Here is a 51,130-nt window from a genome sequence, read left to right as displayed (position 1 = left end):
CTACCAGCAAAGCCCGCCGTGCGAAGGGGTCAAAATTGGACGCCGATGAGGGGTCAAATTTGAACGCCGATTGACAGGCGAGGACGTCAAATCCGCAATGCCTTCTTGATGCAGCCAACCAGCATTTCGACATCCAAGGGCTTGCGGAGTAAACCTATCGCCCCACAGGAAATCGCTCTTATTTCGAGATCAGGTTCGGTGCGGGCCGTTATCATGATGACCGGCAATGAGCCATTACGCTGTTGAAGTTTTTGCTGAAGCTCGAAGCCGCTCATTCCTGGCATATGAATATCTGTAATGGCGCAAGTAAATTGTTCAAAGTCGGCGGCTGCAAGAAAATCCTCAGCGGAGGCAAAGCCAAGGGCGTCGTATCCAAGTGATCTCGTTAGCGAGACCAGCATCTCCCGCACGGCGACGTCATCATCAATAATGGAAATCATCTTTCGTTGCCTGCGTGGGTGAAGCTTTCAACGTTCTCTCAGCGCGATTTGCTCCTGAGTGCATCTGCCATACGAACCAGATCAGCAATGGAATGGGCTTCCATCTTACGCATCACGGCGCCGCGGTGCATTTTAACTGTTATCTCACTTAGGCCGAGTTCTCCTGCGACTTGCTTGTTCAATTTGCCGGAGGTTACCAACATCATCACTTCGCGCTCGCGCGAGGAAAGCGTGGCGAACCGATCGGCCGTCGCGACAGTCCAGTCATCGTTGGCGCGCCGCGCTCGATCCCGGTTGATTGCCGTGGTGACCGCATCGATCATGTCTTGATCTCGAAATGGCTTAGGAAGGAAGTCGACCGCGCCGGCTTTCATTCCTCGCACACTCATTGGAATATCCCCGTGTCCTGTCATCAGCACCACAGGTAGCCTTACCCCTATGTCCTGGAGCTGCTCTTGAAAGTCCAATCCGTTGATTCCTGGAAGGCGAATGTCGAGGACGATGCAGCCGGGGCCATCCAAGCGGCTCGCCTTCAGAAATTCCTGCGTAGATCCGTAACTGCGGACGTTCAGTCTGACCGACCGCAGCAGGCTGTCGAGCATCAAGCGCACGGAATCGTCGTCATCGATGACGTGTACGGTAGGCGTGCCTTCAGGCGCTTGGGTCATGCACGTGCCACTCGGCAGTGGATTGACTTCAATACCACAAGCTGCATTCGATCGCACTAAACAAAGGTACGGCGTCACCGACAAAAGTACATACCAAGGTGTGGGTCGCAGAGACTCTTGCGAGGTTGGCCTGCGACAAGATGGCTATCATACTCGTTGCTACGACCACGTGTTCCGACGCTCTGCTCGCAAAAGGCAAGGAGAAACCTCAATGAACACGCGTATCAAGGTGCCCGCCGCAATCCGACCGAGTGCGGACGGCGACCGCCGGGAAAGGCGCACGATTTCGGCGTACGCAGCAACCGGGTCGGTGATCCGCATCAGTTCTTCGGCGGTTGATCGCGGCGTCTCAATCGTGACTGAGTCGATGTCGGAGGAGTGCTACGAATTCGCGGACTTTCGATTGTTTCCTAAGCGGCGGACGTTATTGCGCGGGGCCGAGCGCGTCGCGATTGGCGGACGGGCACTCGATCTACTGTCCTTGCTGGTATCTCGGGCTGGGAATGTCGTGAGCTTCGAAGAGCTGATGCGTCAGGTGTGGTCGAATGTGACAGTCGAGGAAGCAAATGTTCGCGTGCAGGTCGCCATCCTCAGAAAGGTCCTGTCGCAATGCGAAGGGGCGAACCAGGCCATCGATACGGTGCCGAATCGAGGATATTGCTTCGTTCTATCTGTGCGCTACAGTCCGAATTGGATCGATCCGGGCGGCTCTAGGCTTCAGGTAAATCCCGCATTGCCAATCCTGCCAAACCCTACCGTAGGTCGAGATGATGCAATCCAAATCATCGGGGACGGTCTGGACAAACATCGCCTTGTAACCGTCACCGGCCCCGGCGGTATCGGAAAGACGACCGTCGCGATCGCAAGCGCGGAACGTTATGCGAAAAAGTTCCGAGGCTTGATCAGGTTCGTCGATCTTTCGCATGTCGCAGACGGCGCGGGAGCGGCTCGGGTCATTTCCGAGGCCTTGCATCTTGCGCCGGTCCACAATGCGATCGAGGCGTTGTGCGAGCATCTTAGAGTCCATGAAGCTCTCCTGATACTCGATACTTGCGAGCATATCGTGGAGTGTGTCGCGACGCTTGCTGAGATCATGTTAGGTCGTTGCTGCAATCTGAAATTGCTCGTGACCAGCCGAGAATCCTTGCGGGCAAAGGGTGAATGGACTCATCGGCTGCCATCACTCACGTTTCCTGAAGAGGGACATCAGATCGAGGAGAAAGATCTCGCGAAATTCTCGGCGGTTACCCTGTTCGTCGATCGTGTTCAGTCGTCAACTCGCTTCGAACCTCGACGGCGAGACCTGCCAACGATTGCGGAGATATGCCGGAGGCTCGACGGAATACCGCTCGCGCTGGAGTTTGCGGCCGCTCGAGTGGCGGAGCTTGGGCTCCGCGAGATTGCCGTGCGCCTCGACGATTGCTTTACGATCCTCACACGAGGCCGCCGGACCGCATTGCCCAGGCACCGCACGCTGGCTGCCGCTTTCGATTGGAGCTATAGCCTTCTCTCAGACGAAGAGCAGCGTATGCTGGTGCACCTCGCCGCTCTCCGCGGCTCGTTCACGGCCGAGCGCGCCATCGCGAGCTGCTTGGACGGCGCGTGCAAGCGGCCGTCGGAAGCATTCTACAGTCTTCTGGACAAGTCATTTCTGGCGGTCGAAATGGCAAGTGAAGCGCCGATGTTTCGCTTGTTTGAGACCACGAGAGCTTACGCGGTGAGCATGGCATGTTCGGTGCAGCATTCGGTCGGCGGGCAGTAAGACGTGCGGTAGCGCGAGCTCAATCTTCTACGAACCGTGGTATCGGACCGAGCTGTTGCGTGGGGTGGTCAAGCTCGATGAAGACATCGTCGACATAGCACCAGCCCCAACCATCTGGCGGATCGTAGCCCTCGATGATCGGGTGTCCGCTTGTCTGAAAATGCCTGGTGGCATGCTTGCCCGGCGATTGATCGCAACAACCGACGTGCCCACATGAACGGCAGAGTCGCAGGTGTACCCACCAACTCCCGGTCTTCAAGCATTCCTCGCAGCCGCGCGCACTCGGTGTAACGGTCCTAACGAGGCCCTGGTGAGAACAGGAACGCGGCATTTGGCGCCTCCATGCCGCGAATTGGCGGCTTGTGCTTGAGAAGACTCGCGACGGTTCGCGTGGAGCCATGACTGACCGGCCGTATCCTACGCCAAAGTTGAGCCAGACGCCGAGCTCGTTCACAGAATTGGGAGCGCCAAGTGGCGCACATGGATCCCGAGGCCGCTTAACCAGCAGCGCGCCAACTACGATGTAGAACCTTGTAAACTACGGTCAACAACGGAAGACGGCCCGGACCTCTTGGGGCTACTCGCTGTCAAGAGATCTTTGAATCGTCGAGGCTGCGACCGAAGGTACTGATTTGGTGCCTGAACCTGCGCGCCCAGTTCGGCCGCAGCATGCCAAGGCCATCGAGGATCATAAAGGATCGTCCGTGCCAGCGCGACCAGATCGGCTTCCCGGGTGGCTACGATCGCCTCGGCCTGGTCAAAGCCGGTGATCAGTCCGACGGCAACGACGGGAATTCGAACGGCCGTTTTGACAGCTCGAGCTAATGGCACCTGATAGCTCGGTCCGACGGGAATTTGCTGAGCAGGATGAAGACCACCGCTGGAAATATGGACTGCGTCGCAGCCGGCAGCTTCAAGCCTCGCAGCAAAGACGCAGGTTTGCTCGATGTCCCAACCTCCGTCGACCCAGTCGGTGCCGGATATCCGTGCAGTGACAGGCCTGTCCGGAATTGCCTGGCGCACGGCCTCGAATACTTCAAGCGGAAACCGCATGCGGCTTTCCAATGATCCGCCGTACCGATCGTCTCGCTGATTGGAGAGCGGTGACAGGAATTGATGCAAAAGATAGCCGTGGGCGCAGTGAAGCTGAATCAGATCGACACCGATCCGCCGTGCGCGTTTCGCCGACGCCACGAAAGCATCGCGTATGTCTCGGAGTCCATCGCGATCGAGCATCCGCGGCGAGATCTGGCCCTCGGCATAGGGTATCGCTGAAGGTGCATCCGTCTGCCAGCCGTTTGGCGCGCCTGGTGCGATCTGGGCTCCTCCGACCCAGGGCACGGCGGTGGACGCTTTGCGGCCTGCGTGGTTTAATTGAATGCCGATGGGAATGCCCGACCAGCGTCGAATGCGATCGACCGTAGAGCTCATGGCAATTTCTGTTTTATCGTCATAGAGGCCGACATCAGCCCATGTGATGCGACCTTCCGGGAGCACCGCTGTGGCCTCGATCGTGAGCAGAGCCGCTCCGGATAGCGAAAGGTGTCCCAAGTGGATCAGGTGCCAGTCGTTCATGCAGCCATTCTCTGCCGAATATTGGCACATCGGCGCGATAACGATCCGGTTCGACAATTCGAGCGAGCCGACCCGAATGGGTTCAAAGATGGCAGGCCTATGCGTCATTGCGATCTTCCTCCGCGGTGCCGTTGTCTCGAGTAAGGAATGTCGGCCCCCGTCGCTGCGGACGGGCCCGCTGTCGTCTTTCTTCGTTTATGAAGCGCCAACCTTTCCCCGAAACGTCCAATAGCTGAAACCAACGTAAGCCAGGATGATCGGGACGATTCCAGCGATTGCGAAGAACGAGATCACCTGGGTTCGCTGCTCGGATGCCGCTTCCCAAATGTTCATGACCCCTGGAATGGCGTACGGCCAGACACTGGCGCCGAGCCCGCCCAACGAGGCGAGGAACAGCAGAATCGCACAGAGAAATGGCACCCAGTCACGCGGTCCGGACAATGACCGCAGGGCGCCAACCCAGGCGGCTGCGGCGAGGAGGGGAAGCGGCGAGAGCGACAACAAGTGGGGAAGCGTGAACCAGCGATTGGCGATCGCAGGGACGCTCAACGGAGTCCAGAGGCTGATCAATGCGATTGCGGCGCCCGTGAGAAAAAGCGTTACGAGGGCGAGCCTGCGGCTGGAGATTTGCGTCGCTCCCTCGGTCTTCCAGATCAGCCAGCATGCGCCGAGCAGTCCATAACCCGCTGCGAGTCCGACGCCGGTTGCGATGGAAAACGGCGTGATCCAGTCAAACGGACCGCCGGCAAAGTGGCCATCGGCGACTCGAATTGTCCCGCCGACGAATGATCCCAGGATTGCGCCCTGGCAAAAGGCTGCGACCGCAGATCCGCCAGTGAAGGCCGTCGTCCATAGAATCCTCAGCGGACCGCCCTGGGATCGGAATCCGAACGAAACGCCTCGCAAAACGAGCCCAAACAGCATCAAGGCGAGGGGCAGGTAATACGCCGGGATGAGAATAGCGAAGGCTCCGGGAAAGGCGGTCCATAGCACCATCGCGCCAAGCACGAGCCAGGTCTCGTTGCCATCCCAGTTGGGCGCCAACGTTCGGATCATGATATCGCGATCGTCCGGGCGCGATGCGAACGGCAGGAGGATCCCGACTCCGAGGTCGAAACCATCCAGGATGACATAGAGCGCTATGACGAAGGCCGCGGATACGGCGAACACCACCGGCAGATCGAGATTGCTCAAGATGCTCATCTGATTGCTTCCCTTGCTGCGATTGCTGCGTGGATGGCGCCCAGTGGGCGGCCAACGGGAATCGTCGGCGTCTCGATCTCGAAACCGCGCCAAACAAGTCGGCCGCCATAGTAGAAGAATCCGAGCAGCAGGAGGTTATAGAGAACCAGCGCGACTGCGAGCGATCCGAAAACAGCTCCGCCGGCAATCGGGGAGACGGCATCGGCGGTTCGCAATTGCCCGTAGACGACGTAGGGTTGCCGTCCCACCTCCGTCACCGTCCAGCCCGCGAGCGTCGCGATGAATCCAAGCGGTGTGCCGGCCAGACACAGGTAGAGATACCAACGCGTGTCGAACAGCCTCCGACGCCAGCGAAGATAGAGAGACAACAGCGCAAGGCCGAGCAGTGCCATTCCGCAGCCGACCATGATCCGGAAGGCAAAGAAGACGGGAATGACGGGCGGACGCTCGCTCGCGGGCACTTCTTTCAGGCCCTTGACTTCGCCGTTGAGCGAATGCGTGAGAATGAGACTTCCAAGCCAGGGGATTTCGACGGCGTAATCGTTGCGCTCGGCCTTCTCGTCGGGCCAGGCAATGGCCGTCAGCGGCACCGCTCTCGCCGTCTCCCATCGCGCTTCGATGGCCGCGAGTTTCATCGGTTGGAATCTGCGGGTATTGAGCCCGTGTTGGTCGCCAACAAAAATTTGCAGCGGTACCAAAATCGCCGCCAGCCATAAGCAGAGCGAGAACGCCGCGCGGGCGGGCGCCTGTTCCTTCTCCCGGCCGCGCAAGAGCCAGAACCCGGACACGCCGACAACGACGAAGATCCCGGTGATGAAACTGGCCAGGAGCATATGTGCAAGCCGGTACGGCATCGAAGGATTGAAAACCACGCCCCAGAAATCCGTGGTGACGAACCGGCCATCGCCAGTCATCGTGAAATCCACCGGCGTCTGCATCCAGGAGTTCGCCGCGATGATCCAGAAGGCCGAGATGACCGTGCCCGTCGCCACGATCACGGACGCCCCGAAATGGAGCCATTTGCCGACGCGTTTCTCGCCAAACAGCATGATCCCGATAAAGCCAGCTTCCAGGAAAAAGGCCGTCAAGACTTCTAGCGTCAAGAGGGGGCTGATGACATCAGCCGTGACCCGCGCATAACGGGACCAGTTCAGTCCAATTTCGTACGAGATGACCACTCCGGTCACGACGCCCATCCCGAACGCGAGAGCAAAGACCTTCGTCCAGAAGGTCGCGAGCTGATGGTATGCGGGCTTTCCGGTCCGGAGCCACAAGGCGTTCAAGGTGACGATGAACCACGCGATCCCGATCGAAAATGCGGGCCACAGGATGTGGTAGCCAATCGTGAACGCGAACTGCAGGCGTGAAAGTATCACGGGATCCATCGGCACACTCCATCCGCGGACACGTGGCAACTCCCAGGAGTTGGAAGGGGTTGTCCGCACTCCGTCAGTGTGCAGCATCGGGTCCGACAAATATTGTGAAAGCGTGCCTCTATTTGTCTGCGTCGAGCCGCATGTTGCGCTGATCGCGGCAATAGAGCTTGTTGCTCTCAGACGTGCGTCGCCAGAGTTACGCCACATCGGCGCAGCAGCGCTTTGACAAAGCCAAACGGAGCGGGCGTAAACGGCCCTGGTGGCGCCCGTGTGATCCAACACAGGCAGAACAGGCCGGCGATCGCCAGCCAAAAGCACAGGGAGAAGCCGTCGATGAATGCCAAGACATTGGCTTCGCGCGCGACCGTTCCCGAAAAAACATGGATCGCTCGTGCTGATGCTGCGTCCGCGCCGCGGCCCGAGAGATGATCGGCGAGTGCGACCAACTGATGTTCCACCTCGGAATTGCCGTCTGCAACATGAAGCCCGAGATAATTCGAATGAATCTGCTCGCGGACACGCAGCCATGTGTTCATCAGGGCCACCCCAACCTCCGCACCGACCACGCGGATGACCTGGATGTATGCCGAGAATGCCGTTGCGCGCGACGAATCCGAGTTTGCGACCAGAGTAAGAATAGTCGGCGTCAAGGTGAAGACCTGGCCGACCGATAGCAGGAGGACGATCACACGAAAGTCCGCTGGCGCCCAGTCGTGGGTCAATTGCATGCCAAGAAGGCCGACGGCCGCGAAAGTCGATAGTCCGAAGGCGGCAACCCAACGGGCATCGAAGTGTCGAAGGATGGCGATCGAAAGCGGCGTCAGTATCAATATCGGCAAGGCGCCATAGACAAGCGCCAGGTATCCATACTGCTCGGGACGCAGCAACGTGACGGTACCGAGAAAGCCGGGCACGAGAACAGAATTGGACAGGCTGGTCAGGGTGTAGAAGAGGGCAGTTGCGAGGCCTAGTCCGATGTTGCGCTTGAACAGCACGTTGATGTTGGCCCAGGGGTCTCTGGCGTAGATTTCGTTGACGAGGAAGGCAATGAAGAGAGCGCTGCCGCCGGCAAGCAGACCGACCACGATTCCGGACCCGAGCCAATCAAGCCGGTTGCCCTGATCAAGCCCTGCATAGAACATCGATAGTGAAGCGCCGAACAACAACATGCCGGCCCAGTCGGCCTTACGCAAAAGGTCGCGGTTGGTCTGGCATGGAGGCGTGCCCAAATAGACCAGCAAGGCCATCAGCGGCGCGATCACGACGCCCTGCCAGTAAAACCATTGCCAGCCGAGGTCGGCGGCAAAGAGCCCCGCGGCTGCCTGGCCGACATCCTGCGTCAGGCCGACGCGCACGGAGTATAGGGCGATCGCCCAGAGCCACCACTTCTGCGGCAAGTGCCGGAAGATGATCATGAACGTCGCCGGCACAAAGGTCCCCAGCAGCATCCCGTAGATGATGCTCAACACCATCAGTGCTTCGTAATTCCTGGCAAACGGGATGGCATAGCAGACGACGGCAAACAGCAGGCTGGGGACTGCCAGGATGCGTCGCAATCCAAAGGTCGTGACGAGCCAGACCACCGCCGGAGCGACGAATATTTGCGATCCGACAGAAGCCGTGTAGAGCCAGGCTCCCTCGTCGAAGCCGAGCGAGAACGCGCCGCGCAGATCAGGGAGCCCGTAGCCGATCAATCGCGTGTCGTAATTGGTGAAGATGGAGCCAAGAACGACGGCGGCAACCGCGAACAGCGGTTGCGGAGTGATACCCCCGAACGAAACGGGTCCGCGCCGATCATCGTCGCTACTGATCATCCGCCGCCACCGACATGAATACGGGTGACGACGGACATGCCCGGCAACAGCTGAGAGAGCAGCGGCTGCTCCTTGTCGAAGGCGATCCGCACGGGGATTCGCTGGACGACCTTGGTGAAATTGCCGGTCGCGTTGTCCGGCGGGAGCAGCGCGAACTGAGAGCCGGACGCCGGCGAGATCCGTTCGACATGTCCGCGCAGCGGCCGGTCCGGAAAGCTGTCAACTGCGATATCGACGGGCTGGCCAGGGCGGATGCGTGTAAGCTGCGTTTCCTTGTAGTTCGCGATCACGTAGACGTTCGGGAGCGGCACGATATTGATGAAGTTCCGTCCGACAGTGACATAATCTCCGGGCTGAACTTGACGCTCGCTGACCACGCCATCAAACGGCGCAAGAATGCGTGTGTAACCCAATTTCAGGCTCGCGGCAGCCAAGGTCGCTCTGGCTCCGTCGACGTCCGCGGCACGCTGCTTTTTCGTCCCCTGTAGCACTTCGAGCTGGTGATGTTGCTCGGCGACAGCCGCGCGACTGGCGCGCGTGTCGGCCTGAGCCTTGCCGTAGGCGGCCGTCGCCTGCTCGAGGCGCTGTTGCGTGCCTGCGTCAGTCTGTGACAGAGCCTGCTGTCGTTCCTGCTCCTCTCGGGTTTCGACCTCAATGGCTTCCGTCGATCGAAGCGTCGCTTCAGCCTGCGCGATGACCGCATATTGGCGCTCAATCTGATCGCCCAGAATGTCGATAGCCGCCCGCGCGGCCGCCAGGGTGGCATTCGCCAGATCAACCTGAGCCTGGTAGTCGGCGGGATCAATCTGAATGAGCAAGTCGCCCGCCTTGACCGACTGGAAATCGTCCACAGCGACGGATGAGACCTGACCGGAAATGCGGGTGCTTAGCCGGGTGACATCCGCACTCACATAGGCGTCGTCAGTCGATTGTATGGCGGCCTGGCCCGTCCAGGTATTCCAGCGGTTCGCCGCGACGATGATAAACGCAACAACGACCAATAGAACGAGGGAGGGCAGCAGGAATCGCAGGTAGGACCGTAGCGCCGAAATCGCCCGATGATCGCGAAGCGGCCCGGCTGTGGCCTCGCGCATCAACATGTCTTTTGAGTCGACTGGCATTGACCCTCACTGGTCGGTCGTTCGACCCGCCCGAGATCCTCGCGAACTAGCTATCCTTTTGCCGGGAGTGAAGCAGCGGCGATTGGAGAACGCCGTCGGACGCGGCTCCCTTGAATGCCCGCCGCCACGCGTGTGGATTGCGCCCCACCGTGCGCCGAAACAGGCGGCACAGAGCGGACTGATCGACCAGGCCGCAGGCAACCGCAATTTGACTCAGCGGCTCGTTGGTCGTGAGCATCAGCTCTTGCGCGCGTATGGTTCGCCTCATCGTCAAGTAGGAGTGAGGCGGCTGGCCGAAGCTCTTCTTGAACGCCCGGGAAAAGTAGCTCGGGCTGAGATTGACCACGCCTGCAAGTTCGACCGTCGTCAGCGAGATGCTCAGATTGGCTTCGATGTGCGCTTTCAGACGGCGCTCTTGCCAGGGGGCCAGCCGACCCGCTCCGGTGGACGGAGCATCCGCGCGCTCGTCGAGCGTGGCGCGCAAAATGTCCATCACGCAATCGATGAGCTGCCTTGCGCGAGCCTGATCGGAGACGACGACAGCATCTGCGTTCCGAAGCAGTTCTATCATCGTATGTGTCGAGGCACGACAACAGAACTCGACGGGCGTATCGCCGTTCATTTTGCAGGCAACATGCGCCGGCATCGCCTGTGCGCCGTCGGACGGAGTACAAGAGCCATCCATGGTTCACCCAGTAGGAAATTGGCGTTGGAACCATGTGCGACGGCCGCGCCAAGCGAAAGTTAAAGGTTGTAAAAAGAGGAAGGAGGCTCTCGCCGGATTTGACTTCGATTTTACAGCACAAACGGGAAAGTCTCGGCGGTGCTGATCAATGCAGGCGACGCCGAATGGCTAGGATCCCATCTCGCAGAGAAAGGTTGACAGATGGAGTGGTTAGGCCAGGAGCGAGCAAAATGAGAGACGTGTTCGAGTTTGCGGAACTGAGCAAGGATACGGCGGTTTCGGATGTCGAAGACCATGTCCTGCTGAAGGAGATGTCCCACCGTATCAAGAACGAATACGCGGGCGTCATCAATACAATTTCGTTGCGCGCCTACAAGTCGCAGAGCACGGCAGTGAGGGCAGCCTTGACCGACGTGGCAACGCTCCTGATGCAGTTGTCGGATGTCCATCGGGCACTGACGTTTCCCGCTGGTCGGCAGCCGGTCGAGGTCTGTGCGTACCTGCAGCGGCTCTGCGGTGCGGTGAGTGCCGCGCGGCTCAGGGATCGCAACATAAAGCTGCTGCTCGTCGAGTCCGAGCCGCAATTTCTTGCGGCCGAAAGCTGCTGGAAGCTTGGGCTTGCCGTCTCCGAACTCATTACCAATTCGTGCCGTCACGCATTTGGCCCGGTCGGCGGCGTTATCCGGATCGAGTTGTCGAAGGACGGGCCAATGGTGACATGCTGTGTCCGTGACAATGGTTGTAACCGCGGCAAACGGCCGGCGGGACAGGGTCTCAAGCTCATGCAATCCCTGGTGCAAAGCGTTGGAGGCACGTTCGATTGCGGCTTTGGAGACCGCGGCGCTATCACGCTGATCTCGATGCCCAGCAGCGGAACTCTTGGCGGCCTTCACTGAGAACTGCACCGCAAGGTGTCACTTTTACCTCTCTTTACTTGCTCGCCGACAAGGCGCTGGCAATGTTGGAAGGTCGAGAAAGCTCACTCAAGAGCAGGAGCGCGAGAGATGGCGGAAGCAAGAGCATTCGGAGTGACCACACCCAATCTCTTTCAGACGGTCAATCCAGCGACGGGTGAGAAGGGGACAGCCTATCCGGGGCATACCGTCGACGACGCGTTGTCGATTGCCGCCAATGTTCATCGTGCGCAAGTCGCGTGGCGCCGGGTAGGGTTCAAGGATCGCGCTCCTTTGATGAGGAACGCTGCCAAGGTCATTCGCGACAATAGTCCGCGGTATGCCAGGCTCATGACGGTAGAGATGGGCAAGCCGGTGACCGACGGCCTTGCCGAGCTCGAGAAATGTGCCTCGTGTTGTGACTATTTTGCCGAGGCGTCGGAAGGTTTTCTCAAGCCAAGACATCTCGATATGAGCGCCGGCTATTCGGGCCCCGGCGCGCCGCCCAAGGCATTTGCGACTTTCAATCCCCTCGGCGTCATCCTGGCGGTCATGCCGTGGAATTTTCCGTTCTGGCAAGTCATCCGGTTCGCGGCGCCGCATCTGATGGCCGGCAACGGTGGCGTCTTGAAGCATGCGTCCAACGTGCCGGGATGTGCGTTGGCGCTGGAGGAAATCTTCAGACTGGCGGGGTTTCCCGTCGACCTCTTTCGAACGGTGCTTCTGTCGTCGAAGGATTTGCGGCCCCTGATCGAAGACCCGCACATCGCCGCGGTCACGTTGACCGGCAGCGTTGCCGCCGGGAAGTCGGTCGCCGCGATTGCCGGCGCAGTCATGAAGAAGGGCGTTTACGAGCTCGGTGGCTCGGACGGCTATATCGTGCTCGAGGATGCGGATCCGGTCGCCGCCGCCAGGATCTGTGCGCGTGGGCGCATGGTGAACGGCGGCCAGAGCTGCATCGCTGCCAAGCGCTTTGTTGTGGTCGAGAGCGTCAGGCAGGCGTTCGAGAACGCGCTGGTCGAGGAGATGAAGCGGTTCGAGATGGGAGACCCCAACGATCCCAGGACGCTTCTTGGGCCGATGGAAAGCGTGCATTCGCGGGATCAGATCGCAAGCCAGGTCAGTCAGAGCATCAAGAATGGTGCTCGGCTTCTGCTGGGCGGCGAGGCACCGAAACGCGCCGGTGCATGGTTTCCGGCAACGATCCTGTCGAACGTTTTGCCGGGCCAGGCGGCGCATGACGAGGAGCTGTTTGGGCCAGTTGCGGCGATCATATCCGCCAAAGACGAGGAGGACGCGATACGGATCGTGAATGCGAGCGAGTTCGGCTTGGGATCGGCGGTGATTACGGCTGATACTGCGCGGGGCGAGCGCATCGCGGCCGAGGAGTTGGATGCCGGGGCAGCTTTTGTCAACCAGAACGTTCGGTCCGACCCCAGACTGCCGTTCGGCGGGGTCAAGAACAGTGGTTACGGCAGGGAAGTGTCTGAGTTCGGCATTCTGGAGTTCTGCAACATCAAGACGGTCTTCGTCGAGAAGCTGTAGGAGCACCGGAGCCGACGCGGTCCGGCCGAAGGCCTTACGAAGAAGCGTGCCGCCCTAGCGAGGACGAACGTGAAGATCTTCATTGTTGGCATTTCCGGAGAGACCGGGTTCAGGCTTGCACGTCTGCTCAAGGAGCGTGGCGACGAGGTCGATGGTCTCTATCGCCGGGCTGAGCAAGGCGAACGGCTCCGCGCGATCGGTATCGCAGGCACACATGGCGATCTCGTCTGGATCGATGAGACGAAACTCGCAACCCACTTCGCGGGAAGTGATGTCATCGTCTTTACGGCGGGCGCCGGCGAATCTGACAGTGATGCGATGATCGACGCCATTGATGGCGACGGCGTAACCAAATCAATCGCCGCAGCCCGAGATGCCGGCGTCAAGCGCTTCATCCTCGTCTCGGTGTTTCCCGAAGCCGGACGCCAGGACGGATGGGGCGAAAGCTTCGAACATTATATCGCCGCGAAAAAGCGAGCTGATGTGGAGCTGTCCCGGACGGAGCTCGATTGGGTCATCTTGCGTCCGTCCTCTCTAAATAACGAAACAGGTGTTGGCACCGTCAGTCTTGGGCCAGCGGAGTTCCATACCGACATTCGCCGTGATGACGTCGCGGCGACGATCGCAGAACTGGTTCACACGCCGGCTTTGCGACGTCGCATTCTGGAATTGACCGAAGGTACGACGCCCATAGCGCGCGCCGTGATGGCGCAGATCGAGAGCTGAGAAAGTTGCTGTTCGCCCGGGGACTATCGCCCCCGCGCAATGTTGCCGCCACCGATACCATACCAAAGAGGATGCCATGACAGACTTCCGCATCGAAACCGACAGCCTCGGCAAAGTCACCGTTGCCTCCAACAAGCTGTGGGGCGCACAGACCCAACGCTCGCTCGAGCATTTCAGCATCGGCCACGATCTGATCCCGCGCGAGATGATCATCTCCTATGCGACCCTCAAAAAGGCCGCCGCCGTCGCCAACCACGCCAGCAAGCGGCTCGACGGCCAGCGCTACGAGTTGATCGTTCGGACCTGCGACGAAATCCTCAATGGCCGGCATCACGACATGTTTCCGCTGCACGTCTGGATGACCGGGAGTGGCACGCAGTTCAACATGAATGTCAACGAGGTGATTTCCAATCGTTGCTGCCAGCTCGCTGGCACGCCGCTCGGAAGCCATGCGCCGGTGCATCCCAACGACCACGTCAACATGGCGCAGTCCTCGAACGATACGTTCCCGTCGGCCATGTGTATCGCAGCGGCGGTGAACGTGAAGCAGCGGCTGCTTCCGGCGGTGGGCGAGCTGCGGGATGCCATCGCGGCCAAGGCCGGGGAATGGGACGACATCGTCAAGATCGGCCGCACCCATATGCAAGACGCGACGCCGCTGACGCTGGGTCAGGAATGGTCGGGCTATGTCGGCATGCTGTCGGATGATCTCGATCGGTTCGAAGATGCGCTGAAGGGTGTCTATCGTCTCGCGCTCGGCGGCACCGCCGTCGGCACCGGTATCAACTCGGCCCCCGACTTTGCCGAGGCGGCTGCAGCAGAGATCGCTGGGCTGACCGGGCTGCCCTTCGTCACCGCCCCGAACAAATTCACCGTTCAGGGCGCGCATGATGCGCTGGTGCAGCTTTCCGGAACGCTGCGGACACTTGCGGTATCGCTCTACAAGATCGCGAATGACATCCGCCTGATGTCATGTGGTCCTCGCGCCGGTTTCGCCGAGCTCAGCATTCCCGAGAATGAGCCGGGCTCGTCGATCATGCCCGGCAAGGTCAACCCGACGCAATGCGAGGCGCTTGCGATGATCGCAGTCCAGGTGATGGGCAATGACGTCGCCGTCGGCTTTGGCGGGGGCGGCGGTTACCTCGAGATGAACGTCTACAAACCGCTGATGATCCACAACATCACGCACTCGATCACGATCATGACCGATGGCTGCACCAACTTCCGCAAGTTCCTGATTAAGGGCACGAAGCCGAACTTGAAGAGGATCAACGAGTTCGTCGAGCGTTCGCTGATGCTGGTGACCGCGCTGTCGCCCGTCATCGGTTACGACAAAGCGTCCAGGATCGCCCATTTCGCGATGGACAACGATCTTACGCTGAAGCAGGCCGCACTGAAGCTCGGCTTCGTCGACGAGGCAGAGTTCGATCGCGTCGTCGATCCCGCCAAGATGGTCAAGCCCTATGTCGCGGCCGCTCCAGCAAAAGCTGGCGCTGCGTGAAACTGAGGGACTGGTGGTCATGAAGAAGCTCACGGCTTGGGAATTGATCTATGCGATCGTCATGGCGGTCGCCTGCGCCGCCTCCTACCTCTTGACGACCGAGTTGCTCGGCGGCTTCATCGATCGCAGCGACACCCTCCTCGGAGGCATGTGGGCTGCCGTCGCAACGCTGTTTGTTTTCCGGGAGACTCGGGAAGGGAGCCTCTTGGCGGGGATATCGCGGTTGACCGCGACTTTCGTGAGCTTCGTTCTGTGCTTCGTCTATATCGTCCTTCTTCCGGTCAATGCTGCCGGCATCGGTCTCGTGATCGGCGTGGGGACGATCGTGATGCTGGTGCTGGGACGGCACGAGGATATTGTGACCACCGGGATCACGACGACAGTCGTGCTGGTGGTCGCCGCCATCGACCCGGCGCATGCGCTGGCGCAACCGCCACTGCGTCTGCTTGATACAGTCGCTGGAATCGGCGTCGGCATGCTGGCGAAATGGGCTGCGTCTTATGCCGTGGCCCGCGCCGGCATTGCACCCGACGACGCGTCCTATACGACGGTCAGGCGGGCCGGGGCATGACCAGTTTCGGCCAGTTCAGGCTGGCCTTGCGCGGGCAGAAGTCATGCTGATCGCAGATGGCCCCGAGCACGCGCCTTTGACCGGCGAGCGACGCGCGCACCTGGTGCTCGCCTTTGCAAAGGTGCTGTACGTTTATGGTCAGTCCACAGAACAGACGATTGCCGCCGCTGCACGGCTCGGGCGAGCGCTCGGATTGAGCGCCGACCTGGTACCGCGGTGGGGCGAGCTGAGTCTCTTGGCCGACGAGGGGCCACGCACGTTCCTGTACCAGGCCGAGGCGAGCCCGACCGGGATCGAAATGGATCGTGTGGCCTCGACCATCCGGGCCATCGCAGACGTTGAGGCCGGCCGTCTCGCCCCCGAGCACGCTGCAAAGACCATCGACGCGATCGCCCGATTGCGTCCGTCCGCGACCTGGCTCTTCGTGCTCGCCGCCGGAATAGGCAGCGTGGCGCTGGCGGTTATCTTCGGCGTCGAGCATGTCATCGCCGCTTGCCTGATTTTCCTCGGCGGCAGCGCCGGCGCCTTGTTGCGACGGGGCCTTGCCCGGTTCAGTGAGAATCTCTTCCTGCAACCGTTTGGCGCCGCGCTGCTCGCCGGCCTCATCGGCGGGCTGGCGGTGCGCTATCAGCTGAGCTCGTCGCTGCGCCTCGTCGCGGTCTGTCCCTGCATGGTGCTGGTGCCGGGTCCACATTTCCTCAACGGCATGATCGATCTGGTTCGCGGCCGGCTGTCGCTCGGCGCTGCCCGTCTGCTCTATGCTCTGCTGGTCGTCGCCGCGATCTCGCTCGGCTTGGTGCTCGGGCTCGCCTGTCTCGGTGTGTCATTGCCGACGGACCCTTCCGGCCGGATCGTGTCATTGTGGGAAGATGTCGTCGCAGCTGGCGTCTGCGTCGCTGCCTACTGCATCTTTTTCTCAGCGCCGCTTCGCATGCTGCCATGGCCGGTATGTGTCGGCATGATCGCCCACGCGTCGCGATGGGTCGCAATCACGCAACTCGGCGCTGGCGCTGCCACCGGGGCTCTGGTTGCGGCTCTCGTCGTCGGCGTGACGCTCACGCCCGTCGCCCGGCGCGCCAACCTTCCCTTTGCGGCGATCGGATTCGCCGCCGTGGTGTCGATGATTCCTGGAGTCTATCTATTCAGAATGGCGGCGGGGTTGCTGCAAATCACCGCTCAAGCCCAAGTGACGCAGGATCTCGTGGGGGCAATACTGGTTGACGGCGCCAGCGCTGCGATGATCACGCTGGCATTGAGCTTGGGCCTGATCGTGCCAAAACTGATCATCGATGCCAGGGACGGTCATCCCAGCGCAAGCAAAGGTTAGAGCTCGCGCGCGCGGCTACTTGGCGCGGAAAGCGCTTTTACATCTTTAAACTGGCTTTATTTCGGCCGGACGCCTCTACTGGCTGCACGAACTGCGGCTCGACGGAGCAGATCACGACAACGGTCTCTGCCGCGGCCGTCGTTTCAAAGCAAGGCGAATCCCAAGTGATGCTCCCGACGACCGATCTACTCGTGCCAAAGCCACTCGCGCTCTGACATCTGCGCGGCGGCGATGCGGTCGCGATTCGATCGTGAGCGAGTGTCGCAGAGTGTCTCGTGTCGATTGTGAAGACGGCAATACCGAAGTCCCCACCAAACGAAGGAACGTAGCAATGAAATCGTGCAAAAGCGTTATGGGCTTGAGCCTCCTGACCGCGATGGTAGCGATCGCCCAGCCAGTTTTGGCTGCCGAACCGAAAGCAAAGACCGCAGTTCTTGTCCATGGCGCATTCGCTGACGGATCGAGTTGGGAGAAAGTCATTCCGTACCTCGAGAAGGCCGGACTCAAGGTCGTTGCAGTCCAGAATCCGCTCGACTCGCTGGACAACGACGTCGCGGCGACCAAGCGGGCGATCCGGAACGCGGAAGGTCCTGTCGTCCTCGTTGGCCATTCATGGGCTGGTGCCGTCATCACCGAAGCAGGGAACGACGACAAGGTCAAATCGCTCGTGTATGTGGCGGCCTACGCGCCGGATAAAGGCGAGTCGGTGAAAAGCGCCACTTCGAAATATCCAGATCCGGAGAGCCTGAAAACCTTCGTCAAGGACCCGGACGGCTATCTCACGATCAGCGAGGAAGGTATCAAGAAATATTTCGCGGCAGACCTTCCACCCAAGGAGCAGGCGGTCGTAGCTGCGACGCAGGGACCTTTCCACATCAGGACCCTCTCTGCTCCGATCAGCCAGGCCGCGTGGCGAGAGAAGCCGACCTTCATGGTCGTTGCGACCAAGGATGCGATCATTCCGCCGCAAATGGAGAAGGACCAGGTGAAGGCGGCCAAGGCTACGGCGATCGAGGTGCCATCGAGCCACGTCGCGATGCTGGCGTTCCCGAAGGAAGTCTCCGAGCTGATCATCAAGGCGGCGGAGTAGCGGAACGCCGTGACGTCAACGGCGATGGGCGAGGCGCAATCGCCGCTGACTTGTGACCGCTTCGTTGCAACCGTTTTCTCAACACGCGGACGCCGCCGGATGAGACAAGCGGCGTTCGCGTATATTGCTTCGGCTGGATGCCGCGGACATCAGGCAGACCGTGTGACTTCGAACAGGAACCAGGCCCGCCGCTCCGCCTGATCGGTCCAGCCGTCGAGCAGCCCCGAAGTGGCGTTGTCCTTGGCTTCATCAACCAGCACTTTCGCTTCCCGGAGCGCGCGAACCAGCGCGAAATTGTCCTCGCGGAGTTCGGCGAGCATGTCGTCGGCCGGCACGAATTCGGCATCATTATCCTTGATTGTCTGCCGGCGAGCGATGTCTCCGATCGATCGCAAGGTTGTATTGCCAGTCTTGCGAAGTCGCTCGGCGATGTCGTCGACAACCGAGAAGATTTCCGTCGCCTGATCGTCCAGCAACAAATGGTAGTCGCGAAAATGTGGCCCGGCCATGTGCCAATGAAAATTCTTGGTCTTGAAATAGATGGCGAGCATATCCGCCAGGATCGTGTTGAGCGCATCGGCGGCCGTGGTGGTGTTCGGCAGCGCCAAGGCTGATGCGGAATCGGATGTTGGTATGCGAGCTGGAATCATTGTCGTCTCCTGACGTTGATGCGGCGAGCCGCGATGGAATGTGATGAAAAAGGACGATCGGGGCGCCCTGGGGAGAGGGGCTTGGGCGGATTGCGCCCCGACCTACGCATGGCGCGCTGCCATCCGTATGGCATTTGGCTTTGGAAAGACGTGCTCTGATTGGCCAGACTTTCTGAAAGCTAAAGTCGTCAGGCATTTCTGAACCCGTCACAAGAGTAGAACCACACGACACCGGGCTCAATTAAATCGGCGTAACGGCTCGTAAAATCTCGCGGGTGCTGAATTTATCTGGTGTGGAGCGCAGGCATGGATCGACGGCCTATTTATCGATCGGCAGAGGCGCCTCTTCGGCCACGAGCCCTTTCTTTCGCAGCGCCTGCCAAAACTCGGCTGGAATTCTGGTCTTGAGCGCCGCGTGATCTTCGAGGATGCGCGCGGGCTTGCTCGCCCCGGGAATGACAGCGGCTGAAGCCGGGTGCGCCAGAGAGAAGTGCAGTGCCGCTGCCTTGATGGGTATGCGGTATTCCGTGCAAAGTGCTGAGATCTTCTCGACCTTGGCGGCAATCGCCGGAGGCACCGCCCCGTATTCGAAGTGACGCCCGCCTGCGAGCACGCCGGAGCTATAGGGGCCGCCGATCACGATATCGACTTTCTTGCGCTGTGCAGCCGGCATCAGCCGCTGGAGCGCCAGCTCATGATCGAGCAACGTATACCGGCCAGCGAGCAAGGTGGCGTCCGGGTCCACCTCGGCGAGCCCGAGCAGGAGCTCCACAGGCTCGACCTTGTTAACGCCGAGGCCCCAGCCTTTGATCACGCCCTGGTCGCGTAGTTTCGACAGGGCTCGGAAAGCCCCCGTTCGAGCGGTTTCAAACATCGCGAGCCAGCGATCGCCATAGAAGTCCTGGGCGATATCGTGCACCCACACGAAATCGATATGGTCGACCTTCATGCGCTTGAGGCTGTCCTCGATCGATTTAATGGTGCCGTCGGCCGAATAATCGGGAACGATCTTGTTGGGGCGGCCGTGCTTGAAGATTTCGCCCTTCTCGCCGTGGTCCCTGCCGCTCGGATCTTCGACTTCGTCGAGGATCAGCCGGCCGACCTTTGAACTGAGAACGTAGTCGCTGCGAGGTCGCCTTGAGAGCGCCTTGCCGAGTCGGATCTCTGCGAGTCCGGCTCCGTAGAATGGAGCGGTGTCGAAAAAGCGCGTGCCTGCGTCCCAGGCTGCGTCGACTGTCGCGAGCGCCTCATCCTCGGGAATATCCCGATACATGTTGCCGAGCGGTGCTGTGCCGAACCCGAGCGGCCCTGCGAATAGTGCTTCCCTGATTCTCATTTGAACCTCCGGTGACGATGAAGTTGGCGTTGCCGATGTCGCGCGGAGTTGAGTGCATCCATCTACAGCCGGCAAGAGCGCCACTTCCACGAGTTTATGTCGCGTATTTCCGGCTGACGAATAGCGATTTGTAAATTGAAGAAAATCGCACCCGCGAAAGCAATGGGAGAAACTTGAAGCTCAGTGCTTGCGCGACACTCCCGCGGCCCGACGTTTTACATCTCTTTACGGGCGTCTGTGTCCGCTTCCGATTATCTGTGACGGCGACAATGGTGCCCGCGTGGCCGAGCTCATCCGCAACAGGGCATTGGCTGTCGGCAGATCCAATATCTCGACGTGGAACTGATGCGACCCATCCAGAAGCGAACGGAAGGCTGATACCATGAGCAAGGCAAAAGTGCTTGTCGTTGGATCCAATGCGACCCAGATCGAAGTCCAGGGTGGCAAATGGGGGCCAACTGGAAATTATCTGAACGAGACCGTCGTTCCGATCATGGCGCTGATCGGAGCCGCCTACGACGTTCAACTCGCCACGCCAGACGGCACCAAGCCCCATATGGACAAGGCCTCGGATTCGGCCGCCCACTTTGGCGGCGACGCGGCCGCCTATACCCGCGCCAGAGCCTTCTGGACCAATGATCCCGCGATGAACCAGATTCAGTCCCTGGGTGCTGTGATCGAAAAGGGATTGGACGGCTACGCCGGCGTCTTCGTGCCGGGCGGCCAGGCACCGGTCGTCGATCTGATGCAAGATCCGCAAATGGGTGCGGTGCTTCGTCACTTCCACGATCGTGCAAAGCCAACGGCCTTGCTCTGCCATGGTCCGATTGCGCTCGTGTCGGCGATGCCGCGTGCGCGCGAATTTCGCGCGGCCTTGATGGCCGGTAATGAATCGAACGCGAAGGAGTTGGCCGAGGGCTGGCCGTATGCTGGCTATCGGATGACGATCTTCTCCGCTTCGGAAGAGACGTGGGTTGAAAAGGAAATCCTGCACGGGAAGATGTACTTCACCATGCCCCAGGCGCTCAGTGCAGCGGGAGGCGACGTGGTGACGACGAAGGTCGATTTCGAGCCGCACGTGATCATCGATCGTGAACTCATCACTGGCCAGAATCCGCGCTCTGATCATTCGGTCGGTGAGGCGCTGGTCAAGGCGCTCGATAAGGCAATCGCTCAACGTCAGCCTGGCGCAGCCGCTTCCGCTTGATAGGCGGAACGGCGGGTGGACGACGCTCGATGATTGAGCCGACCCACAAGGAGAAATCAGTGGCAACTCAGATGAAAACTACGGCGCTGCTGAAGGCTCGACCCGGCAAGACCGGTGAACTGGTCGCCCTGTTGCGCGGCTTGGCGAGCCACAGCCGGTCCGAGCCGGGCAACCTTCGATGGGATCTTTGGCAAGATCAGGACGACGAGACTACGTTCATCATCGACGAGCTCTACAAGGATATCAATTCGGTTGAGGCCCATCGGGCAACGCCGCACTTCCAGAACTATGCATCCAGGATCAATGAGCTCGCGACCCGAACGGCTGTCACGTCGCATCCTCTGGACGTCGTCTCATAACGCCGTCCGACAGTCGAACGGCGCGTCCCGATCGCGCTGAGCTGCCCGAGCAGATAGCAGGAGTTCATATGGCCACGACGCTGAATATCAACGGTCAGGAAAGGTCCGTCGAAGCGCCTCCCGAAATGCCCTTGCTATGGGTGTTGCGCGATATTCTCGGTTTCACCGGTACGAAATTCGGCTGCGGCATGGCGCAGTGCGGTGCCTGCACCGTGCATGTCGATGGCAAGCCGGTTCGCTCTTGTGTGCTCCCTGTCGGCAATCTCCAAAGCCGCACGATAACCACCATCGAAGGCATCGCAGCGACCCCGGTAGGGGCCAGAGTGCAGAAGGCATGGCTCGATCTCGAGGTCGTGCAGTGCGGCTATTGCCAGTCCGGTCAGATCATGTCGGCGGCAGCGCTGCTGGCGTCGACGCCGGATCCCGACGACTCCGATATCGACGCAGCCATGGCGGGGAACATCTGCCGCTGCGGTACCTATGTGCGCATCAGGGCCGCCATCAAGCAGGCAGCGGCCGCTCAGAAGGCGTAGGTGACATCATGACCGTCGCGGAATTGCCGGATATCTCGCGTCGTCGCGTGCTCGGCGGCGCATTGGCAACGGGCTTTGTGTTCGCCTTCCATCTTCCGGTCGATGCCGCCGGGCCCGTGAAGGATCCAGCCGCTAGGACGTTTGCGCCGAACGCTTACATCCGGATCGACGGAGCCGGTCTCGTCACGCTGGTGATGCCGCAGGTGGAAATGGGACAAGGCATTTACACGGGCGTTGCCACCATCCTCGCCGAAGAACTCGATGCAGACCTGACTCAGGTTGCACTCGAGCACGCACCGCCGGACGAGAAGCTCTATGCCAATGCGTTGCTGGGCGTTCAGGCCACCGGCGGATCGACTTCGGTGCGCGCTTTCTGGACCCCGTTGCGGAAGGCAGGTGCCACCACGCGGGCGATCCTCATTCAGACCGCCGCCGAGCAGTGGCAAGTCACGCCTGAGAGCTGCAGCACGATCCAAGGCGCGGTAGTTCACAATGAAAGCGGCCGCAGGCTTCGCTATGGCGAGCTTGTGGAGGCCGCCGGGAAGGTGTCACCGCCGCGGGACGTTGCGCTGAAGGATCCCAAGGACTTTGTCCTGGTCGGTAGGCCATTGAAGCGTCTCGATACGCCGGACAAGGTCAACGGCAAAGTGATCTACGGCATCGACACAATGATGTCCGGCTTGAAATTTGCGACGCTGGCGCAGTGCCCGGTCTTTGGCGGCACGGTCGCGAAGGTTGACGACGACGCCGCAAGGAAAATCTCCGGTGTGCGGCAGATCATCGCGTTGGACGACCTGGTCGCCGTTGTCGGCGATCATATGTGGGCCGCGAAGTGCGGGCTCGAAGCACTTGAGATCACCTGGAACGAAGGCAAGAACGCCAACCTCAGCTCCAGGGACATCTGGGATCATCTTCGCGCGGCGAGCGAAGGTGCAGGCGTCGTCGCAAAATCCGTCGGAGATGTCGCCAAGGTTCTCAATTTCGGAGAGACGTACGATGCGTCTTACGAAATGCCGTTCCTCGCGCACGCGACGCTGGAGCCACTGAACTGCACCGTCCACGTTACGCCGAATTCGTGTGACGTCTGGGTGGGAACGCAGATCATTGCGCGCGCGCAGTCGGTCGCCGCGAAAGCGGCCGGGCTCCCGGAAGACAAGGTCACGATCCATCAGCACCTGCTTGGCGGAGGTTTCGGGCGCAGGCTCGAAGTCGACATGATCGACGCGGCTGTGCGGATCGCCAGCAAAGTCGATGGACCTGTAAAGATCGTCTGGACGCGCGAGGAAGACATTCAACACGACCTCTACCGCCCGGTCTATCGCGATAGTATCTCAGCGAGGCTGTCTGGCGACAAGGTGATCGCCTTCAAGTACCGCGTCGCTGGATCATCGGTGATCGCGCGTTGGTTGCCGCCCGCCTTCAAGAAAGGCATCGATATCGATGCCGTCGACAGTGCCGTCGATACACCCTACGACATTCCGAATTTTCAGGTGGAGTATATCCGCGTCGAGCCGCCGGCTGTGCCGACCGGATTTTGGCGCGGTGTTGGTCCCAACAACAATGTGTTCGCAATCGAATGCTTCATGGACGAGCTGGCGCGCAAGGTGAACAAGGATCCGATTGCGTTTCGACGCGACATGCTCGGAAAGACGCCTCGCATCCGACACGTGCTGGACCTCGTAGCGGAGAAATCGAACTGGGGCCAGTCGTTGCCGCCGCGCGTCGGCCGCGGCGTTAGTGTGCAACCGACCTTCAATAGTTCGATTGCCACCGTCGTCGAGGCGGAAGTCGACACGGGCGGTGACGTCTACATTCGCCGGGTGACGCTCGCTGTGGATTGCGGCCTCGCTATCAATCCCGACACCGTCATCGCGCAGGTCGAGGGTGGCATGATCTTCGGTCTGACCGCTGCATTGTATGGCGAAATCACGTTGGAGAAGGGCCGCGTCCAGCAGTCGAATTTCCATGACTATCGCATGCTGCGCATCGACCAGGCTCCGAAGATCGATGTCCACCTCATGAAAAGCGGGGAGGCGCCGGGCGGGATCGGTGAGGCCAGCGTGGTCGGAGGCCCGCCTGCGTTGCGTAACGCCATCTATGCGGCGACGGGTATTGCATTGCGCCGGCTTCCGATCGACCGGCAGTTGATCGCGGAGAAGAAGTCGTGGTTGTAAGAGCGGTGGTTGTGAGATCCGTGATCGGGGCCGCCATCGCCGGCGCCGTCGTTGCGCTGGGCGCGGTTTGGTACGTACGCGGGCCTGGTCCGTTGGCGTTCACCGGCGGCAAGAATGTCGCCGTGGCGGACTACAAGGACGGCGATCCGACGGGGGTGCCTGCCGATATGAGGCAGGCCAGCCTCCTCGAGCGCGGCAAATATCTCACGGAGGCGGCGGACTGCGTGGTCTGCCATACGGCGCCAGGCGGCAAGAAATTTGCGGGTGGCTTTGCGTTCAAGCTTCCGTTCGGAACCATGTACTCGACCAACATCACGCCGGATCCGGAGACGGGTATCGGCAAGTACACCGACCAGGAGTTCCTCGACGCAATGCATCGTGGCGTTCGCCGCGATGGCGCGCGACTTTATCCGGCGATGCCCTACACTTCCTACACGTTTGTCACTGATGCCGATGCACTCGCGATCAAGGCCTACCTCTTCAGCCTGGCGCCGGTGCGCGCCGTGCCGCCGGCAAACACGTTGCTGTTTCCGTTCAACCAGCGCTGGGCCATGACGTTCTGGTCGTTGGTGTTCAATCCCGATGCGCGCTTCCGGCCTGATACATCGCAGAGCCTCAAATGGAATCGCGGAGCCTACCTGGCCGAAGCGCTGGCGCATTGCGGCGAATGCCACACGCCGCGCAACATCGGCTTTGCGCTCGACAACCGGAAGAAATTTGCAGGCGCTCCGGTGGCAGGCTGGCATGCCTCGGATATCTCTTCCGACAAGACCAGCGGCCTCGGCAGTTGGACCGATGATGACATCGCCTCCTATCTTTCGCTCGGACATGTGTCAGGCCACGGCACTGCATCGGGACCGATGGGCGAAGCTGTCGATCACTCCTTCAGCAAAATGACGAAGGCCGATATCGAGGCGATGATCGCGTTCCTGCGGAGCGTTCCACCCGCGACGTCATCTGACGTTTCCTCAAAGTCGGTGCCCGCCCCTGTCTCTCACAAGGACGGCGTGACCGCGAGCCTGCTCGGCAAGAAGATCTTTGAGGGCGCCTGTGTGAGTTGCCACGGCTGGAGCGGCGAGAGCGCGGTCTCGAAGTTTGCGACGCTGACCGGAAGCGCCGCCGTCAACGATCCGAGCGCTATGAACGCGGCGCAGATCGTTATCAGCGGCACGAGACGCCTGACACCGAATAGTGCGCTGTCGATGCCGTCTTTCGGTCATGCGTTCTCCGACGATGAGATCGCCGCGGTCGTCAACTACGTCACCGCCCGCTTTGGAGCCAAAGGCTCGTCGCTGACGGCGCGGGATATTGCCGACCTGCGGGCGCAGAACTAGGCCGTTACGACGATGTCCCTGGGAGGAGAGTTTCGCGATCCGAAGGTCGGCTCTGGAGTGCAACCCGTAACTTACGCGCCGGCAAGCCAAGCGCGGGGTGGGGGTGACTGAGTGCCTTTTTTTTAGTCAAACGGCGCACGTGTCGCTTTGTGCCAAGGTTAACATTTCATACAGTCAGTCCGGTTATCGTCGCGGCGCCTATGGAGGGCACTCGATGAAGCCGCAATCGATTCGTCTGGTCAGCGTTGTCCTGGCGCTGTCCCTTTCTTCTGCGTTGCCCGCGATAGCGGCATCCCAGATGGTGTCGCTTGTGTACAACGGCGCCCCGCAATCGCCGCAGCAGATTGGCTCGGACGGATTCCAACGCAAGCTGGCCGAGATTGTACAGAGCCGCATCATTCTGGATGAGCGCGGTGGCAACACGATGGGCAGCGAGACGGCGATCATCGCCGCCATGCGCAACGGCGAGATCGACATCGCGACGCTGTCCGGCTCGGTCGTAAGCTCCGTCGTGCCCGAATTCGGCGTGTTCGACGTGCCCTTCCTGTTTCGAGATGCTGCGCAGGCCAAGGCAGTCGCGGAAGGCCCAGTCGGCGCCGCGCTTGCGAAACATTGCGCCGACAAGGGGTTGGTGCTGCTTGCCATTGGCAAGCAGGGCTTTCGCAACGTCACCAATTCGAAGCGGCCGATCCGCTCGCCCGCGGACATCAAAGGGCTGAAGATTCGCGTTCTGCCCAACGAGGTCTATCAGATGACCTTCAAGGCGCTAGGCGCCGAGGTCGTGCCGATGGAGTTTCCGCTGGTCTATTCGGCGCTCAAGGATGGCCGAATCGACGGGCAGGAGAATCCCGTCATGACGATCGCCACGGCCCATCTCGAGGAAGTGCAAAAATATGTCAGCTTGACCGGGCATTTCTTTGCGCCAATCGCCTTCGTTGCCAATCGCGACATGTTCCAGGCGCTGAAGCCTTCCGACCAGACCGCCCTCATCGCCGCCGCCAAAGCCGGTGCGGAGGCGACCTGGCAGGCCGGCGCCGAGGACGAGGCGAAGAAGCTCGAGCAACTGCGCAAGGGTGGCATGGAGATCATCGAGAAGGTCGATCGCCAGCCCTTCATCGATGCCGTGAAATCTTTGGAGCCCGAGTTCGAGAAGCGCTTCGGCAAGGACGTGCTCGCCCAGATCCGGGCCACGCCGTAACTCCCGGGGGAAACATCATGACCTTGTCCGTGTTCCTGTCGCGCATCGGCATCCGCCCGCGCATCTTCGGTGGCTTCACGCTGATTTTGGGCTTCCTCACCGTGCTGGCACTCCTTGCCGTGCTGCGGCTGTCCGAGATTGGTGGCACGGTCAGCCATCTCGTCACCAGCGCTGACGGCGACGGTGCCATGGCGCGCGTCCATGCCGCGCTGCTGTCGGCCAATGGCGCGGTCGAAAAGTTCGTTCGCACGCGCAATCTTGGTGATCGCGACGCTGCTGCCAAGGCGATCGATGGATTCGGCCAGGCGTTCGACCAGGCCGACCAGCAGTTTGGCCGTTTGCCGGCGATCACGGCCGGCCGCAATGTACTGGTTGAGGCACTCGACAGCTACAGGAAATCCTTTGCAACCGTGGCCGCTGCGGTCGACCATCTCCGCACCGCGAGTGCCAAGAGCGAGGCGCTGGGGGCTTCAGCGAGCCTCGACATCGGCGCGATCAATGTCGCACTTGGTAACCAGCCGGAGCACCTTCTCCAGCCGCTGCGCCTGGCGGCTACGGTCGATGCGGTGCGCGTTGCCGCGCTGCATTTCATCATCACCCAGGCCCCGTCCGACGCCGACGATGTCGCGTTGACGCTCGGCTATGCGAAGGCTGCGATCGCTGACAGCGAGGCGGAGATCGCGGGCCTCGAGGCGCCACGCCTGAAGAGCCTGCTCACCGCACTCAAGAAGGTGCTCGCCGATCAGGCTTCTATGCTCACGGACCTTTCCGCCGCGGTCGGTGAGCTGCGCAAGGGCCAGGCCGATCTCGTCAAAGCGAGCGGCGCGATCGACGCGCAGACCGGAACCATCAGCCAGGCGTTGGGTAGTGCACGCGCCGAACAGAGCCGGCTCACTGCCGAAACCGTCGAGCACACGCGCAATGTATTGATGGCGGTCGCTGCCTCCGCGCTGGTTCTGGGCGCGTTGCTCGCCTGGCTGATCGGGCGCAGCGTATCGCGGCCGATCGGTCAGATGACCCTGCGCATGCAGTCCCTTGCGGCCGGCGAGCTCGATCAGGCGATTCCTGGCGGGGAGAGGGGTGACGAGATCGGCCATATGGCCGGCGCTGTTGAAATCTTCCGGCAGAATGCACAGACTGTCCGACGCATGGAACAGGAGGCCGCTGCACAGCGGTCCGCGGCCGAGACCGAGCGTGCGGCGATGATGGCGCAACTCGCCGACCGTTTCGATCGGGGCATGGAAGGCGTCATCGGCGGCGTCTCAAACCGTGCCGAAGAGATGGGACAGAGCGCCCAAGATCTCGCGCGCGTTGCTGAGCGCGGAAGGTCGCTCGCCGAGCAGGTTGCCGCGACCTCTGCACAGGCCTCCTCCAACGTTCAGACCGTGGCGGCGGCAACGCATCAACTCGCTGCCTCGATCAAGGAGATCTCGAGCCAGGTGGCCCGCTCAGTCTCCGTGTCTGATCAGGCCAAGGAGGAAGCGTCGCGCACTGAAGCCCTGATGCGCGCGCTGTCGGACTCGGCGGAGCGGATCGGCACGGTGGTGCAACTCATTCAAGCGATCGCAAGCCAGACCAATCTGCTCGCGCTGAACGCCACGATCGAATCGGCGCGCGCCGGCGATGCCGGCAAGGGTTTTGCCGTGGTCGCCAACGAGGTGAAGAGTCTGGCGACGCAGACCGCGCGTGCTACCGAGGAAATCGCGGGTCTCGTCGCCGAGATCCAGAGTTCGACCGGCCAGTCCGTTGCTGCGATCGGCCAGATCGGCAGGACCATCGCCGAGATGACAGAGATCGCAACCGTGATCGCAGCCGCCGTCGAGGAGCAGGGTGCTGCGACGGGCGAGATCGCCCGCAACGTCGAACAGGCAGCGAACGGGACGACGGCGGTGACCGGGCAGATCGGTGACGTCCGCAATGTCGCCGGCGAAACCGATGCCGGCGCCGAAGCGGCGCTTGCCGCAGCCGCTGCGCTGCAAGAGCAGGCGCGTGCGCTCAAGCACGACGTTGCGGAATTCCTGCAGACGGTGCGCAAGGCCGGCTAGTCCGCGTCGGGGATCCGCAGCGGCGTTGGATAGCTCTCCGTTTCGGACGGGACGAACTAACGCGTTTGGGCCCCGTGAGTTAAATTCAACTCCTTTGCAATCCACTTGGTGAACGTGCGGACCGACCGCCTGTGCTTGGCCTGCGGCGGGCACACGAGATAGTGGCCGACATAGGTGACATCGCGAGCGCGCCCGGCGAGCGGTGCTACCAGCTGGCCAGTGGCGAGCTCGCGTTCGGCAAGTCGTGTCGATTCCAGGGTGACGCCGAGGCCGTCCGTGGCGGCGGCGATCGCCATGAAGCTGCGGTCGAACCGAAATCCGCCGGGGCTCGGTGCGGACAGGCCGTTTGTGGCGAACCAGGCGTTCCAGCGAACGCGCTTCTGCTCGCTCTCGATCAGCACCAGTTTCAAGAGGTCTGCAGGTTCACGGATCGCGCCGGCGAGAGAAGGTGCGCACATAGGACGTATGGTCTCTTCGCCAAGAGGCAATACGGACAAGCCCTCCTGCCGCGGCGGCCCATAGCAGATGTCGACGTCGAACTCGTCGTTGCGAAAGTGCGGATAGTCGACGCCGGCGGCGAGCCGCACCTCAAGTTCGGGATGGCCTTCAATCAAGCTTCGCAGGCGCGGCATCAGCCATTGCGCCGCCATGCTCGGCGCGCAGTGGATTCGCAACAGGTTTGACGAACGTGCGCTCGCGACCTCGAGGCCGTGTCGCAGCTCGTCGAATCCGCTCGAGACGCGACGCAACAGCTCATCGCCCGCCACGTTGAGCCGCACATTGCGACCTTCGCGCTCGAACAGCGTCGTTCCGATCTGGTCCTCGAAGGCGCGGATCGCGTGGCTGACCGCGCTCGGCGTCAGTCCCAATTCGCTTGCTGCCGCGCGGAATGATCCGGTGCGGGCGGCCGCTTCGAATACGCGCAATGCACCGAGCGGAAGCTTGGACATGCCATAGGTGAACACAATTCACCTATTGATGCAAATTCCATGTATTTTCCAACCCCTCCCTCCCAAACATAGTCAGCGGCAATCGAAACAAGATCACACGGAGGGAACATGCTTTTGGCAGGCAAAACTGCGATCATTTCTGGAGCCGCCGGCATGCGCGGGATCGGCTTCGCAACTGCAAAAACATTCGCAAAGAACGGCGCGCGCGTCGCAATCCTCGATATCGATGCCAAGAGCGCGGCGAGTGCCGCAGCCGAGCTTGGCAAGGACCACATCGGGTTGGCCTGCGACGTGACGAACAAGACCGACTGTGAGCGCGCTGTCTCCGACGTGCTCAAGGTCTTCGGCCAGATCGACATTCTGATCAACAACGCCGGCATCACCCAACCCGTCAAGGTCTGGGACATTTCGTCCGAGGACTGGGATCGCATCCAGGACGTCAATCTGCGCGGCGTGCTCTTTCTCTCGCAAGCGGTCATGCCGCACATGCGCGGCCGCAAATCCGGTGCGATCGCCTGCATGTCGTCGGTCTCCGCTCAGCGTGGCGGTGGCATTCTCGGCGGCGCGCATTATTCGGCCGCGAAGGCCGGTGTGCTCGGTCTCGCCAAGGCGATGGCCCGCGAACTGGGTCCCGACGGCATCCGCGTCAATTGCGTGACGCCCGGTCTGATCCAGACCGACATCAACGCGGGCAAGATCTCCGACGACAAGCGCAAGGAGATCATTGACGGCATTCCGCTCGGCCGGCTCGGCGTGCCACAGGACGTCGCCAACATCTATCTGTTCCTGGCCTCGGACCTCTCCGCCTACACGACGGGCGCCGTCATCGACGTCAACGGCGGCATGCTCATCCATTGAACGAGGGGACGGTCATGGCTGAATCCGCATTGCGAACCAACGAGCCCGACGTTGCCGAACGTGCTTACCGCATCCGACGCAATGCTCTTCGGATGGGTGAGGTTCAAGGGCAGGGCTATATTGCCCAGGCACTCGATATCGCCGACGTGCTGGCCGTCGCCTACTTCCACGCCATGCGCTACCGCCCTGAAGATCCCGCTTGGGAGGGGCGTGACCGATTCCTGCTTTCGAATGGCCACTACGCCATTGCGCTCTATGCGGCGCTGATCGAGGCCGGGATTGTTCCGGATGCCGAGCTCGAGACTTACGGTTTTGACGACAGCCGGCTGCCGATGTCGGGCATGGCCAGCTATACGCCGGGCATGGAGATGTCCGGCGGTTCACTGGGACTGGGCCTCAGCATCGCCGTCGGCATGTGCCTCGGTCTCAAGCGCAAGGGTTCCGACAGTCGCGTCTACACGCTGTTCTCCGACGGAGAGCTCGACGAGGGCTCGAAGTGGGAGGCCATGATGTCGGCAGCACATTACAAGCTCGATAATCTCATCGCCATCGTCGACGTCAACAATCAGCAGGCCGATGGTCCCTCGGGACAGATGATGGGCTTCGAGCCACTGGCCGACAAGGTCCGTGCGTTCGGCTGGTTCGTGCAACGGGTCGACGGCAACGATCTCAACGCCGTCACTGCCGCCTTCGATGCAGCCAAGTCGCATGGTGGCGCAAGGCCACGCATGATCATCGCCGACACTCTCATGGGCAAGGGCGTTCCTTTCCTCGAAGCGCGCGAGCGCAACCACTTCATGCGAGTGGACCAGCACGAATGGCAGCTGGCGCTGCAAGCTCTGGACGCAGGGAGGCAAGCATGAAGCCGGTCGCAACGATGGCTCCGACGGCCGCAAAGGAAAAGCCGCGGCTTACCACTTCGGCCATGATCGCCTCGATTGCCGGCGAAGGGCAGGCGACCAAGCCGGCTCCGTTCGGCCATGCGCTGGTCGAGCTTGCGCGCCAACGGGCCGACATCGTCGGCATGACTGCTGACCTTGGTAAGTACACCGACCTTCACGTGTTCGCGAAGGAGTTTCCGGATCGCTATTACCAGATGGGCATGGCCGAGCAGCTCCTGTTCGGTGCTGCATCCGGTCTGGCTGCGGAGGGATTTACCCCCTTCGTCACGACATACGCCGTGTTCGCGTCCCGCCGCGCCTATGATTTCATTCATCAGACGATCGCGGAGGAGGATCGTAACGTCAAGATTGCTTGCGCGTTGCCAGGCCTGACCTCCGGTTACGGGCCAAGTCACCAGGCCGCCGAGGACCTGGCACTGCTCCGCGCGATGCCGAACATGACCGTCATCGATCCTTGCGACGCCCACGAGATCGAACAGGTGGTGCCGGCGATCGCGGCGCATCAAGGTCCGGTCTACATGCGGCTGTTGCGCGGGCAGGTGCCGCTCGTGCTCGATGAGTATGGCTACAAGTTCGAGCTCGGCAAGGCCAAGCAATTGCGGGACGGCGCCGATGTTCTCATCATCTCCTCTGGCCTGCTGACGATGCGGGCGCTGGAAGCCGCCAAGCAGCTCGAATCCGACCGCATCGGTGTGGCCGTGCTGCACGTGCCGACCATCAAGCCGCTGGACACCGAAACGATCGTGGAGGCGTGCCGCAAGCCGGGTCGCATCGTCGTCGTCGCCGAGAACCACACCGTGATCGGTGGATTGGGCGAGGCGGTGGCGGCGGCCCTGATGCGGGCGCGAGTCCATCCTGCGTTCCACCAGATCGGTTTGCCTGACGAATTCCTCGCCGCAGGCGCGCTGCCGACATTGCACGATCGTTACGGCATTTCGACGGAGGCGATATGCACCTCCATCAAAAGCTGGAGATGAAGGACAAAACCTTCACGACAGACAATCAATCAAACAAACAGGGAGAGAGAAATGACCGAGGAAGCGAAGAGGGGCTTGACGCGTCGTGCTGCGCTGGCCATGGGCGCCGCCATACCCCTTGTCTCCATCATCTCGCGGCGCGGCGATGCCGCCGAATTCACCCTCAAATTCGCGACTGGCCAGGACCCCTCGCATCCCGTCAACAAGCGGGCGCGCGAAGCCATCGACCGGATCAAGCAGGCGACGGGCGGCCGTGTCGAAATCAATCTGTTTCCGGCCAATCAGCTCGGCTCCGATACCGATCTTCTCGGTCAAATCCGTAACGGCGCGGTCGACTATCTGAACATCGGCGCTTCGGTCCTTGCTACGCTCGTTCCGGGCGTCGGCATCGTCAACACCGGCTTCGCCTTCAGCTCCTACGATGCCGTGTGGAAGGCGATGGACGGCGATCTCGGTAATTTCGTCAAGGGTGAGATCGAGAAGATCGGCGTCCTTCAGGTCAGCAAGTCCTGGGACAACGGATTCCGCCAGCTCACGTCCTCCACCCGCGAGATCAAGACCCCGGATGACCTCAAGGGCTTCAAGATGCGCGTCCCCGCGGCGCCGATCCTGACAAGCCTGTTCCAGGCCCTCGGCGCAGGTCCGACGCCGATCAATTTCAACGAGGTGTACTCCGCGCTGCAGACCAAGGTGGTCGAAGGGCAGGAGAACCCGTTGGCGATCATTTCGACGGCCAAGCTCTACGAGGTGCAGAAATATTGCTGCCTCACGAGCCATGTGTGGGACGCCTATCTCATCTTGGGAAATCGCCGCTCGTTTTCGCGCCTGCCGTCCGACGCGCAGGAGATCGTGACGCGCGAATTGAACAAGGCGGCCGACGACGAGCGCGCCGACATTGCCGCGCTGTCGAAGTCGCTGCGTGACGAGCTGGCGGCCAAGGGCCTCAACTTCGTCGAAGTCGACAAGGTTGCCTTCCGCGCGACGCTCGGCAAGACCAGCTTCTACAAGGATTGGCGCGAAAAGTTCGGCGAGAAGGGTTGGACGCTGCTCGAGCAGGCAGTAGGCAAGCTCGGATGAGCGCGATCCACGTCGATGACCCCGTGGCCGGAAGCATGAGCTCCGGACTGGCGGTCAAGCTCGACCGGCTGCTCGTTCTGGTCACCGAGCCGCTCGCGGCGTTCGCCGTGGCGGCCGAGATCGTCATCCTGCTCACGGGCGTGATCGCGCGCTTCGTCTTCAATCATCCCCTGACATGGTCGGATGAGCTCGCGTCGATCACGTTCCTCTGGCTGGCCATGCTGGGTTCAGCCATTGCGTTGCGCCGTGGCCAGCACATGCGCATGACCGCGCTGGTCGAACGAAGCTCCGGTTCGATGCGGGAGTTACTTGAGGCGCTGGCGACCATGGCGCCGGCTCTGTTCCTGCTGCTCATCCTCTCGCCATCCGTCGATTTCGCGGAAGATCAGGCTTTCGTTCACACCCCCGCGCTTGGGCTGAACGATGCCGTGCGCGCCGCAGCGGTACCCGTGGGCGTTGCGCTCATGCTTGCCGGTACGCTTGTTCGGAGCCTTCGCCTCGGAGTTTTGCAGCTTGCATTGGCGATTGCTATTCTCGGCGCTTTCGCGGCAGGACTCTATCTCCTTACGCCCTGGATCGTCGCGATCGGCAACTGGAACCTGTTGTTGTTCTTCACGCTGCTGCTCGGCCTCTGCGTGCTTGCGGGCGTGCCGATCGCCTTCTGCTTCGGCCTGTCGACGGTCGCCTATCTCGTGGTCGTGACCACGACACCGTTGCAGGTCATCCCTGGCCGCATCGATGAAGGCGTGAGCTCGCTCATCCTGCTCGCCGTGCCGTTGTTCATCCTGCTCGGCTACCTGATCGTAATGACGCGCATGGCAGCGTCGATGGTCAAGTTTCTCGCCGCGCTGGTCGGTCACGTCGAGGGGGGACTTGCTTACGTGCTACTTGGTGCAATGCTGCTCGTCTCCGGCATTTCGGGCGCGAAGACCGCGGACATGGCCGCTGTGGCCCCCGTGCTGTTTCCGGACATGAAGCGTCGAGGTATCCACGAGGGCGAACTCGTTTCGCTGCTTGCGGCATCCGGTGCGATGGCCGAGACGATTCCGCCTTCGATCGTGCTCATCATCATCGGATCGGTGACGGGCGTCTCCATTGCGGCCTTGTTCACCGGCGGCATTCTTCCCGGCGTCGTGCTGGCGCTGGCGCTCGCCCTCGTGGCGCGGCGGCGGATGTCGGAAGGCACCGGTGCGGATCGCGGGGTGACGACGGCGCGCGAAATCGGTCGCACCTTCCTCATCGCGGCACCCGCGCTGATGCTTCCCGTGCTGATCCGCGTCGCGGTCAGCGAAGGCGTGGCGACCGCGACGGAAGTGGCCACCATCGGCATTGCCTATGCCTTCGTTGTGGGGATCGTCGTCTACCGCTCGTTCGATTGGCGCCAACTTTATCCGGCGCTGGTTGGCACCGCGGCGCTGTCGGGAACCATCCTGTTCATCATTGGCGCGGCGACCTGCATGTCCTGGGCGTTGACGCAATCGAACTTCTCCCATGCGCTTGCTGGTGCCCTGGCGCAGGCCCCCGGTGGGCGGTACGGCTTCCTCCTCTGCTCGATCGTGCTGTTCGTCGTGCTTGGCAGCGTGCTCGAGGGTATCCCGGCGATGGTGCTGTTCGGACCGTTGCTGTTTCCAGTCGCCAAGCAATTGGGCGTGCACGAAGTGCATTATGCCATGGTGGTGGTCCTGGCGATGGGCATCGGATTGTTCGCGCCGCCTTTCGGCCTCGGCTACTACGCGGCCTGCTCGATCGGACAAGTCGATCCGAACTCCGGCCTCAAACGCATCTGGAGCTATCTCGCTGCGCTCATAGTCGGTCTTTTGGTCGTCGCCTTCGTTCCCTGGATTTCGACCGGATTTCTCCCCTGATGCGCTAAACGCGCACTTAACCCAGGCGGCGCCGGTCTCGCCGGTGCCGCCCGCAACAGGTGTCATCGCAAATGTCGATCAGTCCTTCGATCACCTCAGATACGTCGCTCGCTCCGGTTGACCTGCACAAGCGCATGGCCGACGCGATCCGCTTTTTGTCGCTGGATGCCATTGAGCGGGCAGCGGATGGCCACCCCGGCGCTCCGCTCGGTTGCGCCGAGATCGCAACCGCGCTGTTCACGCGACACATCAAGTGCAATCCGGCCGATCCGCTGTGGCCGGATCGCGACCGGTTCGTTCTGTCGAACGGCCATGGCTCGATGCTGATCTATTCCTTGCTGCATCTGTCGGGCTACGCCGGTTTTCCGATCGAAGAGATCAAGCAGTTTCGCGAGCTCGGCTCGCACACCCACGGCCATCCCGAGCGGGCGCCCGATCTCGGCATCGAGGTCACGACCGGCCCGCTCGGACAGGGCATCGCCAACGCGGTCGGCATGGCTGTTGCAGAAGCCTGGCTCGGTGCGACCTTCGGCGCGGATATCGTCGACCACCGTACCTACGCCGTCGTCGGCGATGGTTGCCTGCAAGAAGGTATCGCCCACGAGGTGATCTCCCTCGCCGGCCATCTGCGCCTGGGGAAGCTTTGCTTCCTGTGGGACGACAATCGCATGACCGACGACGGTCACACCGATTTCGCGATCTCCGAGGACGTGCGCGGGCGTTTCCGGATCGCCGGCTGGCAGGTCATCGATGCCGACGGTCATGATGTGGAGCAGGTCTCGGCGGCACTGCTATTGGCCGCACGCGACCCGCGACCGACCGTGATCGCCTGCCGCACCACCATCGGCAAGGGATTGCCGCGGCTCGAGGGCAAGCGCGGCGCGCATGGCGGTCGCGTGTTCGCCAAGGATCTGGAAGAGGCGCGCGCGGCGGCAGGCTGGACGGAAGGACCGTTCGAGATTCCCGGCGATGTGACGGAGGCCTGGAAGGACGGCGTCACCGATCGCAACCGGCCTGCCTACGAATCCTGGCGCGCCCGTGTGGCCGCCATGCAGCCGGAGAAGCGCGCCGTGTTCGAGCGTATGATGGCCGGCGAGCTTCCCGAAGGATGGAGCGATGCGCTGGCCGCGTGGCGCCGCAAGATGGCGGCCGAAGGGCCGATCCGCTCCACCAACGAGGCGACTGCCGATATCGTTGCGCTGCTCGCCGAGACGATTCCCGAGCTGATTTCCGGCGCCCCCGACCTCGAAGGTCCGACCAACTGCAAGCGCGCCTTGCAGGCATTCACGTCCGCCAATCCCGCCGGCCGTTACGTGCACTACGGCATCCGTGAGCACGCCATGGGTGCGATGATGAACGGCATGGCCGCACATGGCGGCGTGTTGCCTCTCGGCGCCACCTATCTGGTCTTCTCTGACTACATGCGACCGGCGCTGCGGATGGCCGCGCTGATGGAATTGCCGGTCGTTACCGTCTACAGCCACGATTCCATTGGCATCGGCAAGAACGGGCCGACCCACCAGCCGGTCGAATTCCTGGCCTCGCTGCGCGCGATGCCGAACATGGCGGTGTTCCGCCCCGCCGACAACGTGGAAGCCGCCGAATGCTGGGAGCTTGCGTTGCGCCGCAGGCACGGCCCGTCGTCGATGATCTGCTCGCGACAAGCCTTGCCGCCGGTTCGTACCCAGGAGAGTTCCGCCAATCTTTGCTCGCGTGGAGCCTATGTGCTTGCCGAGGCCGATGGCGCGCGGCGTGCCACGTTGCTGGCAACAGGCTCGGAGGTCCAGATCGCGCTCGCAGCGCGGCTTGTCCTGCAGGCGCAGGGGGTGCCCACCGCGGTGGTCTCCATGCCGTGCTGGGAACTGTTCGAGGAGCAGGACGAAGCTTATCGCGCAGGTGTTCTCGGCAAGGGCGTGCGGGTCGCGGTCGAGGCGGCGGTGCGGCTCGGCTGGGACCGCTGGATCGGCGACCGGGGCGGATTTGTCGGAATGTCCTCTTTCGGGGCGTCAGGTCCGGGCGATGCACTGTTCGTCCATTTCGGCATTACGGCCGAGAAGGTTGCGGGAATGGCATTGGGATTGCTTAGCGATAAGCTAACCGTCGCCTAGGACAACTGACCGCGAGAGCAAGATGGCCAACCTATCGGAACCAGTCCGTATCGTGTTTCTTGACCGGGACACGATGCCGCCGGAGATTCGGCTTCGGCCGCCGTCGTTTCGGCACGAAGTTCAGGAGTACGCAACGACCGCGCCGCAGGACGTCGCGAGCCGGATCGCGGACGCCCACATCGTGATTACCAACAAGGTGCCGGTTCGGCGCGCGGAGTTGCAGGCGGCGCCGCACTTGCGCTTGATCGCGGTTGCGGCCACGGGATACGACGTCGTCGATATCCATGCCTGCGAAGAGCGCGGCGTTGCCGTTTCGAACATTCGCGGCTACGCGGTCAATACGGTCCCCGAGCACACTTTCGCACTGATATTCGCGCTCCGTCGCAGCCTGACTGCTTATCGTGATTCAGTCCAGAGCGGCCGATGGCTCGAATCCGGCCAGTTCTGCTATTTCGACTTTCCCATTCGCGACCTGGCCGGCTCGACGCTCGGCATCATCGGTGACGGCGCACTCGGCCGTTCCGTCGCGGACATCGGCCGCGCGATCGGAATGCGCGTGCTGTTTTCCACCTACAAGGGCGTGGAGGGGATGGGGCCTCTCTACACTCCCTTTGAGGACGTGCTGCGTACGTCGGACGTCATCACCTTGCACGCGCCATTGATGCCGGCGACACGCAACATGATCGCTGCGCCGGAATTCGCCGTGATGGAACGGCGCCCGCTTCTGATCAATACCGCGCGTGGCGGTCTTGTCGACGAGACCGCGCTTGGCGATGCCCTTCGCTCCGGGCAGATCTCGGGCGCGGGTTTCGATGTCGCGACCGTCGAACCGCCCCCGGCCGATCATCCGCTGATGCAACTGGTTGGATTGCCGAACTTCATTCTGACCCCGCATGTGGCCTGGGCGAGCCAAGAGGCCGTGCAGGCGCTCGCCGACCAGCTCGTGGACAATATCGAGGCCTTCTGGAATGGCGATCCGCGAAATCTCGTTACGGCGGCGGTGGAACGCTGAAACAAGCGACGACTGGCGAATTGCACCTTTCGCCAGCGACGCTATGCGCGCCGAAAGCACTGCCGCCAACCGATTCCCGAGGCACACCCAACGCAGAACCTTGGCACCTGTGCCGACCCAGAACCAATCCGGCGAAGACTCGCCGGTCGGATCATCGCGAACGAGTAGATGCCGCCACGCGGCGAACACGGGTGATATGACGCTGCCTGTTCTCGTAACGTTTGCCCGGCTAGCGCCTTGTGCAAGGGGCGCGCATGATGCGTCGTCGCAGGTCCCACCGAAAGTAAAACCGCCAGCAGCTTGGCGGCGGCACATCCCCGGCTAGTTAAGGCGCTAGTTGAAGAAGTTAACCTGCAATCCAGACGGCAGCAGCCCAGAGGCCGCGTGCGAGAACATAAATCCAAACTCCCGTCGCTATTAGTAAGATGGCCAACAGAAGGAGCCCGAACAAGGCATGATCCTTGCGCGGGCTCTCTTGGTCCGCATGAACGGACACTTGTGTCGTATCATTGAGCACCGGGGACTGCGCAGTTTCCGACATCACTCAATGCTCCAAGGTCGTCATTGATCAATGGCGACGCCGCAACTCCGCTATACGACCGCTCGGATTAGGTCTTGTGATCCTGGGTCAACTATTCAGGCCGCCCACCGGGAAACGGTACGATCTTCACCTTGATCTAGATCAATCTTCGCTTCAGTTGGTGCTGGAGGATTGGAACGGTAAAGACCGTGTCGTGCCAAGATTGTCTTCCCACTCCAACCCATCGCCTGCACGCATGCGCCTTGATAAAGCGCTCTCGTCGATCCCAAGTGCAACTGGTGGAATTGCGCGACTCGCATGTGATCGATTGTGTCGTGCGGAAATAAATTTGGCTCCCGTTCTGTTGCGCGCTGGCTTAACAAGCGAAGACATTCAAGATCGCAACCGACGGCTCGACGCGAGCTCTCAGGTCAGGCTGCTCGAACTCGCCGCCACGGCAGCGCAGGACGATTGCTTTGGCTTCCGTCTCGCGCAAAACTTCGATTTGGGCGAGATCGGCTTGCTCTATTACGTCATGGCATCCTCAGAACAGATCGGTGACGCTCTGCGGAATGCGGAACGCTATTGCGCGATCAATAATGAGGGAGTGCGGCTGCGGGTTTTATTAGAGCCTTCGGTTGTCATCAGATTCGAATACCTGGATATCGATCGGATCGCAGATCGCCACCACATCGAGTTTTGGCTTACCACTCTACTTCGCATCTGTCGGACATTGACCGGCAGTCGGATTGCTCCGCAGCAGGTCACGCTGAAGCATTTTAGATCGCAGACACCTGCGGACGTTCTGGCTTATCTAGGCTGCAAGATCGATTTTACGGCGACAGGCGATCAGATAGTGTTTCCTGCGTCGATAGGCTCGTCGCGGATTGTCGGTGCCGACGCTCATTTGAACAGACTATTACTTCGATACGCAGACGACGCTCTTGACGGTCGAGTGTCCCGGCGCGCTAGTATGCGCTCCCGCGTCGAAGATCAAATAGCTCACTTGCTCCCACACGGGAAAGCGAACGTAGCGGAGGTTGCGCGCCGCCTTGGTATGAGCCGCCGCACCCTTGCTCGTGCATTGTCCGACGAGGATACAGCCTTTTCTAGCGTGCTTGGGGAGTTTCGGCGCGCTCTTGCCCAACGCTATCTCTGCGAACGGGACCTTCCGATTTCCGAGGTCGCGTGGCTGTTAGGCTATAGTGAGGTTAGCTCCTTCACACATGCCTTCGCTCGCTGGACGAGGTCGACGCCAACAGCGTTCCGCAATCTAAGAGATGTTCGCTGAGCGTCGGGGAACTCGGCGAGATCGATACAGTCTCCGATGGAGATTATTCGCTCTCCGAATTGCTCGGCAATAAGGTCCCGGTCGACTTGATCGCCGCCTCCCACGTCATCGAGCACGAAGGTCCGGTTGGATTTGCCTCCAATGCCGGGCCTCGCTTCACCTCCAACCGCCTTGTCCGGTGGCAGGCCGCTCCGGAATTGTCCGTCCAAAGGCCCTGCCAGCGGCTGGCGACGCTCTCTGTCGTTCGCAGGCGGTGAGCCTGAGGGCCCGTCGGCTCCTGAGGCCGGCAGGTTTCTTTTGGCACGCCATGCGCCTGCCGAGTTGCGAAATCATTCAGCGCCCACGGAGGAGCTAGTTCAATCGGATCTCATAGCGATGTTTTAACCGGTCGCCCCACTTGATGATGACGATGCAAATTGAATTTAGGACCAGGAGATTCACCTATGAAATCGCCGGAACAAACGATATCGGGAAAATTAGGTAACTGAGGCGGGGTCGATCGCATTGTTTGGGGGCACGCTCCAATGCCGTCTACCATTGAAACACTCGTTTCCGTCCACGTGCGTTTGAAGAACCGGCGAGCGCTGGAGGATATGAGAGAGCTTCGGCGCCAGTTGCAGCAAAGCCTCCAGTGCACAGCGAGCATCGACCCGCGCCATGCACTAAAATATGTTCATGATGATCTGCGAACGATCGAAGCGGGGCTGGAGCAGCTCCGGCCGCTACGGTACCCCTAAGGCAGTGAATATCGGGCCCGCCGGTTCACGCTGGCGTACGCCATACACATGGCGTGAAGATAATATTTTCACGATGTCTTGCGAGTCAGGGAACAGGCGGCAAGGCCGCGTGTTCTCGACTCGCTCTGGCCGTCAATGTCCCCCTGTTGTCGCGCCGGAGCTAAGCCAAGGGCCCCGGCCGCCGCCAAACCGCTGAGGCCCTTTTTCGCGGGAAAACTCGGCACCGCCGCTCTGTCCAAAAGTGGACATAACAAAATGCCGAACCGGTCTAGGCTAGCTTCGGCTTGGTTCACCAATACACCAAGCAACCTCCAACGGCCCCGGCATTTAGGGTTGTGCTGGGGCCGTTTCTAAGTGCTTCGATCGGGTGCCTGATGATCAGAACACTGATTGGCGCTTCGATAGTCCTTGGCAGCTTGGTAACCGCCGCCGAAGCGCAAAATTGCAGGCAATATCCGCCAGGACCTTTCCGCTTCCAGTGCAAAGCGGCGAGACATCCAGAAATCATCGGGAAAAAGGATATGTGCCGCGACGAGGCGCGTTGCTGAAGAGAGAAACGGCAAACGGGCCCGCGTCAGAACCACGCATGAGCGGCATCGACCGAGGCGTAGGTTTTTCTCGCGTTGTTCACTGCAAAATCGAAGATGCTGGACGACATCTCCAAAATCTGAGAGCTTCGCGCCGTTACAACTGAAGATTTTGGGGGGGATATGCTACACGTGCCTGCGGCTCTTTGCGCCGCTTTGATCCTATTTCCGGCTATTGCTTCTGCGGGTGATTTACCAGTGCCAAAGAAGGGGGCACCTGCGCATCCTACCAAACAGGCCCAGCCTGACCCTAGTCCAGGTCCGGAGGAAGGTTCACGGCCCGGCATTCGCACTGTCGGTACGTTTCCGACGTTCGATGCCCAGAATGAATACACCGTCACGCCGCCAGATGCGAAGCTCAACATCACGAAGCTCTACATCCCCAAGGGCGCGACGATAAAGGTAGCTCCTGAGGTAAGATCGATCGACTGGTGGGTCGGAGAGTTCGTGTTTGAGGAAAACGCGACAATCGACTTGTCGAGTAACGCGCCGAAGGCGGGACGTGGTGGGGACGGCGGACCACCACCTCCGCAGGCGCAATACTGCCAGCGGGGGGCGACGGGGCAGGGCGGTGGAGCAGGTGCAACGGGGGTGTCCGGTGTTACCTTGGCAATCAGCGACCTTCGCTCAGTGACTGTCAACGGCTCCTTGTGGATTCGCACCGATGGATCGCCGGGAGGGGACGGCGGAAATGGTGGACAAGGTCAGCAAGGTGGCGGCCACGATCACCGCGGTGTTTTTGGCCACTGCCGCGCCGCGAATGGTGGTGCTGGGGGGAGTGGGGGACAGGGGGGTGCCGGCGGCGCGACCAGTCCAATCACGCTGTCACTACACGGAAACATTCCGGTTCCTCATAACGGGATCAAAGCCGGATGCGCGACAGCTTGCACTGCCAGCACTCGACCGCCCGGTGCAACCGGCAACACCGGCGTGATCGCTATATGGGGCTCACCCGGATGCGGCGGCAACGGAGGTGGGGGCGGACCTGGTGGCATCGAAGGTGACCGCGGCGAGTCCAGTGGAGGGCCTGGCGGCTCTGGCGGATCTGCAGGATCGATTGGTGCTTGTAGCGGCGTCAAAACCTGGGGCGACCGTGTCGCACTAAAGCCAATCCTGTAAAGTGGGAAGTTCGACGAATGGCGCTCGTCGGAGCCGCTTGCCAGAGCACGCGGCTCCACAGCGTTTCGTACGGCGGTACGGCAGATAGCGAGAGTGAGGGGATCATGAAACCCCTGTTCAAACTGCTGTTCTTCGCGTGTGGCTGGATCGGCCTGATGCTGAACCTGGTCTTCGTGGTCGTGTCCTTTTTGCGCGATGCTCCGATTGAGACCTCGGCAATCGAGACCGCGCTTGAATTGGTCTGGGTCGGCGGCGTCACGTTCTTCGGGCTCGGCGCCCTGGTCCTCGGCGAATAGGCGTAGGTCCGGCTGCTACCGGTCCCGACATGCACCGCCGACGCCTCGGGCGGTGAAACAGGAGTGCCCGTCGGTTCGCGCTGGCGGGCTCAATCTCAACTAACCAGTAGCCAAGTGATGCCAGCGACCATGACGTAGAAGCCCGTCGCCGCGATGAGGACGAAGGCTCGCTCGGTACTATCCATGGATTCCCCCTACGCTAAACCCTTGGCATTCCCAAGAGGAAGGCTACAGGGCCGACGAGCCGGATCAACTCGATTGTCAACCTCCTTTACGTGCAGGACTGTGGATATCGGGGAGAAAAGTGCACCGTCGGGTGGGGCAGGAACAAGTGGCAGCTTCGCGTGTTCTCGCCATGCTCCGGTCGGTAATCCCCCGTGCACCGAGCGGAGATGGCCCCAGCTCGCCGCCCAAACAGCTGGGGCCATTTTTTATTGTTCAAAAGTAGACAGATTGAATTGCCCTGTGGCCCAGGCTGCTGGCCCTTGGTGCTCACGGGCTTGGCATTCAGAGTTGCGCCAAGGGTCGTTTCTCCGACCGGGGGAGCCAATCGATGTTTGAAGACACGTATTGGGCTGCGCGGGAAGTTGCTGCAAGGCTGGCGCGATTGGACGCAAGCACCGAACGTGAAAAAGAAATGCTGCGACGCTCTCAGCAACAGATCGAGCTCTCCTTGAAGCTTCTTGGGACCGAGCCCTTGATGCTCGGGCTTCATCCAAAGCAGCAATAAGGTCACCTCCGATTGGCGGTCTCCTTCTTCACGAGCCGCAGATAAGAGCCGTTCTCAATCTCATTCGCAAACAGGCTGGGACAATTTGTGAATGGAGCGGCGGCTACTGAGTCTGCGTTTTACCCTGAAAGTATGGAGGGTGAGCGCCTTGAAGAGTCCGATGCAAGACCCCGCTTATTGGAGACAGCGGGCCGAAGAGACGCGCGCCAAAGCGAACCAGTTCGAGTACATCGATAAACGAGAGAAACAGCGTCTGCTAAGGATCGCAGAAGAATACGATAGGCTTGCTGATCGGGCAGCGGAGTGGAACCGAAACGCTGACTCACGCGACAGCGAAGAGTAAGGCCCATTTCGTTCTCAACGCGACAACCCCTGAATGTGTGTTCAGTTGTAAAAGAACAGAACGTGCTCGCGGTCCCAATTCAGTTTGGAACCAAAGCGACTTGGGCTGGTTTATCCTCATCACCGGCCGAGACTCTGCCCGTAGGCGTCGGTGGCCGAGAGACCGAGAGCGCTCCCGCCTGCACAACAAGGGGAGCGCCACCATGCCGGGCAATGCTTACGTCAATCATGCTCACGTTCTGGCTTCCGAAATCGCGGAGCAAAATGCTGTGCTACGCGAGATCGTGGCGCAGGCGTTAGATGTCCTGCGGGTATCACCACCTGACACCTTCCTAGGCCGCAAGACCCAAGAGCGATTTCCGGCAGCCGACCCGTCCAAAGGCTGACGGTAATTGCGTGGCTAATGCTCCGATGATGCCTGTCGCTTCCCTGTGGATTGCGCGGGCAAGTCTATAGATTTGCACCTTTCAGTCGTGCCCACTCAAGCGAGGTGCTTCTCTGTGAGATGATCATTAGGAGATGCCGACGATGACTCAGCTCGGCTCAGGTTTGGCCGCTATTGCATTGGCACTTACCTTCTACTTTGCCGTAGCCGCTTGGCGGGCGACTGCAGAGGATCGCCGCGATGGGGCCGTGATGGTGTGGGAACCGGCCGAGGCTCTTACGCAACACTAATCGCAGAAATCACCTCGCCCATCATTTGTGAACCGTCAGAATATCTCATCGCGACTACAGTCGCTGCGATGGGCACGCCAAAACCGATCATACCCATTGATGTCTTGCTTATAGTCGCGGTCAACGTGATCGTTGCGGTGGCGATCTACTACCTGATCGTACTCTGGGGTTTTCTTCAAGGGTAAGCGAAGCGCTAAGGTCAGGGAGATGCTCGCCATAAAAAAGGACCCCGCAGACGCGGGGTTCTTCGAGTTGAACTGTCCATCTCACCACTTCTGACGACCGTACCAGTCATTCACTTCCTTCTGCGCCTGATCCTTTGCGTAGCCGTATCGTTGCTGCAATCGGCCTTCGAGTTGCTCCTGTTTGCCGTTGATCACATCGAGATCGTCGTCAGTGAGCTTGCCCCACTGCTCCTGCACCTTGCCCTTCATCTGCTTCCAGTTGCCTTCGACACGGTTCCAGTCCATCTCGATCCTCCTTGAACGAATGAGATCGACCAACAGTGCAGCGGATGCTTTCGTTCCGAGACGGAAAAGGGTCACTGAGGCGCGGGTGAACGCCTGTGTTCAAAAGTGGACCAACCTGTCCCTACACGAATGCGCCGATCATAAGCAAGGCCAGCAGTCGGCAGCTCGCGGCTTTCCGCTCTCCAAGGCGGAACGCACTCAATACTCGCCCGTTGCTTCACGGTAAGCGGGAAGAGTCCGTGTGCGAGAAGTGCGAAGAACTCGATGCGAAGATCAACCACTACCGTCAAATCGCGACGAGCGTAACCGATAAACTCGTGCTTGAAGGGGTCGAGCGACTCATCAGGAGCATCGAAGCTGAAAAGCGTGAGCTTCATCCTCAAGGTGGCGAGGCCGATCAATCATGAAGGTCCGATCTCACTCTAAAAGCCATGTTGTCGAGCTGGACGACGGCTCCGTGTGGCAGATATTCCCCGGCGATCTCAATAAGACGCTGGCCTGGAAGCCCGAGACCGATCTGCATCTCGAAAGGATCATTGGCGGGATAAGCACTCACGTTCTCGTCAGCGCGAGCGATCACAGCCGGGTTCGTGTCATTCTGGCCGGGGAAATCTGGCCGGTTGAGGAGGTAAAAGATGTTCTTCAGGATGAGGCAGAGGGAAAACAACGTTTGTAAGTGTTCAGGAATAGGATGTTGGCTTTCGCTTCGAGCGTTGAGGACTGGCCTCGATGCGCGAAAGTTTGGGCGCTCGAGACCATGTCCGGTATGACTGACGACAAGCGTCTGGAAATCGACGAAAGGGACAAAGAACGGTCCGTTAAATACGCAACCAACCGCCATTGAGGAAAGTGCTGGCATGTTCGAGACGGGCTGATTGCTGCTCCGGTGAGGAAGCCCCGCCTGCGATTTCCCCAAATCCCGGCGCGACCATCATCTCGTCGTAAACGAAGTCCGTGCCGCAGGGATGACCCAACAGGAAATTCGTGCGCTGCACGTTCTTGGTGTTGATCGTCGTCATTTGGGAACGGCCGAGCCACACGTTCATCCTCGGGTCGTATTCGGGGATGAGGCCCGATCCGCGGAGGGCATTATGGCCAGCGGTCATGAGTACCGCGCAAACCGGCCGAACACATGGCCGCTCCCAACGCCGCAAAGTGAAGATTCTCCTTGCCAACCAGGAGCCGTCCACACATGGCCCTTCGCGTCATCTCGCGGCGACGCAGTATTTTGGTCGCTTTCGTCGCGAAGCAGACATTGACGGCCGTGCGGCCTTAACGAGCACCGACGCGATTGACCCACAGCGGACATGGACCGCATTGCTACCTTGCGGGTCTCTCAGCCTAACGACTTGCCCAACTCGGCGTGGGGAACCGCGGCGCAGACCCCAACCCGCCGGGCCAGACCACCGCTTGCTTTCCGTCCTGCCACTGGATCGTCACCGCCTTCTGCCCAATCTGAAAACCATGCTGATCGACGGCGAAGTCACCGAGGATGGACTTGGTCTTGAGCGACAGGAGCGTGTCGCGGAGCTTTTCCGGTTCGGTAGTGCCTGCCTGTCGCACCGCTTCGGCAAAAATCTGGCAGCCGGCATACGAGTTGGCGGATTGAACAGCCGGGGCACGATTGAACTCTTGTTGGTACGCTGCGACGAATTCCGGATTGCCGGGATTTGGCAAGCTCGCCTCCCAGAACGTCGCGCTGTAGACAAACTCGGCGTCCTTTCCGAGCTGCTGGTAAAATTCCGGGAGCAAGCCGTAGGGCAAAGTGCTCGTCATCTTGATATCGAAGTTCATTGCCCTCGTTTGGCGGACGATCGCCACGAGGTCGTCGAGCTGGACGGCCGCTGCAACCAACAAGTCCGGAGCAGACTCCTTTAGCTTTTTCAAAGGGACAGAGAAATCGCTTGTACCCGTGGGATAGGTTTCGAATGACACCACATCCAAACCCTTGCTCTTGGCGAGCTCGTTTGTGGTTTTCGCGACCGCCTTCGGCAGCAGCGCATCCTGATTGATGATCGCTACCTTTCTCAGTCCGTTCCGAGCGGCGAGATCAAGCACACCGATGGCGGCGGAATCGACCGGCGCGAGCACCATGATCAGGTACCTGCGTCCCTTTTCCCAGATGGAGCTCGTTGCGGCGTTCGCCGCAATCATCACCTTGTGGTGCTTATCCGGGATGTCAGCAACGGCTTCCGTTATGGCGGTGCCGTAGGGTCCGAGGATTGCATCAACCTTGTCTTCTGTGATCAGCTTCTCGTACAAACGCGCTGCAGTCTTTTCGTCAGACTCGTCGTCGTAGATCAAGAATTCGACCGTCTTGCCGAGCAGGCCACCTTGCGCGTTGATGTGCTTCTGACACAGCAGGTAGCCCTCGCGGCCATATCCGCCCTGGACGGAGTAGGCTTTTCCGGTGACTGACATGGTAGCGCCGATCCGAAGGCGTTCGCGGTCCGAGGCTTGCGCCTGCGAACACGCGCAGCCCGAAATGCCGAGCGCAATCAAGGCTGCGAGAATGATGACGAATGATTTGGCCACAGGAGTTCTCCCAAGCCCGACGGTCCCCACCTCAAGTTTTCTTATACTAGCAGAATGCGAACCTAATCGAAACGTGCCGCACCTACCGTTCCCTGATGTTCAGCAAGCAGACGAGCTCTGTCTGAGCCTCGCGTTTCGGTCGTCTCCTAGCCGCTAACTGACTTCCGTGTCGTGTCGGTGGATATCCGCTTGCTGGCGGCCCAGGGCAGGATGGCAATCGACTTTTGCAAATGAACCCACAAGCGACATGTGCGAGAACCGGCCAGCTTTGGCCGTGCGTGAGCCAATCTCAATCAATCCACTCGTTGACTCGGGCAACGAGATCGGACGGCAATGACAAGCCGAGGTTCTTAAGTGCCGTCCGATTGGCGCTCATAGTGAATTCGGTCGGTCCCGCTATTGGCAGGTCGGCGGGATTTGCGCCGCGCATAATCTTGTCCACGTATTTGGCCGCGCCGTGATAGCCCTCATCGTGACCCGAGCCGAGTGCGATCAGCCCACCAGCCATGACATACTCAATATCGCTATAGACGGACGGGAGTTTGTGTTTCGCCGCGCCGGCCGCGAGCGCGAAGCGTCGGGAGTTGATGAAGGTGTCAACGGCGTTCACGAGCCCCTTCGCCCCGAATGTCAGCGCCTGGGCAAACGCCGCATCGACGTCCTCAGGCTTTCGGATGTCGAGCGGCTCGACCGCAATGCCAAGCTTCTGTGCTTCCGAACGAAGCAATTCGAATTGGACGAGGTTATTAGCGTTGTTGCCGTTCAGAGCCATTGCCACTTTGTCGAGCGTTGGGACGATGCGCTTGAGCATTCGCAGGCGCTCCCCGATCAATTGGGGAGTGTATGTTGTCGTGCCGGTGACGTTCGTGCCCGGCCGCTCAAGGCTTTTGACCACCCCGATTCCGACCGGATCAAAGACCGCCAGCATGACGATCGGGATGGTCTTCGTTGCTTTGGCGGCAGCTCGGGTTGCTGCTACGTTCGCCGCGAGGATAACGTCGACTTTTCGATCCACAAGGTCGGCCATTAGGCCGTTATACTCTGCATCCAATACGGCCTCGCGATATTCGATCTGAATATTCGCTCCTTCAACGTAGCCGAGTTCCGCCAAGCCCTTCTTGAAGACCTCAAGTCGTTTCGGATTGGCGTTCTTCGCAGCCACGTAACCCACGACAGGCGATGGCTGCGCAGGTGGCTTTGTAATCTGGAGCAGCGCCACGAGCGTCAACGAGAGCATTCCAGTGCGCAATAACCCCATGGGTCTTCCCCGTGACCAAGGCACATTGCGGTCAATTCAATCCACTCGCTTCCGTTGCGGCAAGTCGCATATTGGCCCCGCGCGGCGGTGGAGGGATGTCTGCTATTCCGCCGATATTAGGGGATAAGCAGACGTCCAGCCAACTGGCTGAAAATGACGCGACTGACCCCTCGCGTCATTTGCTGCTTCTGCACAAATGCGCGCGCTATCGGGACCGAAGCGGACATCGATTGGTAACGAGCACTGCCCGGCTCAGTCGCGGATGACCCATAGCAGTCTTTCGCCAAGCGCAACTTTTGCACTCGCAGCGGGGTGGGGCCACATCGAAACGTGATATTCTGCGCTCCATCGTCCTCAAGCCTTGATGAGGATCGAATGAACCGGCGGGATTTCATAGCGGGTACTGCGGCACTGCTCTTTTCGCCACGGCGTTCGTTGGCACAGGGGCCGCCTCGCCGGATTGGTTATCTTGATGGCGCGCCCCTGTACTTGCCAAATTTCAAGGTGTGGCAGGACAGCATGCGCGATCATGGCTGGATCGAAGGGAAGAACCTGATCGTTGATTACCGGTCGGCCGAGGGGCACGGCGAGCGCGTAGCGCCTCTAGCGAACGAGCTTGTCGCGCTAAAGCCCGATGCACTCGTTGGCCCGGGCGTGCGGGAAGCCCTGACCCTGAAATCGGCAACTAGCAGCATTCCGATTGTTTTCCTTGCGGGCGACCCCGTGCGGCATGGCCTCGTCCAAAGCCTGTCGCATCCCGGCGGCAACGTAACGGGTCTGACAGCCCTCGTACCGGGAAATTTCATCAGCAAAAGGATAGAAATCCTGCTGGAGATGGTTCCTGCCGCCTCAAAAATTGCGGTATTGGTCAACCCGAGCAATGCCGATCACAGGTTGTTCGTAGCCGAGGAGTTGCCCGAAACTGCTCGGAAGCTGGGCGTGGCTCTCCCGGTGGTAGAGGCGACCACGGCGGAGGAGCTGGACAGCGCCTTTGCCTCGGCCGCGGCCCAGCACGCCAACGCAATAAATGTTTTTAGCGATCAAGTGACCGTTAATCACGTCACACGAGTTACCGCGCTGGCGGCGGAGCATCGTCTGCCTGCGCTCTACGGCTTCCGACTGTTCACCACCAATGGCGGTTTGGTTTCATACGGCGCCGATATAGCCGATCTGCTCCGGCGTGTAGGCGACTACGTCGATAAAATTCTCAGAGGCAGCAAGCCTGCCGATCTGCCGGTAGAGCAGCCGACCAAGTTCGACCTGGTGATCAACCTCAAGGCCGCAAAGGTGCTTGGCCTCGAAATACCTGCCTCATTGCTCGCCCGCGCCGACGAGGTGATCGAATAGCGGCGTTGCATGAGTCTGCTTCTGGCCCCTCGCGTCATTTGCTGCGTCTGCAAAAGCGGTCGCTATCGGGACGGAAGCGGACATCGATTGGTAGCGAGCACTGCCCGGATCGATCGCGAATAATGTGGTGGACGACGCCCGCTCCCGGCATCGAATGTGCCAAAGGGTGGTCGTTGAAAAACGAATCACCGGAGGTCATGGGCGTCAAAGCCCGTGCGAATGATTGGGACCCGATCCGCGGACTACATCAGGGCCAGCGGTCATGGTGCCGCGCAAACAGATCCCATGAATGAGGCGCAGAGGAGCTAAGCTGCGTCATCGGAAACCGGAGGTCTGATCAT

The 51,130-nt window shown here is 60.7% G+C and carries 45 protein-coding genes; 28 read left to right on the top strand and 17 right to left on the bottom strand.

Annotated elements, in window-relative coordinates:
• Positions 1–86: 86 nt before the first annotated feature.
• Both Q3C01_RS35810 and Q3C01_RS35805 read right to left on the bottom strand, forming a co-directional pair.
• A complete protein-coding gene (locus tag Q3C01_RS35810) occupies positions 87–440 on the bottom strand; it encodes a response regulator transcription factor (protein ID WP_458149981.1) in 354 nt (117 codons plus the stop codon).
• Positions 441–478: 38 nt separating this feature from the next.
• Entirely contained in the window at positions 479–1,108 is a 630-nt protein-coding gene (locus Q3C01_RS35805; RefSeq protein ID WP_458149980.1) for a response regulator transcription factor, read from the bottom strand.
• A gap of 211 nt (positions 1,109–1,319) precedes the next feature.
• Here Q3C01_RS35805 and Q3C01_RS35800 point away from each other — a divergent pair, with 211 nt between their 5' ends.
• Positions 1,320–2,870 (top strand): ATP-binding protein, encoded by a 1,551-nt coding sequence (locus tag Q3C01_RS35800; protein WP_458149979.1) that lies wholly within the window; start codon positions 1,320–1,322, stop codon positions 2,868–2,870.
• A 19-nt stretch (positions 2,871–2,889) separates the two neighbouring features.
• Here Q3C01_RS35800 and Q3C01_RS35795 read toward each other — a convergent pair whose 3' ends face one another.
• From Q3C01_RS35795 to Q3C01_RS35765, 7 genes are all read right to left on the bottom strand, one after another.
• Positions 2,890–3,201: a UBP-type zinc finger domain-containing protein gene (locus Q3C01_RS35795; RefSeq protein ID WP_458149978.1), complete on the bottom strand. Its 312-nt coding sequence runs from the start codon at positions 3,199–3,201 to the stop codon at positions 2,890–2,892.
• 185 nt (positions 3,202–3,386) lie between these two features.
• On the bottom strand, positions 3,387–4,553 hold the full coding sequence (locus Q3C01_RS35790) for an NADH:flavin oxidoreductase/NADH oxidase (protein ID WP_458149977.1): 1,167 nt from the start codon (positions 4,551–4,553) through the stop codon (positions 3,387–3,389).
• 87 nt (positions 4,554–4,640) lie between these two features.
• Positions 4,641–5,648 (bottom strand): cytochrome d ubiquinol oxidase subunit II, encoded by a 1,008-nt coding sequence (locus tag Q3C01_RS35785; RefSeq protein ID WP_458149976.1) that lies wholly within the window; start codon positions 5,646–5,648, stop codon positions 4,641–4,643.
• Positions 5,645–7,033, bottom strand: a complete 1,389-nt coding sequence (locus Q3C01_RS35780; protein ID WP_458149983.1) for a cytochrome ubiquinol oxidase subunit I — start codon at positions 7,031–7,033, stop codon at positions 5,645–5,647. Before Q3C01_RS35780 ends, Q3C01_RS35785 begins: the two co-directional genes overlap by 4 nt.
• A 167-nt stretch (positions 7,034–7,200) precedes the next feature.
• Positions 7,201–8,838: an MFS transporter gene (locus tag Q3C01_RS35775; RefSeq protein WP_458149975.1), complete on the bottom strand. Its 1,638-nt coding sequence runs from the start codon at positions 8,836–8,838 to the stop codon at positions 7,201–7,203.
• Entirely contained in the window at positions 8,835–9,932 is a 1,098-nt protein-coding gene (locus Q3C01_RS35770; RefSeq protein WP_458149974.1) for an HlyD family secretion protein, read from the bottom strand. Before Q3C01_RS35770 ends, Q3C01_RS35775 begins: the two co-directional genes overlap by 4 nt.
• A 73-nt stretch (positions 9,933–10,005) precedes the next feature.
• Entirely contained in the window at positions 10,006–10,581 is a 576-nt protein-coding gene (locus tag Q3C01_RS35765) for a helix-turn-helix domain-containing protein (RefSeq protein WP_458149973.1), read from the bottom strand.
• Positions 10,582–10,874: 293 nt separating this feature from the next.
• Between Q3C01_RS35765 and Q3C01_RS35760 the strand changes: the two genes are divergently transcribed.
• The 7 genes from Q3C01_RS35760 to Q3C01_RS35730 all read left to right on the top strand — a co-directional run bounded on the left by Q3C01_RS35760 (position 10,875) and on the right by Q3C01_RS35730 (position 18,297).
• A complete protein-coding gene (locus tag Q3C01_RS35760; RefSeq protein ID WP_458149972.1) occupies positions 10,875–11,540 on the top strand; it encodes a sensor histidine kinase in 666 nt (221 codons plus the stop codon).
• Positions 11,541–11,648: 108 nt separating this feature from the next.
• Complete coding sequence (locus tag Q3C01_RS35755; RefSeq protein ID WP_458149971.1) at positions 11,649–13,082, top strand: NAD-dependent succinate-semialdehyde dehydrogenase; 1,434 nt, start codon at positions 11,649–11,651, stop codon at positions 13,080–13,082.
• 69 nt (positions 13,083–13,151) lie between these two features.
• Complete coding sequence (locus tag Q3C01_RS35750) at positions 13,152–13,808, top strand: NAD(P)H-binding protein (RefSeq protein WP_458149970.1); 657 nt, start codon at positions 13,152–13,154, stop codon at positions 13,806–13,808.
• A gap of 76 nt (positions 13,809–13,884) precedes the next feature.
• Positions 13,885–15,309, top strand: a complete 1,425-nt coding sequence (gene fumC, locus Q3C01_RS35745; RefSeq protein ID WP_458149969.1) for a class II fumarate hydratase — start codon at positions 13,885–13,887, stop codon at positions 15,307–15,309.
• Positions 15,272–15,880: an FUSC family protein gene (locus tag Q3C01_RS35740; RefSeq protein WP_458149968.1), complete on the top strand. Its 609-nt coding sequence runs from the start codon at positions 15,272–15,274 to the stop codon at positions 15,878–15,880. The genes fumC and Q3C01_RS35740 overlap by 38 nt, the downstream gene beginning before the upstream one ends.
• Positions 15,881–15,923: 43 nt before the next feature.
• Positions 15,924–17,207, top strand: coding sequence for a threonine/serine exporter family protein (locus Q3C01_RS35735; protein WP_458149967.1), 1,284 nt, complete (start codon positions 15,924–15,926; stop codon positions 17,205–17,207).
• Positions 17,208–17,538: 331 nt separating this feature from the next.
• Positions 17,539–18,297 (top strand): alpha/beta fold hydrolase, encoded by a 759-nt coding sequence (locus Q3C01_RS35730; RefSeq protein WP_458149966.1) that lies wholly within the window; start codon positions 17,539–17,541, stop codon positions 18,295–18,297.
• A 149-nt stretch (positions 18,298–18,446) separates the two neighbouring features.
• On the opposite strand, the gene Q3C01_RS35725 is transcribed toward Q3C01_RS35730, so the two are convergent.
• Both Q3C01_RS35725 and Q3C01_RS35720 read right to left on the bottom strand, forming a co-directional pair.
• Complete coding sequence (locus tag Q3C01_RS35725; RefSeq protein ID WP_458149965.1) at positions 18,447–18,947, bottom strand: Dps family protein; 501 nt, start codon at positions 18,945–18,947, stop codon at positions 18,447–18,449.
• Between the two features lie 319 nt (positions 18,948–19,266).
• Positions 19,267–20,283: an aldo/keto reductase gene (locus Q3C01_RS35720; RefSeq protein ID WP_458149964.1), complete on the bottom strand. Its 1,017-nt coding sequence runs from the start codon at positions 20,281–20,283 to the stop codon at positions 19,267–19,269.
• Between the two features lie 493 nt (positions 20,284–20,776).
• Here Q3C01_RS35720 and Q3C01_RS35715 point away from each other — a divergent pair, with 493 nt between their 5' ends.
• The 7 genes from Q3C01_RS35715 (at position 20,777) to Q3C01_RS35685 (ending at position 29,133) form a co-directional block, all read left to right on the top strand.
• The gene (locus Q3C01_RS35715; RefSeq protein WP_458149963.1) at positions 20,777–21,490 is read left to right on the top strand and encodes a DJ-1/PfpI family protein; all 714 of its coding nucleotides are present in this window, start codon (positions 20,777–20,779) and stop codon (positions 21,488–21,490) included.
• Positions 21,491–21,519: 29 nt separating this feature from the next.
• Positions 21,520–21,849, top strand: a complete 330-nt coding sequence (locus tag Q3C01_RS35710) for a putative quinol monooxygenase (protein ID WP_458149962.1) — start codon at positions 21,520–21,522, stop codon at positions 21,847–21,849.
• A 68-nt stretch (positions 21,850–21,917) separates the two neighbouring features.
• Positions 21,918–22,382, top strand: coding sequence for a (2Fe-2S)-binding protein (locus Q3C01_RS35705; protein WP_458149961.1), 465 nt, complete (start codon positions 21,918–21,920; stop codon positions 22,380–22,382).
• A gap of 8 nt (positions 22,383–22,390) precedes the next feature.
• On the top strand, positions 22,391–24,556 hold the full coding sequence (locus Q3C01_RS35700; protein ID WP_458149960.1) for a xanthine dehydrogenase family protein molybdopterin-binding subunit: 2,166 nt from the start codon (positions 22,391–22,393) through the stop codon (positions 24,554–24,556).
• A gap of 11 nt (positions 24,557–24,567) precedes the next feature.
• Entirely contained in the window at positions 24,568–25,890 is a 1,323-nt protein-coding gene (locus Q3C01_RS35695; RefSeq protein ID WP_458149959.1) for a c-type cytochrome, read from the top strand.
• Between the two features lie 298 nt (positions 25,891–26,188).
• Positions 26,189–27,088 (top strand): TRAP transporter substrate-binding protein, encoded by a 900-nt coding sequence (locus Q3C01_RS35690; protein ID WP_458149982.1) that lies wholly within the window; start codon positions 26,189–26,191, stop codon positions 27,086–27,088.
• 17 nt (positions 27,089–27,105) lie between these two features.
• Positions 27,106–29,133 (top strand): methyl-accepting chemotaxis protein, encoded by a 2,028-nt coding sequence (locus Q3C01_RS35685; RefSeq protein WP_458149958.1) that lies wholly within the window; start codon positions 27,106–27,108, stop codon positions 29,131–29,133.
• Between the two features lie 56 nt (positions 29,134–29,189).
• Here the strand turns inward: Q3C01_RS35685 and Q3C01_RS35680 are convergent, their stop codons facing one another.
• Positions 29,190–30,083, bottom strand: a complete 894-nt coding sequence (locus Q3C01_RS35680; protein WP_458149957.1) for a LysR substrate-binding domain-containing protein — start codon at positions 30,081–30,083, stop codon at positions 29,190–29,192.
• A 108-nt stretch (positions 30,084–30,191) separates the two neighbouring features.
• Here Q3C01_RS35680 and Q3C01_RS35675 point away from each other — a divergent pair, with 108 nt between their 5' ends.
• The 11 genes from Q3C01_RS35675 (at position 30,192) to Q3C01_RS35625 (ending at position 44,890) form a co-directional block, all read left to right on the top strand.
• Positions 30,192–30,941, top strand: coding sequence for an SDR family NAD(P)-dependent oxidoreductase (locus Q3C01_RS35675; RefSeq protein ID WP_458149956.1), 750 nt, complete (start codon positions 30,192–30,194; stop codon positions 30,939–30,941).
• A 14-nt stretch (positions 30,942–30,955) separates the two neighbouring features.
• Complete coding sequence (locus Q3C01_RS35670; protein WP_458149955.1) at positions 30,956–31,804, top strand: transketolase; 849 nt, start codon at positions 30,956–30,958, stop codon at positions 31,802–31,804.
• Positions 31,801–32,820 carry a transketolase family protein gene (locus tag Q3C01_RS35665; protein ID WP_458149954.1) on the top strand — a complete coding sequence of 340 codons (1,020 nt, stop codon included), beginning with the start codon at positions 31,801–31,803 and terminating at the stop codon, positions 32,818–32,820. The genes Q3C01_RS35670 and Q3C01_RS35665 overlap by 4 nt, the downstream gene beginning before the upstream one ends.
• A 51-nt stretch (positions 32,821–32,871) precedes the next feature.
• Positions 32,872–33,897 carry a TRAP transporter substrate-binding protein gene (locus Q3C01_RS35660; RefSeq protein WP_458149953.1) on the top strand — a complete coding sequence of 342 codons (1,026 nt, stop codon included), beginning with the start codon at positions 32,872–32,874 and terminating at the stop codon, positions 33,895–33,897.
• Positions 33,894–35,762, top strand: a complete 1,869-nt coding sequence (locus Q3C01_RS35655; RefSeq protein ID WP_458149952.1) for a TRAP transporter large permease — start codon at positions 33,894–33,896, stop codon at positions 35,760–35,762. Before Q3C01_RS35660 ends, Q3C01_RS35655 begins: the two co-directional genes overlap by 4 nt.
• 71 nt (positions 35,763–35,833) lie before the next feature.
• Positions 35,834–37,870 carry a transketolase gene (gene tkt / locus Q3C01_RS35650; protein WP_458149951.1) on the top strand — a complete coding sequence of 679 codons (2,037 nt, stop codon included), beginning with the start codon at positions 35,834–35,836 and terminating at the stop codon, positions 37,868–37,870.
• Between the two features lie 22 nt (positions 37,871–37,892).
• The gene (locus Q3C01_RS35645; RefSeq protein ID WP_458149950.1) at positions 37,893–38,882 is read left to right on the top strand and encodes a D-2-hydroxyacid dehydrogenase; all 990 of its coding nucleotides are present in this window, start codon (positions 37,893–37,895) and stop codon (positions 38,880–38,882) included.
• 869 nt (positions 38,883–39,751) lie between these two features.
• Positions 39,752–40,693, top strand: a complete 942-nt coding sequence (locus tag Q3C01_RS35640) for an AraC family transcriptional regulator (protein WP_458149949.1) — start codon at positions 39,752–39,754, stop codon at positions 40,691–40,693.
• A 2,460-nt stretch (positions 40,694–43,153) separates the two neighbouring features.
• Complete coding sequence (locus tag Q3C01_RS35635) at positions 43,154–43,432, top strand: hypothetical protein (protein ID WP_458149948.1); 279 nt, start codon at positions 43,154–43,156, stop codon at positions 43,430–43,432.
• 553 nt (positions 43,433–43,985) lie between these two features.
• Positions 43,986–44,162 (top strand): hypothetical protein, encoded by a 177-nt coding sequence (locus Q3C01_RS35630; RefSeq protein WP_458149947.1) that lies wholly within the window; start codon positions 43,986–43,988, stop codon positions 44,160–44,162.
• Positions 44,163–44,707: 545 nt separating this feature from the next.
• A complete protein-coding gene (locus Q3C01_RS35625) occupies positions 44,708–44,890 on the top strand; it encodes an SH2 domain-containing protein (RefSeq protein WP_458149946.1) in 183 nt (60 codons plus the stop codon).
• 555 nt (positions 44,891–45,445) lie between these two features.
• On the opposite strand, the gene Q3C01_RS35620 is transcribed toward Q3C01_RS35625, so the two are convergent.
• Both Q3C01_RS35620 and Q3C01_RS35615 read right to left on the bottom strand, forming a co-directional pair.
• Positions 45,446–45,649, bottom strand: coding sequence for a CsbD family protein (locus tag Q3C01_RS35620; protein WP_458149945.1), 204 nt, complete (start codon positions 45,647–45,649; stop codon positions 45,446–45,448).
• Positions 45,650–45,720: 71 nt separating this feature from the next.
• A complete protein-coding gene (locus tag Q3C01_RS35615; RefSeq protein WP_458149944.1) occupies positions 45,721–46,050 on the bottom strand; it encodes a hypothetical protein in 330 nt (109 codons plus the stop codon).
• A 2-nt stretch (positions 46,051–46,052) separates the two neighbouring features.
• Between Q3C01_RS35615 and Q3C01_RS35610 the strand changes: the two genes are divergently transcribed.
• Positions 46,053–46,325 (top strand): hypothetical protein, encoded by a 273-nt coding sequence (locus Q3C01_RS35610; RefSeq protein ID WP_458149943.1) that lies wholly within the window; start codon positions 46,053–46,055, stop codon positions 46,323–46,325.
• A gap of 142 nt (positions 46,326–46,467) precedes the next feature.
• On the opposite strand, the gene Q3C01_RS35605 is transcribed toward Q3C01_RS35610, so the two are convergent.
• The 3 genes from Q3C01_RS35605 to Q3C01_RS35595 all read right to left on the bottom strand — a co-directional run bounded on the left by Q3C01_RS35605 (position 46,468) and on the right by Q3C01_RS35595 (position 49,442).
• Positions 46,468–46,695 (bottom strand): hypothetical protein, encoded by a 228-nt coding sequence (locus tag Q3C01_RS35605; RefSeq protein ID WP_458149942.1) that lies wholly within the window; start codon positions 46,693–46,695, stop codon positions 46,468–46,470.
• Positions 46,696–46,990: 295 nt separating this feature from the next.
• A complete protein-coding gene (locus Q3C01_RS35600) occupies positions 46,991–48,184 on the bottom strand; it encodes an amino acid ABC transporter substrate-binding protein (RefSeq protein WP_458149941.1) in 1,194 nt (397 codons plus the stop codon).
• A gap of 289 nt (positions 48,185–48,473) precedes the next feature.
• Entirely contained in the window at positions 48,474–49,442 is a 969-nt protein-coding gene (locus tag Q3C01_RS35595) for an ABC transporter substrate-binding protein (protein ID WP_458149940.1), read from the bottom strand.
• A 375-nt stretch (positions 49,443–49,817) separates the two neighbouring features.
• Between Q3C01_RS35595 and Q3C01_RS35590 the strand changes: the two genes are divergently transcribed.
• Positions 49,818–50,789: an ABC transporter substrate-binding protein gene (locus tag Q3C01_RS35590; protein ID WP_458149939.1), complete on the top strand. Its 972-nt coding sequence runs from the start codon at positions 49,818–49,820 to the stop codon at positions 50,787–50,789.
• Positions 50,790–51,130: the final 341 nt, after the last annotated feature.

It is taken from the genome of Bradyrhizobium sp. UFLA05-109 (assembly GCF_054185165.1).
Note: the sequence above shows the minus strand (reverse complement) of the source record. Positions and strands in the feature narration are given on the sequence as shown.

Bases quoted from the DNA above. Each gene is read 5' to 3' on its own strand.
- Q3C01_RS35810 (WP_458149981.1), bottom strand. From the start codon at position 440: ATGATTTCCATTATTGATGATGACGTCGCCGTGCGGGAGATGCTGGTC.
- Q3C01_RS35805 (WP_458149980.1), bottom strand. From the start codon at position 1,108: ATGACCCAAGCGCCTGAAGGCACGCCTACCGTACACGTCATCGATGAC.
- Q3C01_RS35800 (WP_458149979.1), top strand. From the start codon at position 1,320: ATGAACACGCGTATCAAGGTGCCCGCCGCAATCCGACCGAGTGCGGAC.
- Q3C01_RS35795 (WP_458149978.1), bottom strand. From the start codon at position 3,201: ATGCCGCGTTCCTGTTCTCACCAGGGCCTCGTTAGGACCGTTACACCG.
- Q3C01_RS35790 (WP_458149977.1), bottom strand. From the start codon at position 4,553: ATGACGCATAGGCCTGCCATCTTTGAACCCATTCGGGTCGGCTCGCTC.
- Q3C01_RS35785 (WP_458149976.1), bottom strand. From the start codon at position 5,648: ATGAGCATCTTGAGCAATCTCGATCTGCCGGTGGTGTTCGCCGTATCC.
- Q3C01_RS35780 (WP_458149983.1), bottom strand. From the start codon at position 7,033: ATGGATCCCGTGATACTTTCACGCCTGCAGTTCGCGTTCACGATTGGC.
- Q3C01_RS35775 (WP_458149975.1), bottom strand. From the start codon at position 8,838: ATGATCAGTAGCGACGATGATCGGCGCGGACCCGTTTCGTTCGGGGGT.
- Q3C01_RS35770 (WP_458149974.1), bottom strand. From the start codon at position 9,932: ATGCGCGAGGCCACAGCCGGGCCGCTTCGCGATCATCGGGCGATTTCG.
- Q3C01_RS35765 (WP_458149973.1), bottom strand. From the start codon at position 10,581: ATGAACGGCGATACGCCCGTCGAGTTCTGTTGTCGTGCCTCGACACAT.
- Q3C01_RS35760 (WP_458149972.1), top strand. From the start codon at position 10,875: ATGAGAGACGTGTTCGAGTTTGCGGAACTGAGCAAGGATACGGCGGTT.
- Q3C01_RS35755 (WP_458149971.1), top strand. From the start codon at position 11,649: ATGGCGGAAGCAAGAGCATTCGGAGTGACCACACCCAATCTCTTTCAG.
- fumC (WP_458149969.1), top strand. From the start codon at position 13,885: ATGACAGACTTCCGCATCGAAACCGACAGCCTCGGCAAAGTCACCGTT.
- Q3C01_RS35740 (WP_458149968.1), top strand. From the start codon at position 15,272: ATGTCGCGGCCGCTCCAGCAAAAGCTGGCGCTGCGTGAAACTGAGGGA.
- Q3C01_RS35735 (WP_458149967.1), top strand. From the start codon at position 15,924: ATGCTGATCGCAGATGGCCCCGAGCACGCGCCTTTGACCGGCGAGCGA.
- Q3C01_RS35730 (WP_458149966.1), top strand. From the start codon at position 17,539: ATGAAATCGTGCAAAAGCGTTATGGGCTTGAGCCTCCTGACCGCGATG.
- Q3C01_RS35725 (WP_458149965.1), bottom strand. From the start codon at position 18,947: ATGATTCCAGCTCGCATACCAACATCCGATTCCGCATCAGCCTTGGCG.
- Q3C01_RS35720 (WP_458149964.1), bottom strand. From the start codon at position 20,283: ATGAGAATCAGGGAAGCACTATTCGCAGGGCCGCTCGGGTTCGGCACA.
- Q3C01_RS35715 (WP_458149963.1), top strand. From the start codon at position 20,777: ATGGCGCTGATCGGAGCCGCCTACGACGTTCAACTCGCCACGCCAGAC.
- Q3C01_RS35710 (WP_458149962.1), top strand. From the start codon at position 21,520: ATGATTGAGCCGACCCACAAGGAGAAATCAGTGGCAACTCAGATGAAA.
- Q3C01_RS35705 (WP_458149961.1), top strand. From the start codon at position 21,918: ATGGCCACGACGCTGAATATCAACGGTCAGGAAAGGTCCGTCGAAGCG.
- Q3C01_RS35700 (WP_458149960.1), top strand. From the start codon at position 22,391: ATGACCGTCGCGGAATTGCCGGATATCTCGCGTCGTCGCGTGCTCGGC.
- Q3C01_RS35690 (WP_458149982.1), top strand. From the start codon at position 26,189: ATGGTGTCGCTTGTGTACAACGGCGCCCCGCAATCGCCGCAGCAGATT.
- Q3C01_RS35685 (WP_458149958.1), top strand. From the start codon at position 27,106: ATGACCTTGTCCGTGTTCCTGTCGCGCATCGGCATCCGCCCGCGCATC.
- Q3C01_RS35680 (WP_458149957.1), bottom strand. From the start codon at position 30,083: ATGTCCAAGCTTCCGCTCGGTGCATTGCGCGTATTCGAAGCGGCCGCC.
- Q3C01_RS35675 (WP_458149956.1), top strand. From the start codon at position 30,192: ATGCTTTTGGCAGGCAAAACTGCGATCATTTCTGGAGCCGCCGGCATG.
- Q3C01_RS35670 (WP_458149955.1), top strand. From the start codon at position 30,956: ATGGCTGAATCCGCATTGCGAACCAACGAGCCCGACGTTGCCGAACGT.
- Q3C01_RS35665 (WP_458149954.1), top strand. From the start codon at position 31,801: ATGAAGCCGGTCGCAACGATGGCTCCGACGGCCGCAAAGGAAAAGCCG.
- Q3C01_RS35660 (WP_458149953.1), top strand. From the start codon at position 32,872: ATGACCGAGGAAGCGAAGAGGGGCTTGACGCGTCGTGCTGCGCTGGCC.
- Q3C01_RS35655 (WP_458149952.1), top strand. From the start codon at position 33,894: ATGAGCGCGATCCACGTCGATGACCCCGTGGCCGGAAGCATGAGCTCC.
- tkt (WP_458149951.1), top strand. From the start codon at position 35,834: ATGTCGATCAGTCCTTCGATCACCTCAGATACGTCGCTCGCTCCGGTT.
- Q3C01_RS35645 (WP_458149950.1), top strand. From the start codon at position 37,893: ATGGCCAACCTATCGGAACCAGTCCGTATCGTGTTTCTTGACCGGGAC.
- Q3C01_RS35635 (WP_458149948.1), top strand. From the start codon at position 43,154: ATGGCGCTCGTCGGAGCCGCTTGCCAGAGCACGCGGCTCCACAGCGTT.
- Q3C01_RS35630 (WP_458149947.1), top strand. From the start codon at position 43,986: ATGTTTGAAGACACGTATTGGGCTGCGCGGGAAGTTGCTGCAAGGCTG.
- Q3C01_RS35625 (WP_458149946.1), top strand. From the start codon at position 44,708: ATGCCGGGCAATGCTTACGTCAATCATGCTCACGTTCTGGCTTCCGAA.
- Q3C01_RS35620 (WP_458149945.1), bottom strand. From the start codon at position 45,649: ATGGACTGGAACCGTGTCGAAGGCAACTGGAAGCAGATGAAGGGCAAG.
- Q3C01_RS35610 (WP_458149943.1), top strand. From the start codon at position 46,053: ATGAAGGTCCGATCTCACTCTAAAAGCCATGTTGTCGAGCTGGACGAC.
- Q3C01_RS35605 (WP_458149942.1), bottom strand. From the start codon at position 46,695: ATGAACGTGTGGCTCGGCCGTTCCCAAATGACGACGATCAACACCAAG.
- Q3C01_RS35595 (WP_458149940.1), bottom strand. From the start codon at position 49,442: ATGGGGTTATTGCGCACTGGAATGCTCTCGTTGACGCTCGTGGCGCTG.
- Q3C01_RS35590 (WP_458149939.1), top strand. From the start codon at position 49,818: ATGAACCGGCGGGATTTCATAGCGGGTACTGCGGCACTGCTCTTTTCG.